This window comes from Streptomyces sp. NPDC054866, from assembly GCF_053610745.1.
Window position 1 is genome coordinate 1 of the sequence record NZ_JBSGZA010000019.1, and the last position, 44156, is coordinate 44156.

Genomic DNA, 44156 nt, shown 5'->3' on the forward strand with positions numbered 1-44156 from the left:
CCTGCCTCATCTCCCTGATCAACGCCAGCAACCGGCTCGGCGTCATCACCGGCCAGACCGGCGGCAACTACACGCCCGGCCAGTTCGGCTGACCCCCACCCCACCCCACCCGCTGGTGACGTCGGCGGACACCAGCACCACCGATGCCCTGGGCACCACACACCGGAGCCCAGGGCATCGCTGTGTTCCGCACGCCCCACCACGTACCTGACAGACATGAGGAAAGGAATGACATGGCCAGGAAGCTGGATGCCGACGTCATCGTCGTCGGAGGCGGCCCCACCGGCCTGATGGTGGCCGGGGAGCTGCGTCTGGGCGGGGCGAGCGTCATCGTGGCCGAGGAGCTGGAGAAGCCCAGCGGTCAGTCGCGCGCACTCGGGTTCACCACCCGTGCCCTGGAATCGTTCGACCAGCGGGGTCTGGTCGGCCGCTTCCCCGGCCTCGAGACAAGCCCGATGGGGCACTTCGGCGGTATTCCGTTCGACTACACCGTGCTCGAGGACGCGAACTTCGGCGCCCGGGGCATCCCGCAGTCCCAGACCGAGGCGGTCCTGGAGGAATGGGCCGGTGAGCTCGGCGCCGTCCTGCGCCGCGGCCGCAAGTTCGTCGCCCTGGAGCAGGACGATGACGGCGTCACGGTGACCGTGGCCACCCCCGACGGCGGGCAGGAGGAACTGCGCAGCCGGTACCTGGTGGGCGCCGACGGCGCGCGCAGCGCGGTGCGCAAGGCCGCGGGCATCGACTTCCCCGGCACCTCGGGGAGCCAGGTCATGCACCTCGCCGACGTGGTCGGCTGCGGCGTGCGTCCACGCCCGCACGGCGAGCGGCTGCCCGGCGGCCTGGTGCAGGTCTTCCCGCTGCCCGGCGGCGTGGAGCGCATCATCCTGACCGAGTACGACACTTCGCTGCTCGGTGCCGGTGAGAATCCTCAGTTTGCCGAGATCGCGGCGGCGTGGGAGCGGGTGACGGGCGAGGACATCTCGGGCGGCACCGCCCAGTGGGTGAGCTCCTTCACCGACGCCACCCGTCAGGCGGCCGAGTACCGCAAGGGCCGGGTCCTGCTGGCCGGGGACGCCGCGCACATCCACCTGCCGGTCGGCGGTCAGGGCATGAGCGCCGGTGTCCAGGACGCGGTCAACCTGGGCTGGAAACTCGCCGCCACCGTCCAGGGCTGGGCCCCTGAGGGCCTCCTCGACACCTACCACGCGGAGCGCCACCCGGTGGGCGCGCGGCTGCTGTCGAACACCCGCGCCCAGGGGCTGGCCATCTTCGGCGGTGACGAGTCCCAGGCGCTGCGTGAGCTGTACGCCGAGCTGATCGCCCTCGACGAGGTCAAGAAGCAACTCGCGGGCGCGGTCAGCCACATCGACATCCGCTACGACATCGACCCCGACGGCCACCCGCTCGTCGGCCGGCGGCTGCCCCCGCGCACGCTGGACACCGCCGGCGGCCAGGTCCGCACCCCGGAGCTGCTGCACGCGGCGCAGGGCGTCCTGCTCGACCTCGCCGACGACGCCGGGCTGCGGGCGGCGGTGGACGGCTGGAAGGACCGGGTCACCACCGTCACCGTGACGCCGCCGTCCCCGGAGACCTTCGGCGGTGCCACGGCCCTGCTGGTCCGCCCGGACGGATACATCGCCTGGGCGGGTTCCGGCCCGGCAGGCCTCTCCGAGGCCCTGAACCGCTGGTTCGGCGCCGCCGACCCGGCGTGAGCTGAACACAGTTCCACCTTGCCGGTAGGTCCGGCGCCGGAAGGGACCGGGCAGCCCGTGTACGCGGGCTGCCCGGTCCTTCGCGTTGGCCGGACCCGCCGCGCCGCGGACGGCGCGGTACACACCGTCGACCACGTGCTCCTCGTCGAGGTGCGCATCGGGATCGAGATCGGGATCGAAAGGGATCACTGCAATGACGTCAGATGCCACACTCGCGCGGTTCCGTGAATACATGGTGGGCCCCTCGCGGTTCATGAGCCTGCTGTCCTGCTTCGAACTGGGCATCGTCGACCGGCTCCGGGAGAGCCCCGGTCTGACCGCGGACGAGCTGGGCAAGGCCGTCGGCGCCAAGCCGGACGCCGTGGAACAGCTCCTTCTCCTGCTGGTCAAGGAGAGCTTCATCGCGTACGACGAGGACTCCGGCGCCTACACCCTCGACGCACTCGCGGACCTCAGCGAGAGCGACACGCGGCTCGTGCTCGCCGATATGGACATGATCAAGATGGTCACGCTCCGGCAGCTCTTCTACCTCACCGAGAGCGTGCGCAGCGGCACCACCGTGGGCCTGCGCGAGATCTACGGCTCCGAGGGCGACCTCTACAACGCGCTGGCCGAGCACGACGAACTGCGGGCGTCCTGGGCGCGGTTGATGAACACCGCCACCGCACACATCGACCCCTGGTTCTTCGGCAACGTCGACATACCCTCCGGCGCCCAGGTCCTGGACCTCGCGGGCAACACGGGCCTCGGAGCGATCCATACCTACCGGCACAAGGCCTCCCCCGGACTGAAGGTCACCACCTTCGACCTGCCGGCGAAGGAGAAGGAGTGCCTGGAGAACTTCCGGGTCCATGGCGTCGAGGAGCACTGCTCGTTCATCGGCGGTGACGTGTTCAAGGAAGTGCCCAAGGGTTTCGACACCGTACTGATCAAGCACTTCCTGCCCATGTTCGACAAGAGCGACGTGTTCAGGATCCTCGAAGGCGTCCACCGGTCGCTGGAGGCCGGCGGGACGATCAATGTCCTGGTCCCGGTGTTCCCCGAGAACCTCAAGGACCCCGACAACTACACCGTCGACTTCTACCCCAGCTTCTTCATCGGCTGCGCCATGGGCCAGGGCGGGCCGCAGAAGCTGTCGACGTGGCAGCGCTGGATCGAGGAGTGCGGGTTCAAGGTCACCAAGGCGCTGGCCGAGGACCCCGCCGAGATGCCGAAGAACGCCCTCCCTGTGGAGGCGATTCTCTGCGCGACGAAGGTCGCGTGACGACTAGAGAGGTTTACATGTCCGAGACCACGAAGACCGAGAGCACTGCCGCCCTGAACGAGCTCGGGGACGCGCTCGCCAAGGCCAGTGCTCAGTCGCTCAGCGGCCCGCGCGAACGGCTGGGCGAGAGCCTCCTGCAGTCGGCTCTCGCCCGGTGGGAGAACCCCGAGATGCGGCCCAAGCTCCTGGCGAACCTGGCGCACGCGACCAACACCAAGGAAGGCGCGGAGGCGCTCCGCACGTTCCTGTACTCGTTCCTCTTCGCGCAGGTGGGCATCGCGCTCGAGGACCGGCCGATGGACATCAACCAGGTGGCCGAGACGCTCGGCGTGCCGGTGATCAACATCAACGCGGCGGCGGCGCAGGTCTGGGGCGTGGTCATGTACCGCTACGTCCTGGAGCTCGAGCCGATCGCGTCGGCGTCGCCCGAGGAGCTGATCGAGCTCCTCTCCCCGACGATCCAGAACTATCTGATCGGCTGACACCCCCTCAGCCGGCCGGTCCTGGTGGCGGCGCCCGCGCGTGTGTCGCCGCCGGGTCCGGCCGCAGGTCAGGTCAGGTCAGGTGGGGATTCCCTCGCGCTTGATCGTCGGGACGGGGATGCCGAGCGACCGCAGCTGCTCGAAGGGGTTCATGAACTCACGGTTCTGCACGATCTTTCCGTCGTCGAGCGCGAAGGAGTGCAGGAAGTGGTTCTCGTAGTAGCCCTCGGGATAGCCGGGGAAGCGGATCTTTCCGTGTCCGTCGCACTCGACCCAGAAGAAGTTGGGGTCCTGCGTCTCGAAGACCTGGATGTTGTACCACTCCCAGTCCGGGAACATCTCAAGGGACCACACCCCGTGCTCGGCGAGCCGGTCACGGCCGCTGATGACGATGGGCTTGCCCGTGTCGTTGGTCCACAGACCGCCGCTGCCGTGCTCGACGAACAGCTCGTGCCGGTGCAGACGGGCCTGCCCCTTCGTGTCCGCCAGATACCTCTCGACGGTGGCACGGTTCCTGCGCCGCAGGTCGGCGGCGTCGGTGAAGCCGTGCGGTGCGTCCTGAGCCATGGATCCCCCAAGCGACGTGTTTTCTGACGGACACGCGGAATCATCGTTCCCGCCCCTCGGGGCCAGGTCGAGCGGTGTTCGAGCGCCCGCGGCCGGGAGGCGGGCCGCGCTCACGTGCCGCTCAAGCGGAACGCGATGGGCCGGGGGGAGGCTTGGACGCGCACGCCGGGCCGCGTGCACGACCTGTGCACCCCTGGACTTCGCACGGCACAAGAGGGGATCTCACCGATGGCAGGCGCTCGCCCCGGGACCACAGAAGTCCCGAAGACGTCCAGCACCCCGCACGGCACCGGTCAGGCCACCGACGCGGAGCAGGTGACGAGCGAGCTGCTCGAACTCGCCCTGGGCTACGTGTACTCGGCGGCCCTGCACACCGCCGCGCGCTTCGGCATAGCCGACCACCTGGCGGACGGTCCGCGCACCGCAGCCGAACTCGCCGAGGCGACGGACGTCAACGGCCCGCACCTGTACCGGCTCCTGCGGTTCCTCGCCACCAAGCGCGTCTTTCGCGAGGACGAGGAGGGCCGCTTCCATCTCACCCCGCTCGCCGAGCCGCTGCGCACGCACACGGAGCGGTCGCTGCGCGACTACATCATGGTGCGCGGCGAGGCGCCCTTCTGGCAGTCGGCCGGCCACCTGCACGACGCCGTACGCACCGGCACCACCGCCTTCGAGGGGCTCTACGGCACCCCCTTCTACGACTACGTCGCCACCGACCCGGATTTCGGCAGGGCCTTCAACTCCAGCATGGCGGCGTTCTCCGAGGCGCTGAGCAACGGCATCGCCGAGGCCTGCGACTTCTCCGCGGCGCGCAGCGTCGTCGATGTGGGCGGCGGGCGCGGAGGTCTGCTGCGCGCGGTCCTGCGGCGCAACCCGCACCTGACAGGCACCCTGTTCGACCTGGAGTCCGTGGTGGCCGGGCACGTCCTCGACACCCCGGAGCTGGCCGGACGCTGGAAGGCCGAGCCCGGCGACTTCTTCACCTCCGTGCCGGCCGGCGCCGACGTCTATCTCCTCAAGCATGTGCTGGCCAGCTGGCCGGACGAGCGGTGCGTGAGCATCCTGCGGTCCTGCCGCCGTGCCATGCCCGCGCACGGACGGCTGCTGGCCGTCAACGCCATGATCCCGGCCGGCAACGAACCCCACCCGGGCAAGACCATCGACATGCTGATGATGACGGTCCTGAACGGCAGGGGCCGCACGCGAGCGGAGTACGAGGCGCTGCTCACGGCGGCCGGATTCACGGTCACCCGCTTCCTCGATCCCTCGCCGCACGCGTCCGTGGCCGAGGCGGTCGTAGCCGGCTGAGCAGCACGGGAGAACGACGAAAAGGCCCCCGCCGTCCGGCCGAAAGGCTGGACGGCGGGGGCCTTTTTCGCGTGGTCGCCGCTGTCAGGGCTGGAGCCGGCTGATCTCCCAGCCGATGTCGGTGCGGTCGTAGCGCAGCCTCTCGTGCAGCCGGTCGGTGCCGTTGGCCCAGAACTCCACGCAGGCGGGGGCCAGTCGGTAGGCCGCGTACGTCGCAGGGCGTGGCAGCGGTCGCTGCGGCTCGCCGAGTTCCAGGGCCGTGGCCCGCAGTTCGGCGAGGTGGTCGAGGCCGGCCACCGGCCGGCTCTGCCGGGAGGCGGTGGTCATAGCGTGCGTGAAGACGGGCCGCGCGGACCACAGGGCGTCCGCGTCGGCGTCGGGCAGCTTGTGCACGGGGCCGGCGAACGTGATCTGCCGACTGGTCTCCCGCCAGTACAGGACGCCGGACGCCCATGGGTTCTGGGCCAGTTCGCGGCCCTTTTGGCTGTCGGCGTGGGTCGTGAAGACGATGCCTGCGCCCGTGACCGAGGAGACCACCACGGTGCGCGAGGAGGTGCGGCCGTGGGCGTCTGCGGTGGCCAGGGCCAGGGCGCGCGGCTCCCGCACCCCCTGCGCGGCGCTCTCGTCCAGCCACGTGGCCAGCAGCTCCATCGGCCGGGCGGGCGGCGCGAGGAACTCGGGGAAGCCGGCCTCGACGGTGCCGGTGAGCGACTCGGATCGTGTGGACGTCAGGTCAGACATGAAGCACTCCTTCGATCGCTACGACACCGTGGCCGAAGACGTCGACGGAGTCGACCCGGTCGCCCTCGCCGTGCACGAGCGCGCCCATGGGCGAGGGCCGGCCGATCTCGACGCCCTGAGTGATCTCGATGCGCTGCCCGTAGGCGCCGAGGCCGTGCCGGGCGAGATGAATGGCGATGGGCCCTGCGGCGGATCCGGTGGCGGCGTCCTCCACGACCCCGTACGCGGGCGAGAACATGCGGTTGCGCCAGGAACTCCCCTCGCCCGCATAGCAGTTGACCGCCATGTCGAGGAACCGGGACAGGGCGCGGTGGTCGGGGTCCAGCTTCGCCAGTGCCTCGGTGCTTTCGAGGCCGACGAGGACGTGCCGCGGGCCGTTGCGGTAGATGTCCACCGGGAGCGCCGACTCGCTGATGCCCAGCGCCTCGAGAAGTTCGTCGACGCGGTCGAAGGGCTCCCACACGGGCACCGGCTGGCGCATGCTCGCGGCGACGGCCTTCCCGTCCGCGCCGCGCTCCAGCTCGAACGGGATCACGCCCATGGCCGTCTCGATCCGCAGCCGGTCGGCGTCGGTGCGCTGCCCCAGTGCGATGGCCGTGCCGAGCAACGGGTGGCCCGCGAAGGGGAGTTCGTTGACGGGGGTGAAGATCCGCACGTGCGCGTCGTCGCCGTGCTGCCGGGGGGTGAGCACGAACGTCGTCTCCGAGAGGTTCATCTCCCGTGCGATGCGCTGCATCTGCTCGGCGGTCAGGTCGTCGCTCCCGAAGAACACAGCCACCGGGTTGCCGGTCAGGGGCCGCCGCGCGAACGCGTCGACGACTACGTACGTGTGCATCACTTCTCCCACTCGTCGTAAGGGTGCGGGCTCGTCGTAAGGGTGCGGGCGGCCTCTGCGGCCGCCGGCGACTGCTGGGCCGGATCAGGCCGCGCGAGGGACCCCCGCCTGGGTGAGCAGACCGGTCAGGGCCGCGGCGATGATGCGCGGCCCCCCTCTGGTGAGCACGGATTCGGCGTGGAACTGCAGGGAGGCGAAGTCCGGTCCGCGCAGCGCGTGCACTTCCCCGGTGGCCGCGTCCCGGCTCACCCGGACCGGGCCCACGCCGTCAGCGACGAACTCGTCGTGGTCGCTGACCAGCGAGAAGGTGTTGTAGAAGCCGACCTGCTCGGCGGCGCCGAAGAGGTCGATCCGCTTCTGCACGCCTTGGTTGGGCACCTCCCTGCGGCGCAGCGGCAGGCCGAGCCGCAGGCCGAGGACCTGGTGGCTGAGGCACACGGCGAAGAAGGGCCGACGCTCGCGCAGCAAGGTGGCGACCGCCGAGTGCAGGTGCCTCATCTTGGGATGCGCGGTCTCCTGCGGATCCCCGGGACCCGGCCCCATCACGACCAGGTCGTGGCCGTCGAAGGCGTACTCCTCGTCATGGCGTCGCACGGTCACGCGCAGCCCCAGGGAACGCAGCTGCTGGTCGATCATCGAGGTGAAGGTGTCCTCGGCGTCCACGACGAGCACGCTGCGCCCGGCCAGTCGCCGCGGCGGCGGCGCAGGTGTCTCGGTGCCGGAGAGCCAGAAGTCGGCGATGGGTTCGTTGCGCAGCCGCAGCGCCCTGCGCACGCTGGGGTGGTCGGCGAAGCGCTCCTTGCCGCCGCCGTTCAGCGCGGCGACGAGCCCGGCCGCCTTGGCGCGGGTCTCCTCGGCCTCGGATACGGGGTCGGAGTGCCGCACGATGGTGGCGCCCACTCCGATGCCGACGCGCCCTTGTGGGCTGATGTCCGCGGTGCGGATGAGGATCGCGGAGTCCATGACGCGCTGTCCGCCGGCGTCCCGCCCGATCAGCGCGGCGGCGCCGCTGTAGTAGCCGCGGCCGCCCGGCTCGTACTGGTGGATGGTCCGGCAGGCGCTCTCCAGGGGGCTGCCGGTGACCGTGGGCGCGAACATCGTCTCGCGCAGGATGTCGCGCACGTCGCGGTCGGTGCGGCCCTCGATGAAGTACTCGGTGTGCGCGACCCTGGCCATTTCCTTGAGGTAGGGGCCCACGGCCCGGCCGCCCGCCGTACAGATCCGGGCCATCATCTTGAGTTCCTCGTCGAGGACCATGTACAGCTCGTCGGTCTCCTTACGGTCGCCGAGGAACTCCAGCACCCCCGACAGCGTGGGGCCCGAGGGCGGGTAGCGGTAGGTGCCGCTGATGGGGTTCATCACGGCCGTGCCGCCCCGGAGGCTCACATGCCGTTCGGGGGAGGCGCCGACCAGGGTCCGGGTGCCGGTGTGGATCAGGAACGTCCAGTGGACACCGGATTCGCGTTCGAGGAGCCGGCGGAACAGCGCGGGGGCGCTGCGCGGCCCGTAGTCCGTGATGTCGGCGACGAACGTGCGCTTGATGACGAAGTTCGCGCCCTCCCCCGTCCCGATCATCTCCTTGACCACGCGGCGCACCACGTCCTCGTACGCCTGGTCGTCGACGTCGAACTCGCCGCCCGCCAGCGGGGTCGGCACATCGGGGAGGCGGGCCAGCGCCTCGCCCAGCGGGAGGTGCTGCTGGCCGGTCACGGTCATCGCCACCAGGGGCGTCCCGTCGTCGGCGCAGGCGAAGCCGCGCTCGGCCAGCTGCCGGTAGGGCAGGACGACCAGCACCTCGTGGTGTGCGCCGGGGCCCCGGGCCGGGGGCAGCGGGATGTCGGCGAGCGTGGCGGGCAGGGTCACCGAGCCCGTCAGGACCTCCACGACGCCGGGCCCGGTGCCGGGCCTGTGCAGCAGGGCGAAGGCCTCCGGCTGCCCGTTCAGCGCCTGGTCGAGCAGGTCGCCGGCTGTCTCGTGCCCGGGAGGTGCGGGCTGACCGTACGTCACGCGAACACTCCCTTGACCGTGGTGACGAGGGCGCAGCGCTCGGCGGCGTAGCGGAGTGCCGAACGGTGATGGCTCTGGGAGAAGTCGGCGGTGGCGTCCGCGACGAAGAACGGCTGTATGTCGTTCGTGAAGGCCTCGACGGCGGTGGCGAGCACACCCACGTGGGCGTAGACGCCGCACAGGATGAGCTGGTCGCGGCCCTCGGCGCGCATCCGCTGGAGCAGGTCGGTCCGGAAGAACGCGCTGTAGCGCCACTTGGTGAGCAGCCAGTCGTCCTTCGCCGGCGCGAGGGCGTCGACCACTTGGCGGTCCTCGGGTTCGGGTCGCATGCCGGGGCCCCAGAAGTCCTTGAGCAGACCGCGTTGCTCGTCGGTCATGCCGCCCGGCTGTGCGGTGTAGGCGACCGGGACGTCAAGGGCGGCGCAGCGGTCGCGCAACAGGGCCGCGTTGCTGACCAGTTGGCGGCGCAGCGTGTCGGGGAACGGCTTGAGGAAGTAGCGCTGCATGTCGTGTACGAGGAGGACCGCCCGGTGGGGTTCGGCGGTCCACCGCACGACGGGTGGGGGTACGTCGCCCTCGGCGGGCAGCGGGTACGGGCTGATGGAGGGTATGCCGGTCATGGCTCCACTTCCTGGGTGGCTCAGGCGGTCCAGGACGAGACCACGGTCTTGGCCTGCCACCCGTTGAGGCGGGGGTCGCAGTGCGAGGTGTAGCGCTCGCCCACGGAGTCGAGGTCGGCCTGGGTGGTGGCGCATTCGGTGATGTCGTCGGGTGTGGTCTCCAGGTGCAGTCCCCCGGGGACGCCGCCGGCGCCGCGCACGGCCTCGATGAAGCGGGAGACCTCGAGCGAGACGGTCCGCACGAGCCGCGTCTTGTGGCCGCCCGGCGCCGTGACGGTGTTGCCGTGCATGGGGTCGCTGAGCCAGATGACGGGATGGCCCGCGCCGCGTACGGCTTCGACGAGGCGCGGCAGCCGGTCGGCGACGGCGTCGGCGCCCATCCGCGCGATGAGGGTGAGCCGCCCGGGTTCGTGCCAGGGGTCGAGCCGCTCGCACAGGGCGAGCAGTTCGTCGGGCTCCGTGGCGGGACCGACCTTGCACGCCACCGGGTTGCTCACCTCGGCGAGCAGGGCGACGTGGGCGCCCTCGACCTGGCGGGTGCGCTCGCCGATCCACGGCCAGTGGGCGGAGCCGAGGAACAGCCGCCCCGCCTCGTCGGTGCGGAGCATGGGGATCTCGTAGTCGAGGAGAAGCGCCTCGTGGCTGGTCCACACCGGGTGGTCCCCCAGGGCGCGTTCGCGCCAGCCGAGATGTTCGACGATGTCGCCCGCGGCCATGTAACCGGTGAGGATGCGCAGGGGGTCGGGGCGGCGCTGTTCGGGGTCCGGCTCGGGGCCGTTGACCATGTGGCCGCGGAAGACGGGGAGTTCGACGCCGTCGATGACCTCGGTGGGCTTGGAGCGGGGCTTGGCGAACTGGCCGCCGATGCGTCCCGCGCGTACGACGGGCTTCTGGGTGATCAGGCCGAGCGTCTCGGCGAGCAGGCCGAGCAGCGCGGCCTTGCGTGCGACGTGCTCGCGTGTGCATTCCGCCGGGTCCTCGGCGCAGTCCCCGGACTGCAGCACCATGGCCCGGCCGAGCGCCACTTCGCCCAGGAGCGTCCGCAGCGTGGAGATGTCGTGGGCGCGTACGAGCGGGGGGCGTGCGGCAAGTGCCTCGCCCACCGCGCGTATCTGGAGAAGGTCGCTCCAATCGGGCTGCTGCAATGCCCCGCGCGTACGAATCCCCCGCATGACGTCTTCCATGACGCTCCGATCCAGCGGTGACGGCCCTTGGCGTTGCCGCCTCGTCGGTGAATACATGAGATGTGACAGGCAATTACCTTGCCCCGCATGACGCCGCCACCATTCTTGCGCCGCCCTGAAAGCGTCCGCAATAGTTATCGAGGACCGCCCGATGGGCACTCCAGGGGAATTCGACCGGGGCTCTTGCCGGACAATTTATTGACCGATTACGTCGGGGCTCGGAACCAGCCGGATCGTGTGGATCCGGCCGTCGACGATGTCGAGTGCCATGGCGCTGTCGAGGATTTTTCCGTTCCGGTCGCGGAAGATCGCACCCGGCCGGCCCCGGACGCGATGCTGCTCCACGGTGATGCCGATCCGCACGAGCGGTGGGATGGTCGCCGCAAGCAGTCGGGCGACGTTCTCGGCCCCGGCGACGCGCCGGGGCCAGGCCAAAGCCGGACCGCTGCCGTCACCGGCCGCGGGCAGGGTGGCGGCGAGCCGGCGGCACGCCGCCTCCGAACACCCCACGGCCGATGCGATGTCCGGGAGGCTGCACGCGAAGACCTCCCGCAGTACGCAGACCGCGCGCTCCAGGGGGGACAGCCGCTCGAGCGCCAACAGGGCGGCGGCGGAGGACGATTCGGCCGATCGCAGGGCCTCGGCCGAGATACGGGCGACCTCCGCCGGCAGGTAGGCCCCTGCCGCTGCCGAGGGCACCCCGCAGGCCTCCCAGCGGAAGCGGGCTTCGCGAACCGCGTCGAGTGCCTGGCTCTCACTGCCCAGGATGCGGTGGGCGATCGCGAACAGCACAGGCCGCTGCTCCTCGAAGTCGTCGGCCCTCGTCACGCGGTCCTCCTCCGTGGGCACCCTCAGCGGTGCACGGGCACAAGCTGCTGCTCCTGCTCCTCCCGCTCGGTGGCGTACACCGCGAGGAAGACCGCGAGTCCACGCTCCCCGCCGGCGCCCAACCCGAGCCCGGTGAACGGGACATGCTGTCCGGTCCCCGCCGAGAGCGCGCCGTACGCCCTGAGCGCGGCGGCCGTCAACTCGCCACAGGCGCCGGGGATGCGGACCGGGGCCGTGCCCGTCATGGCGCGGGCCTCGTCCCGGGCCCGGGAGGCGATCTCGGCCTTGTGCGCGTGCAGCTGCGGGGTCGGCATGGCGGCACTCCTCCACTGTCCGTGCTGTCCTCGACGGACTCGCTGGTGACGGGGGCTACGGCTGCGAAATGGGGCCGTGCCTTGGAGCGTCTGGAACGGTATCCGCGCCTCACAGGGGCGGACAACAGCGCGCCTTGAATAGACCTAGGATTTGCCTTTGACGGCGATCGACTGGGCTCTTTACGCCGCTAGATTCTCGCTCTCGCCGATCCGGACGCTCATTGACACCCACGATCGCTCGTGGAACGCTCAAATTCCCTCATAGAAATGCATGAGGAGCGCCAAGTGGAGGTGCACGACATCGGGGTAACGGAACGCGCCACCGGAATCTGGTGACCAGAATCACCCGGTCGCATTCGCAACGACTTTCCGTTTTTCTCGCTCACCTCATGAAGGAGCCCCAGTGGAGTCTCAGGCATGCCCCAGGAGCCATACCCAGGAAATGCGCACCGTCATCGGGTCGACCCTCTGTGCCCGTTGCACCAAGCAGCTTGAACGCAGCCTGCGGGCACTTCCCGGCCTCCACCAGGAATGTCTGCATCACATGTCGTCCTCGGCCAGGCGGACGAGCAACCCGACGAAGGTGTCCGGGAGCCGGCAGCGCGATCACCTGAACGTGTCCGCGCTCGACACACGGCACAACATCCTCGCCGTGCTGGGCTCCTGGTCGCAGATCATCGTGGAAGAGCTCGGCATCGATGCGCCGGACCGTTCGGTCTCGCACCTGGTCCGCTTCCTGACGGACCACCTTCAGTGGCTGACGGCTCAGCCTCCGGCCAAGGACTTCGCGGAAGAGATCGAGACGCTCCGTGCCGACCTGCTGCGCGTCATCGACCCGGGCCACGGCAGCCACCGTGCGTTCGTCGCCGAGTGCGTCGTGGACTACTGCACGGGAAAGATCAGCGCCTCACCGCAGAACTACGCGAACTCGGCGAAAAGCAGCATCACATGCTCCTCCGGACACTCATGGGAGATGCGTGAATGGCTCACACTGCGGCAGCTGATGAACCGGAAACGCGAGGACGCCGCGTGAGCGCGCCGCCACGTCACCGGCTCATTCCGACGAATGTCGCGGCCCTCGCGGCGGGCGTGTCCGAAGCCACCATCCGCAAGTGGGTGAGCCGGGGGAAGCTGACTCGCTACGGCACCCCCGGCCGCTCGGAGTTCGACATCGAGGAGCTCACGGCGATCGCCCTGCGGGGCCGGCGCTGACCTCCCCGCTACGCGTGCCTGGGCGGCAGCGACCGGGACAGCGCCCGCTTCGCCAGCGGACCCGCGGCCCCGGTGTACGCCTCGGGCGCGAACAGGTCGGTGAGCCCGGCCTCCGCGAGGACGGCCGAAGCCCGGTCGTCCTTCCTCAGTACGTCGGCCAGGGGCTCACCGGTGCGCGCCGACCGCACGGACGCTTCGTTCAGCAACTCCCGTGCCCGCGCCTTGCCCAGCAGTGGGGCCAGTACGGCGGCGATCCTCTCGGAGACGATCTGCCCCCCGGTGATCTCGGTATTGGCACGCATGCGTTCGGTGTCCACCGACAGCTGCGAGGTGAGCTCCACCGCCTGGTGCGCCGCGCCTCCGGCCAGCCGCAGGAGGGCGCGCAGCGACTCCCACTCCGCGTGCCAGGCACCGGCGGACCGCTCGTCCTCGCTCAGCATGCAGCCAAGGACGGTCGCCGCGAGCTGCGGAGTCTGCAGAGCGGCGGATCTGATGGCCGTGGCGAGGACCGGGTTGCGCTTGTGCGGCATCGCCGAGGACGCGCCACGGCCCGCGGGCGCCGGCTCGTGCACCTCCGCGACCTCGGTCCGGGTCAGTGACAGCACATCGACCGCGATCTTGCCCAGGGCGCCACAGGTGAACGCGGCAGCCGTGGCCACATCCACCACCGGGGTACGCAGGACGTGCCACGGCAGCAGCGGGGCAAACAGCCCCAGTTCCGCCGCGAACGCCTCCGTGAGGTCCTGGACGTAGGCGGCGGGTTCGGCGCCCTGCGCGTGTTCGAGGTAGCCGGCCAAAGTCCCGGCGGCGCCGCCGAGTTGGACGGGCAGCCCCTGCGCGCTGATCCGGTCGAGCTTCTCCACGGCGTCCAGGACGAGGTGGCGCCAGCCCGCGGCCTTGCAGCCGAAGGTCGTGGGCACCGCGTGCAGGGCCAGGGTGCGGCCCGCCATCAGGGTGTCCCGGTGTGCTCCGACGAGCGCGGCCAGTGCTTCCTCGACGCGTTCGAGATCGGCGCGGATCAGCCGCAGGGCCCGCTGGGCCACCAGTACGGTCGCCGTGTCGAGGATGTCCTGGCTGGTCGACCCGCGGTGCACGTACACGGCAGCGTCCGGGTCGTGCGTCGCGACCAGGGCGGTGAACTCTCGTACCAGTGCCACGACCGGGTTGGCGGACTGGCGCGCCTGTGCGGCCAGGGCCGGCAGATCGAGACGGTCGGCCTGCGCCAGCTCCGTGATCACCCGCGCGGCCGCTTCGGGCACCGTGCCGAGCCGGGCCTGCGCCCGGCTCAGCGCCGCCTCCGCGTCCAGCATGGCCTGGAGCCACGCCCTGTCGGACACCGCGGCCACGATGGGCGCGTCCGCCCAGACCGGCGAGAGCAGACCGGAGTCCAGCTGCGCCGGAGCCGCGGCAGGCGTACCCGCGGCGAGGTAGGTGTCACTTGGCATGAATGAGTCCCCGTCCTGTGTGAACGTCCTGTCCGTGCGCGGTATCGCGGGCGAGTGCCGCGCGGGCGATGGCGTCGGCGTCCGTGAGCGTCACCGAGTTGACCCCGGGCCGGATGCCCGCGGCCGTCACCCAGTGCACCGACTCCGTGGGCACCCCGAAGGCGAAGCGGCGCGGATGCGGATGTCCCGCCGCGTCGATCAGGCGGAACGGCCGCTCGGTGACGGCCATGCCGTCGGCTTCGTACATCTCTCCGGACCGCTTGCGGATGCGGTAGGTGGTGCACTGTCCGGTGTCCCGCAGATGGCGCAGGAGTGTGTCGTCCGTGCGGCTCAGGGTGATCACGGGCAGGCGCGCTTCCACGAGCGCGTCCACCCGGACCGCCGAACCGGGCACGAGCGGTGAACTGACGGTGTATCCGGTGCGGTCGGCCTCAACCCGCATGCCCGGCCCGACGATCCGCAGGACGTCGCACTCGATCAGCGCGATCATCTCCTCGACGCGCCGGGCGGGCGGACCGATCGACAGGTGCGCGTTGAGCGGGGTGTACCAGCCGTCCAGGTGGGCGCGGTACGAATCACCGTGCAGACCACCGTGGTCGACGGCGAGGCGGATCTCGTTGCGCAGGTCCCGCAGCACGTCGAGTGCCGCCTTGAGCGGACCGCTGACGTTCCCGGACCTGGCCTCGGTGACGTCCTGGCGCAGGTGGTCGAGGAGCCAGCCGGTGAAGTCCCCCGGTCCCGCGAACTCCCGGTTCAGGTAAGGACGGGCGAGCAGCTCCCAGTCCCAGCGGTCCTTGTCACCGATGCCGTAGGCCTCGAGGACGGCGTCGGTGAGCCGCTCCGCCCCGCGGGCTTCGAGGTAGTCGGCCTGGAACCGCTGTGCCTGGTGGGTGTCTCCACGCGACCTGAGCAGCGTCGCGTAGTAGACGGCCTCGACCTCCCTGGAGATCAGCGGCCACAGATCGTCCTTGAAGTCCAGACCGGAGCGGCCCCCGGTCCTGCGCAGCCGCGCGACGTGCTCGGCGGTGAGCAGGAGCGGCTCGTGACGGCCGTGCGCGCCCTTCTCGTTCTCGCCCCTGGCCTGATACGGGACGCCGCGCCGCGACCCAGCGTAGAGCCGGGGCTCCTGACCTGACGAGTGGTAGACGAGCCGTCCGCCGATCCGGGTGAAGGAGCCGCCGCGGCCGACGGTGAGCTGGGCCATGTAGTCGAAGAAGTTCAGCCCGAGTCCGCGCAGCAGCACCTTCATGCCCGGCGCGAGGACGTCCAGGTCGACGTCCGCCGGGTTGGCCGGCGGGAGGTGGATGAGATTCCACTGGGCGGCGCGGGCGGCGAACTCCCGCTCGGCGGCGTCGGGTCCTGCCGGCAGATGCCCCTGACAGAGGATGACGGCGTCGAGCCCGGTCAGCCGGGCTCCGTCACCGAGCACCACGGTCTGGCGCGTCCCGTCCCCGGTGTCCGGATCGTCGTCCAGGGCGACGGCGCGGGAACGGTGCACGGTGATCGTGAGGTTCGTGGGTGCGCCGTCGACGATGCGCTGAAAGGCCCACCGCAGGTACCAGCCGTAGAACGAGCGCGTCGGGTAGGTGTCGGGACCCAGCTCACGGGCTTCTCGCAGTACGTGCGCCGGGTGGTCGCCGCCCAGCTCGCCCGCCACGAGCGTCAAGGCCCACTCGTGCAGGCTCGGTCCCGGCTCGAGCGGGCCCCTCATGTCCACGGTGGCGTCGGTGAACACGGATATCTGTCCGGCCACGGTGTTCATGAGCAGGTGACGGGACTGGTCGGTCCGCCACACCTTGCCGGGCCCCGGCGGGTAGGGGTCGACCACGTGGACGTGGACGGCGCCGTCCTGGGGCTCCGAACGGGCGTTGGCGCACAGTCGCTCGAGCACGGACAGTCCGCGCGGTCCGACACCTATGACGCACACCGTGTGATGTCTCGCTGTCATGACTAACCGTTTCTGCCGATATCGGGCACGGGGGCGAAGGCCCTGCTCCGCACGGAGACGCACCAAGACGTCAGGCGCGCCGCGGCCTACCGCCCTTTCACCACTCGACCAGTGCGAATCCCGCCGCCATGCCGCCGCCGAAGCCGGCCAGGAGGATGAGGTCGCCCGGGCGGAAGGCCCCCGCGCGGGCGGCCCCGTCCAAGGTGATCGGGATGGACGCGGCGCCTGTGTTGCCGTAGCGCGTCAGAGTCCGGTGCAAGGTGGCCTTGGGCAGGGCGAGCTCCGCGAAGACCGTGTCGAGCAGGACGCCGTTGGCCTGGTGCGGGACGAAGTGGCTGATGTCGTCGGGGACGACACCGGCGTCGTGCAGGAACTGCTTGGTCAGGGTGGGCAGCCGGTCCTCGACGAAGCGGCGCACCCCCCGCCCGTCCATCGCGAAGTACTGCAGCCCCGCGTCGAGGGCGGCCTGGTCGCAGGGCAGCCGGCTGCCGCCGGCGGGCACCTGGATCAGATCTGTCAGTTCGCCGAACGTGTGCAGCGTGAGGTGCCGGATGCGCGCGCCCCGGCCGCCCGGGCCAAGGACCATCGCGCCGGCCCCGTCGCCGAACAGCACGACCGTCCTGCGGTCGGCGGGGTTCAGGATGCGCGAGTACAGGTCGGCGCCGATGACCAGCGCGTGGCCGCCGTGCCTCGCGAGCACGCCCTCGGCCGCGGAGAGCGCGAACACCTCACCGGAGCAGACGGCGTTGACATCGAACGCCGCCGCTCCCGTCGCGCCGAGGTTGTGCTGCACGTAGGCCGCGGTGGGCGGCTGCGGCCGGTCGGGGGTGGAGGTGGCGACCACGATGACCGACACCTGGTCGGCGCTGATGCCTGCCGATGCCAGCGCGGCGCGTCCGGCTGCCGTGGCCAGGTCCGATGTGGCCTGGCCGGGGGCGGCCCAGCGCCGTTCGCGGATGTCGGTCTTGCGGACGATCCAGGCGTCGTCGACTCCTGCCGCCGCACTGACTTCGTCGTTGGAGACGATCCGGTCCGGCACATAGGCCCCTGTACCGAGAATCCCGATGTCGGTCATGCGCCTGTCCTCTTTTCAGGGGGACTTGGGTGGGCTGGAACCTCTGGAATCTCGCTCAGTGCCGTTCGTAGATGCGCTTGTGGCCGCGCAGCGCCGCCAGCCGGAAGGTCCCGCTGGTCTGCTCCTGCGTGGGGTGGTCACCGCCGTCGGCGGGGAACGAGTGCTGGTGCAGCCAGCGGTAGGCGGCGTAGTCGAGCGGCCGGCGCCGGTCGATCGCCTCACGGTGCGCCTCGGTCCGCAGGTGCTGTTGGTAACCGGGGACGACGCTCCCGGCGAAGAACTCGGCGACGCTGCCGGATCCGTAGCTGAGGAAGCCGATGGACTTGCCGGTCAGGTCGTCCGCCTGGTCGAGCAGCGCGGCGAGGCCGAGGTAGACCGATGCGGTGTAGCTGTTGCCGATGACCGCGTTGTAGGCCGTGGTCTGCCCGATGGCGCGCTTGATCTCGGCGTCGTCCGTGTCGTATCCGCAGGTGTTGAGGAGGTGGCGGTGCGCCTTGTAGGCCATCTTCGTGAAGGGCTGGTGGTAGCAGAACGCGCTGAACTCGTCGAGCGCGTGACCGCCCCGCTCCGTGTAGTCCTTCCACGTGCCCTCCACCGCCTGGAGGTACGCGGTGATGGACTCCTGCCCGTCGACCAGGGCGGCTTCGCGGTAGTTGGGCCGCCAGAAGTCCATGACGTCGGCGGTGAACAGGCCCGAAGGGCCCTCGATGCGCACCAGAGCGGGGTCCGGGCCCACCAGCATGGCCACCGCCGCCGCGCCCTGGGTCGCCTCGCCCGGGCTGTCGAGCTCGTACTTGGAGATGTCGCTCGCGATCACGAGCACCCGCTGCGTGGGGTCACGGTGCACGAGGCCGATGGCGAACTGCAGGGCCGCCGTCGCTCCGTAGCAGGCCTGTTTGAGTTCGACGACCCTGGTGGCCGTCGGCAGCCCGAGCAGTGAATGGACGTACACACCGGCCGACTTGGCCTGGTCGATGGACGACTCCGTCGCGAACACGACGGTGCGTATCTCGTCGGTGCCGTGCCGGGCGATGATGGGCGCGGCGGCGGCCGCGCCCAGGGTCACGATGTCCTCGTCCTCGGCGGCCACGCTCATCGACCGCTGGCCGATGCCCACATGGTATTTGCCGACTTCGGTGCCGTTGTGTTCGGCGAGCGCCGTGTGCGGCAGGACGAACTCGGATGTCGCGAACGACAGATCGTGGATTCCTATGGCGGCGTCACTGGCCATGTCCTGCACCGACCTTCATCTTGTTGTCGCGTTCCAACTGGACGTGTGCGCGCATGAGTTCACCCGGGTTCGTCTGCGCCGCCAGGAGCGAGAGTTCGCCGCACAGCACGGTCGCCGCCGCGATGACCGCGAGGCGGCGCGCGTTCTCCCCGGGGACGCGGTCGGCCTTGCAGCCGAGCCGGGTCAGGTTGGTCTCCACGAATCCGAGACCCTTGCCGTTCCCCACGGTGCCCACGATCAGGTTCGGCAGCGTGCAGGAGAAATAGAGGTCGCCGTCGCGGTCCTCGGCCATGGTGACGCCCTGGGAGCCTTCGACGATGTTGGCCGCGTCCTGGCCCGTCGCCAGATAGAAGCCGAGCAGCATGTTCGCGAAGTGGGCGTTCGCCGAGCGGATACCACCGGCGAGCAGGGTGCCGAGCAGGTTCTTGCGTATGTTCAGCTCGACCACCTTCGCGGCCGACGTGTGCAGTACTCCCTCGACCACGTCACGCGGCACGAGGAGCTCCGTCACCACGTTCTTGCCGCGTCCGAGGATGCCGTTGACCGCGGTCGCCTTCTTGTCGGTGCAGTAGTTTCCCGAGATCGATCCGTAGGAGATCCCCGGGACGGTCTGCAGCAGGTGCTTCAGGAGCGCGTCGGACGCGAGCGTCGCCATGTTGTGCCCGGACGCGTCGCCGGTGGAGAACTCGAACCGGATGAACAGCAGGTTGGCCGTGATCTCGTGCCGGATGCCGATCAGTTCGGCGAACCTGCTGCACGTGCGCACGACGTCGCGCAGCTCCTGGATCCGCGCCTCGATGGTCCGCGCGGCGGTGTACGCCGTCTGCGCGTCCACCGCTTCGACGAGCACCGAACGGGTCATCCGTTCGTCGACGAGGGTGGCGACGATGCCGTTCTCGGCCAGCATGGAGACCTTCGCCCCGCGACCGACGGAGGGCCACAGCGGCGTCTCGTAGGTGGCGAGGGGGACGTGGGTCTCGGTGGTGGCGACGTTCCCCGAAATACGCAGGGGCCCCACCCACTTCATCGGGACCCCTGCTGTCGCGTGTGCGTCGGTCATCGTGTACTTCCCATCAGTTCGTCGGGGGCCCCGACAGAGCGGGAACGCCGGGCGAGCGACCTCGTGTCGATGCCTCGGTCGATGCAGAAGGTGCGGAGGTCTCCGTGGACCGTCAGATCGCAGCGCGTCAGATCGGCGGGGCTGCGCGCGCCGAGCATCGTCTGCAGCGCCGCCAGTTGGTCGAGCCAGGTCGTGATCTGCGCGATCAGCGCCGTCACGCCCTCGTCCAGGAGCGTGCGGAGGAATCCCCCGGAAACGCCGACTCCAGAGGCTCCGAGCGCCAGTGCGCGCACGACATCCAGGGGGTTGCGGACACCGCCGGACGCGAGTACGGGGATGCCGGCGTCCCGCGTGTCCAGGAGGCTGGCGGGTGTGGAGAGTCCCCAACCGTGGAGGTGCGCGTAGTCGGCGAACTCCCGCCGGCCGTTCTCGATGCGGGCGAAGTCCGTACCGCCCCTGCCGCCGAGGTCCGCCACCCGTACGCCCAGGTCCCGCAGCGTCAGGACGGTCTCACGGCTCAGCCCGAAGCCGACCTCTTTGACGATCACGGGGACGTCGACGGCCGCCGCGATCTTCTCGATCTGCGGGACCCAGGACGAGAACGACCGGTCGCCCTCCGGCATCACCGTTTCCTGCACCGTGTTGATGTGGATCTGCAGGGCGTCGGCCCGCAGCAGGTCGACGGCCCGCTGTGCCTTCTCGACCGAGGCCGTCGCGTTGACGTTCGCCAGGACGAACCCGTCCGGGTTCTGTGTGCGCAGCACGCTGAACGTGCCGGCGCACGAGGGGTCCTTGAAGTACGCGCTCATGGATCCCGACGCGAGGGGCACGCCGGTCTCGCGGGCGGCGATGGCCAGGTCCCGGTTGATGATCCCGGTCTTCGTGCTGCCGCCGGTCATCGCGTTGATGTAGAGGGGCACCTGCCAGGAGATGCCGGCGAAGTCCGTGGACAGCGAGACGTCCGGCCGGTCGATGCCCGCCAGGGCGTGGTGGACGAACGACACCTCGTCGAACTGGTTGCTTCCGCTGTGCGCACGCTGCTGCTCGGCGGCGAGGCGGACGTGGTCATCCTTGCGTTGGCCGATCATTCCTCGTTCCTTTCCATCGCGGGACGGATCGGCAGGGGCCGCACCCCGGCCGCGGTCCACCGTTCGCGCAGGCGAGCGGTGTCCGACGACGCCTCGGTGTCCAGCAGGGCGATGCCGCAGTCACCGCCGCCGGCTCCCGAGGGTTTGGCGGCGCCGCCCACGGCCTCGGCGACGTCGCACAGCGCCGTCAGCTCGGTGGTGAAGATGCCGAGGCCGACCTCGTCGTCCAGGCGCGCCAACTCCTGCCGGGCGCACCGGATCCGATGCAGCAGGTCGTGACCGTCTCCCCGCCGGAGCGCGGCGGTCGCGGCGTCCACGCAGTCGGTGGTGGTCTCCAGGAACCGCTGGTGGGACGTGCTGCCCCGCCAGTCCCTCCGCCGGTCAAGGCCGGACACGAGGGACGTGGTGGAAGCCGGTTTCCCGGTCCAGCCGACCTCCAGTGAGAGGCCCTGGGGCGGTGGCAGCCGGCGTACGGCGAAACCGGGCCAGGGCGCGCGCAGCGTCTCCTGAACTCCCCGGCGTCGGGCGAGGTCGAGGACGGCGGCCCGGTCGGGCGAGCGGTACTCGATCCAGCCGCCCCACGTGCTCGCGGCGAGATCACCGCAGGAGGCTCTGGCGTCGATGCCCACCGTCGCGAGCACGGCCAGGCGGAACCGGTCCTCAGGTGTCAGCGCGAGGCCGCAGAAGGAGGCCACGGCGTCGACGGTCGCCACGGTCACCGCGCCGCTCGAACCGAGCCCGAACTTCGTACCGTCCTCGTGCAGAGCGCTGCTGACCGAGATGCTCAACGCGGGTACGGGCAGGCCGCGTTCGGCCAGCAGGCGTCCCACTGTCTCGGTAGCGGACACCACATGGGACTTGGCACCGTGCGGGCTCCATCCGTCGCCCGTGCCGTGTCTGCCGAGCCGGCCGTCCCGCCACTGCCAGTGCGTCCGGTGCGGACCGAGGTCGGAGGAGATGACGACGCCTGCTTCACCGTCTCCGGAGACGGGTCCGGGTCCGGAGACGGTGACAGTGACGTACCGGTCGACGGCGACCAGGATCGCCGGGGTGCCGGGCTCGACCACCGCGTACTCGCCCGCGACGAACAGCTTGCCCGGCGCGTGCCGGACGACGCTCGGCGGGCGGGTCATCGGCCGTCCTCGTGCAGCAGGCGGGCCGCTGGCCCCGGCCCGGCGACGAGAACCGTGCCGTCGGGGACCGCGCCGCGCACGGCCTCGGCCACCCGCTCTGCGTCCTGCCGACGGCAGAGCACCTTGACGTTGGGCCCGGCGTCCATGGTCGCGTAGGCCGGGGTCCCGTCCCCTCTGAGCTGCCGCACCCTGTCGAGCACGGTGAGCGTGGCCGGGGCGAGGTAGCGCACCGCCGGACGCGCCGCGAGCATGGTGGCGTGCATTCCAAGCGCGTTGCGTTCCGCGATCTCTCCCACCGCGTCGAGATCGGCCCGGTGCAGCGCGGCCCGCATCTCGGTCAGGTCGTCCTTGCTGGAGACGGCCCACGCCTCGTACAGCGGTGACGTGTCCACGGTCCGCCGCATGGCCTCGCGGCTGGACACGGACTTGGGTCCCGCGTTGACGACGGCGATGACCAGCGCGGGGTCGATGTCCCCGACGGGCACCGGCTCGGCGTATGAATCCAGGTCCGCTTCCGCGGCCGTGGCGGTGGTGCTGCCCGCGTGCCACAGGGCGAAGCCGCCGAAGAGCGACCGCGAGGCGGACCCGGATCCGCGCCGGGCAAGACGTGACAGCGCGGTGGCGTCGAGGCCGAGTCCGTACGCGGCCGATGCGGCGACGGCCAGCGCGGCGAACCCGCTCGCGGACGACGCGAGGCCCGCCCCGGTGGGGACGGTGTTCTCCGTGTCCACGACGGCGCGTTGGAGCGATCCAGCCCGCTCCCGTACCAGTTCGAGGAATGCGATGACGCGCCGTTGCGCCTCTCCCCGCAGGGGTGCTCCGTCGAGCGTCACCGTGTCGTGCTCCGCCTCGGGAGCGAGCTGGACGCGGGTGGTCGTCGGGAAGATGTCCAGGGTCATCGAGAGACTGTCGGTCCGTGGAATCACGAGCCGCTCGTCGCGTTTGCCCCAGTACTTGATCAGCGCGATGTTCGGGTGCGCGACGGCGGTGGCACTCGCGGCGGTGCCCCGCTCCGGGGAGCGGACCGAAGTGACCCTGTGTTCAGAGCGCATGGTGGCCAGACCCTCTCAGCGGTACGACCCATGTCTGCACGGCACCGGCCTCGTGCAGCCGCCGGGTGACCTCCCTCGCCTGTTCCATCTGGGTCAGCGCGATCACGCAGCCCCCCAGGCCGCCTCCGGTGATCTTGGCTCCGAGGCTGCCCGCGCGGAGCGCGGCCTCGACCAGCGCGTCGATCCGGGTGGTGCTGAGGCCGGCCGCGCGCAGCAGTTCGTGGTTGTCCGTGAGGCACCTGCCGAGCTTCTTGGGCCTGCCCTCGGCGAGGGCTCCTCTGGCCTCGTCGACCAGGTCCGAGGCCCCGCGCACGAACTTCTCCCGCGCTCCGGCATGCCGCTGGAATCCCTCACGCAGCAGCTCGACCGCGTCCTTGGTCCTGCCGACGTCGCCGCTGTCGGCGATGATGAACAATCCGTCGCAGCCGATGGGCAGTTCCTGAACCTCCCCGGCCTGGAACAGCAGGGGGGCGGACGCGCCGACGGCCCGGGCGTCGACGCCGCTCGCCCTCCCGTGCGCGACGCTCTCGGCGGTCTGCACCAGGTCGAACGTCGTGCTCTCCGTCACCTCGCGGCCGAAGAGATCGGCGAGCGCGAGGACGATGGCACGGGCGCATGCCGCACTCGACCCGAGACCCCGGCCCGGCGGAATCGCACAGTCGACGATCACGTCGAGATTCGGTTTTTCGGGCGCTCCTACGAAGGCCTTGAACTCGGCGGCCAGTCGGCCCAGGCTGCCGGAGGCTTCCGTCATCAGCGGTCGCGATGCGGAACCGGTCATCGTGAAGAGGACGTCGTACTGGTCGTCAGCGGGGGCCGGGGACCAGCCGGCGCTTGCCATGACCCTCAGTTGCGGAACCGGCAGCGCGAGCGCAGGAGCGCCGTACACCACCGCGTGTTCCCCGAGCAGGATGGCCTTGGCGTGGGCGCTGCCGGTGCCGATGGACCGCACCCGGTAGTTCTCTGATACCCCCTCCGCCGAAGTCGGTAGAGTCAACGCGCTCAGCTCCCTTGTCGCTTCTGCATGGGGATCGCAGATCCGGAGTTCTGGAGGTCGTGGGGCCGCCGGCGCGGCTCAGACGGCTTTGCCGGTCGGCACGTACTCCGTGGTGCGTGGCACGCTCCGCGCCGCCTTCTCCGGCTCACCCTGCTCGGGCGGCTTCCTGCTGCGGCTCCAGCGGCGCATCACCGGCCGCTCCACCAGGCTGTAGAGCAGCCAGGCGGCCAGCAGGTTCACCGCGAACAGCGCGATCAGCAGCCCGAGGGCCGTGGCGGTGCCGTAGGTACGGCCCTCCAGCACTTCTGGCCTGCCGTAGAAGATCACCAGGACTTGGACGAGATAGAAGGCGAAGGAGACGTTGCCGAGCCACACCATGGTCCGGCCGGCAAGCCAGCCGCCCCCGCCCCGCAGATCGGACGAGGCCGCGGCACAGATGATCATGCCGATCGGAACGATGGTGGTGAGGCTGAAGCTGTACGGGGCCGGGGCGGCGATGGCCGCGTAGTACCCCCCGGCGAAGACGGCCGCCGAGGGCAGCAGGCCGATGCGCGGCCACAGGCCCGCGACGACGATCCGGGCCAGGATCATGCCCAGGACGAACTCGAAGAGCCGCGGCGGCGGGAACGCGTAGCTGAACCACTGCTGGTTCACCGTCAGTTCGAGCCCCGGCAGTCTGGCGTCGCCGGGGATGAACCGCGTCACCAGCGTCACGCCCGCCACACCGGCGACCATGCCGCCGGCGTACAGCCACAGCCTGCGCTCCGCGATCCGTCGCACCAGAACGATGAACAGCGGGAAGAGCGCGTAGAAGAGCAGCTCCGAACAGAGCGACCAGGAAGGGAAGTTGACGCTCTGCACGGTGTCGACCCGGTTGCTGAAGGTGTGCACCAGGAACAGGTTCGGCAGCCAGGCGTGCAGCGGGGTGGCGGAGGCGAAGAGCCACATGGCCAGCGCCCAGGTCACTATGTGGTTGGGATAGACCTTCAGCGCACGGCGCCGCCAGAAACTCGTGATCCGCTCGCCGGGTTTCGATGACCACGCCAGGACGAAGCCGCTGAGCACGAAGAAGAAGGACACGCCGATGTTTCCGGCGGAGTCGAAGAAGTCGGCCAGCGGTTTCGCGACGTCCTGGTCGGCGAAGAAGGTGAAGGGCGCGGTCGGCTGCAGCGGGTTGAAGAGCATGGTGCTGTGTGCGAGGAACACGAGCAGGGCCGCGAGGAATCTGATGCCGGTCAGTGAGGGAAGCGTGGCCGGGCGCCGTGGTGCACCGTTGGTGTCGGCCACGGGTGTGTGTTGTGCCATGTGCGCACTGCCTTTCGGTCAGAGATGCGGCCTGCTGGGAGTGCGCGCTGAACTCGCGAGGGGTGCACGCGACATGGCCGAGGCCGACGAGGCCGATCGATGGCTCGATGACGCGGCGGAGTCGAACTCCGGCTCGCGCGAGGGAAGTTGCCGGGCGGCGTCACCGTGTGGCGGTGCTCGCGCAGTGGGCCCGGCGGCCTGATCAGAAGTGCCCGTGCCCCGGATCGTCGCGAGAATTTCGCGGGAATTCAGCGGCGCCGGGGCGGACTTGGTCCGTCGGCACGCACGCGGAGCACTTTTCGGGCAGGGGGGATGTAGGGGAATAGTGACACGGGTGCCTTCTCACGCATAGAGCCCCTTGAGGTGACGCAGGTCACTCAATGCGGCGGCTTCGCAGAGGTCGGCATCGGGCGGGAAAAGCGGTGCGTGGCCGGGGGAAGACCACGCACCGCCGGCTGTGGCGCCGGGAAGGACCGGCAGCACTTCCTGCTCCCTCAGACCGCCTTCGCCGCCCTGCGCAGGGCGTCGGCGCGGTCGGTGGACTCCCAGGTGAATTCCGGCAGCTCGCGGCCGAAGTGGCCGTACGCGGCGGTCTGGGAGTAGATGGGACGCAGCAGGTCCAGGTCGCGGATGATCGCGGCCGGGCGCAGGTCGAAGACCTTGCCGATGGCGGCCTCGATCCTCTCGACCGCGACGGTAGCCGTGCCGAAGGTCTCCACGAACAGGCCCACCGGCTCGGCCTTGCCGATCGCGTACGCGACCTGCACCTCACACCGGTCGGCCAGACCCGCGGCGACCACGTTCTTGGCCACCCAGCGCATCGCGTACGCCGCCGAACGGTCCACCTTGGACGGGTCCTTGCCGGAGAAGGCACCCCCGCCGTGGCGAGCCATGCCCCCGTACGTGTCGATGATGATCTTGCGGCCGGTCAGGCCCGCGTCCCCCATCGGGCCACCGACCTCGAAGCGTCCCGTCGGGTTCACCAACAGACGGTAGCCCTCCGTCTCCAGCTGGATACCGTCCTGAGCCAGCTCCGCCAGCACATGCTCGACGACATGCACCCGGACATCGGGCGTGAGCAGCGCGTCCAGGTCGATGTCGCTCGCATGCTGCGAGGACACCACCACCGTGTCCAGACGGACCGGCCGGCTGCCCGAGTACTCGATGGTGACCTGCGTCTTGCCGTCGGGACGCAGATACGGCACGGTGCCGTCCTTGCGTACCTGCGTCAGACGACGGGCAAGACGGTGCGACAGCTCGATCGGCAGCGGCATCAGGGTCGGCGTCTCGTTCGTCGCGTACCCGAACATCAGGCCTTGGTCGCCCGCGCCCTGCCGGTCCAGCTCGTCCCCGACACCCTCGACACGGGACTCGTACGCCGTGTCGACACCCTGCGCGATGTCCGGGGACTGCGCGCCGATCGACACCGACACCCCGCAGGAGGCGCCGTCGAAGCCCTTGACCGACGAGTCGTAACCGATCTCGAGGATCTTCTCCCGCACCAGCGCGGCGATGTCGGCGTACGCGGAGGTCGTGACCTCACCCGCGATGTGGACCTGGCCGGTGGTGATCAGAGTCTCCACCGCGACGCGCGAAGCCGGGTCCTGACGCAACAGCGCGTCGAGGATCACGTCACTGATCTGATCGGCGATCTTGTCGGGATGCCCCTCGGTCACCGACTCCGAGGTGAACAGACGACGGGACATGGTTCACGCAACCTTCGTCGCGCTCAGGATGGCCTGAACGGGGATGACGTCCCGAGGGATGTCAGCGGCGTCCTTGGTGATCGCCTTCGTCACCTTGAACCCGCTCTCCTCCAGCCACTTCTGATAGGTCGACAGCTTCTGCGGTCCGCCCTGGCCCATCGCCGCGCCGATGAAGAAGGCGGGGAAGAAGTCGACGTTGTAGTTGTCGGTGTCCTTGATGTTCTCGGGGTACACCGGCACCAGGATGTTGACCTGCCCGCCCACCTCGAGCGCCTTGTTGACGCCTCCGAGGATCTTGAGCACGTCGTCCTTGTCGAACATGTCCAGGAAGTGCTTGATCAGTACGGTGTCGAAACCCTTGGGGATCTCGTCGAAGACGTTGCCGCCGATGAAGCTGAGGTGCTCGCCCAGGCCGTGGCTCCGGAAGTTCTCCAGCGCCTCGTTCTCCTTCTCCGGCAGGTCGAAGGTGGTGACCTTCAGTCCGGGGGAGGCCTTGTGCCGGTAGGTGTGGATCGCTCCGAGGCCCGTGTTGCCGGCCAGGTCGAGGACCTGGGCGCCGGCGGGTATGTCGACGTTGCCGAAGAACCAGGGGTCGATGTTGGCGGTGACGGTGTCCATCAGCTTGGACCAGGCGTCACGCAGATCCCGGTGGTCCGCCACCGCGTCGTACAAGGTGCCTTCGGCCCCGTAGAGCTCCTTGAGGCCGACGATCGTGCCGCTGCGCACGCTCTCGGTGAGGTAGAACAGCTGCCGCAGCGCCGTGACCTTGATGAGGTTCATGTACGCGAGCGCTCGCCGCAGGTCGCTCTCGGCGACGTCCGCGAGTGCGTCGAGGGTGTAGGCGCCCGAGTCCTCGTCGTACGCGATGAAGCTCTCCTTGACCAGCAGGAGAAGGAGCTGTTCCACGGCGTCCGGCTTGGCGCCGACGGCCTTGCCCAGCTCGTCCGCGGTCAGACCGGGGCTCTCCCGGAGCCGGTCGACGATGCCGAGCTCGAAGCAGGACAGCAGGCTCATGAACCGCGAGGGGCCCACCATGTATTCACGGAACCGCGCGAGTGTGGCATCTGACGTCATTGCAGTGATCCCTTTCGATGTGGTTGCCCGGCCGAGCCGTTCGAGAACGTGCTCAGGGCCATGGCCAGATGTGCATGAGCTCGTCAGGTCCTGTCTTCGAGCTGCTTCTGGAACCGGCTGGACAGCTCGGTCCGCTGCACCTTCAAGGTGGCGGTCCTGGGCAGTTCGGCCTGCGGAATCTGGACGGGGTCGGCCAGCTGGGGGAAGTCGGCGACGGCCGCGCGCCAGCGGGCACGGTCCAGTGGTTCGTCGTCGACGGTGCAGATCACGGGGATGGGTTCGGAGCCCGGGCCCTGCACCACGACCAGCTCGCTGAGCTCGTCGAGCTTGCTCAGTACGACGTCCTCGACCTCCAGGGAGCTGCGCACCCCGGGGATCATGTCGATCTCCCGGTCGAGCATGTGCAGACATCCGAGCTTGGTGCGGTAGCCGACGTCCCCGGTCCGCCACCAGTCGCCGTTGCGGTTGCTGTCGTAGCGGTCCTGCTCGGCGAAGTAGGTCTTCGCCAGGCCGTCCCACGCGACCTCGATGAAGCCGGGGGACTTCTCGCTCGGGGGCTGACCGCCCCGGCTCACCACCCGGATCCTCGCGGCGCCCTTCGGCATGGCCCAGCCGACGCAGCGTCCGTTCGCCTTGTGGGCGAAGTTACGGAAGTAGGCGCGGCCGACGGCCGGGCCGACCTCGCTCTGGCCGTAGATCTGGAAGAACAGGGCCCTTCGCCGGTTGGACGCCTTGAGCAGCTTGCTCATCGTCCCGGGGTGGATCGCGTCGAACGTACTGCTGAAGACCTTCACCGACCCGAACGGGGCGCGCGGGTCGTCGGCCAGCCCCTCCCACTCCATCAGTGAGTTGGGAAGCGCCTCGACGAGTGCCGGACGGTGCTTGATGAGCTGCTCGGCGACCTCGGCCGGATCCGACTCCCGCAGGAGCAGGACCGGCGACTCCCGCAGGAGCGCCAGAGATGTCGCCGCGACCATCCGCGAGTGCACGAAGGGGACGTGGATCGCGACGGTGTCCTTCTTGCGCATCAGGGAGAGGAGTCGCCACTGCGGGACGAGGCGCAGGCCCTGGGTGCGCGGAGTGTGCACCACGAGCTTGGGAATGCCGGTGGTGCCGGAGGTGTGGGTGATCACGGCGGCTTCGTCGATCGGCCGGATCACCGGCTTGACCCGCGGGGCGCCGGCGAGTTCGGCGAGCGAGACCGCGCCCGGCCGCTCTCCGTTCGCGGTGATGACTCGCTGGGTGAGGTCCGCGAGCGGTATCTCTGCCAGCAGGTCGATCTTGGTTCCGTCGGTGAGCAGGTTCGGCTGGTCCACCCGCTTGAGCAGGGCCGCGACGGTCTCGGGGTTCAGGGCGGGCGACAGCATCACGAGGACCGCGCCGATGCGGGCCGCGGCCGCGGCGAGCATCCAGATGTCGGCGTTGGCGGTCTTGTAGAGCGCGACGTGCTCGTCGGGCCGGACTCCGGCCGCCCACAGGCGGGCCGCCAGGTCGTCCACGTGCTCGGCGTACTGAGTGACCGTCAGGCGCCGTCCCGCCTTCGGCAGGACGTCGAGGTCGTGATCCAGCGTGATCGGCGTCGACGCGTTCACGGCCGCTGCCATCTCGGGCAGGAGACCGATGTGAAGCCCGCGTTTCTGTATCGATTTGTAGGCGATGGAGCCCTTCATGGGGACTTCTCCTTTTAGCGGTGAGCGTCAGAAGGAGTGGGGGCCGAAGCGGCCCCATGCCACAAAGCCCGCCACCAGGAGCAGGACGACGTTCACCACGATCGCCTGGGCCTCCTGCCTGCGGGAGTGGGTGATGGCCGCGCCGATCATCAGCAGCACCATGCCCGCGGCGGCCGACGGCACCAGAACCGGCGCGACGTCGAGCACGGCGGGCAGGATCAGGCCCACTCCGGCCAGCACTTCGAGGGCGCCGATGGCCTTGACGCCGCGGGCGTCGAAGTCCTCGACCCAGCCGAAGCCGGCCGCGGCCAGCTTCTCCGTGGGCTGGAGCAGCTTCATGGCGCCTCCGGCCAGGCTGGCTGCGCCCAGCACGACCGCGACGATCCACAGTGCGATGTTCACGAGAGTTCTCTCCTTGTATGGACGTGCACGGCGTGAGGGTCCTCAGGCGGTGGCGCGGCCGGCTTTGAGTGCGGCCGCGGTGTCCACGACGCGCCGAGCCTGGTGACGGGCTGCCGCCAAGGTCTCGTCGCTCGGTGCGCCCCGGCTCGCCACATGGGAAGTGCCGTAGGGATTACCGGACTTGAACTGGATGGGATCGGTGTAGCCGGGCGGCACGATGATGCCGCCCCAGTGGTAGAACGTGTTCGACAGCGCGAGGATGGTGGACTCCTGGCCGCCGTGCGGGGTGTTGCTCGCGGTGAAGGCGGAGCACACCTTGTCGGCGAGCTTCCCCTGGGCCCACAGGGGGCCCGTCGTCTCCAGGAACGCCCTCAGCTGGCTTGCCGGGTTGCCGAAACGGGTCGGGGTGCCGAGCAGCACGGCGTCGGCCCAGCCCAGGTCGTCGAGAACGGCCTCGGCGGTGTCGGCGCTGTCCTGTATGTGCTGGGCCCAGGCCGGGTTGGCGTTGATCGCCTCCGGCGGGGCCAGTTCGCGGACCTTGCGCAGGCGCACGGTCGCGCCGGCCTTCTCCGCCCCTTCGGCGGCGGCCTTGGCCAGGGCATGAACACTGCCCGTCGCGCTGTAGTAGACGATGGCCACGTTCACGGGTTCCACGGCGGGCATCCCTTCCTTGATGGAGTTCCATGTGCGCTACGGCCGGGCTCCGGGTCGACCAGGGGGACGCCGCCGGCCTGCGGGGCGCCCTCCGGTCGATGTCCGGCCCGCGCGCTGCTACCGGGCGACGACCAGCGTGGCGGGCGGTGCGGAGTGGAACGAGACGTCCTCGAAGCCGGCCTTGACGAGCCAGTCGCGGTAGTCGCTCTGCCGCCAGGTGCCGCCCTGCTGGCTCTTGAGCAGCATTTCCGACGCGAAGATCAGCGGGAAGGCCGGACCGCTGCGGTCGTCGTCGACGACGTAGTCGCAGATCACGACGGCGCCGCCGGGCTTGAGGGCTTCGCGGAGCCTGGTGAAGACCTCCACGTTCCCCTCGGGCCCTTCCTGGTGGGCGATGTGGGAGTACAGGGCGATGTCGTACTTCGCCGTGCCGAAGTCGGTGGTGTGGAAGTCACCGTCGATGCAGGTGAACCGGTCGGCCACCCCGCGCTCGGCAAGCAGCCTGCGGGCGATCGCGTTGATCGGCTCCCAGTCGAGCTGGGTCGAGCGGGCCGCCGGGTTGGCCTCCAGCCAGATGGCCGAGTAGATGCCCGAACCGCCGCCCACGTCGAGGATGGAGACCTCGCCCGCGTCGGCGAGCCGGAGCACCTCGGCGGCGATCGTCGCGGCGGGCACCGACTGCGCGGCGATCGCCGGGACGACCTCCTCCCAGTGCGGGTTGTCGGCCACTTCGGTCGTCGGGTCCGTCACCGGGCCACCGGCGCGGACCACGTCGGGCAGGGCGAGCAGGGCGCCCATGTGCTTCAGCTTGAGCTGGGCGAAACTGCTCAGGGAGGCGGGCTTGCCCTCGACGAGGTACGCGGAGGCCTCCGGCGTGTTGCGGTACCGGCCCGCGTGCAGTGCGACCAGACCCAGGCTGACGAGTCCGTCGAGGAGGGTCTGCGCGCCCCGCTCGGCGATGCCGGCGCGGGTGGCAAGATCCTCGGCCGTCTCCGCGCCGTTCTCGAGGTGGGTGAAGAGCGAGTGCGCGGCCGCGGCGCCGAGGACGCCGGTGGCCCAGTAGCCGTTGATCAGGCGCAGTACGCCGTCCGGTGCCGGCTGGTTGTCCGTCATGCGACCCCTCCTGGGATCAGGGTGGACGCCGAGTGGGTGCGCAGCGAGGCGCGCAGGGCGTCCACGACCCGCTCGACCTGGTTCTCGCTGAGTTCCGCGTGCATGGGTATGGCGAGGTTGCGCTGGAAGAGATCGGCCGACACCGGGCACTTGTGCTCCGACGCGAACACGGGCTGGACGTGCGTCGCCCATGTGCCGTGACCGCAGCCGATGCCCTGAGCGCGCAGGTCAGCGGCGACCGCGGCGCGGTCCACACTCGCGTCCAGCGTGACGACGTAGGACTGCCAGGCGTGAGTACGGTCCTCCGGAACATGAGGCACCGTCAGGAGGCTTTCGTCAGCCAGGAGTTGGCCATACTGCGCGGCGACGGTGTTGCGGCGTGCCAGCAGCTCGCCGATCCGGCCGATCTGCACCTGAAGGATGGCCGCGGCGATGTCGGACAGCTTGAAGTTGTACCCGACTTCGGTGAACTCCGGGATCGGCAGGCCGACGACCTGCGACTGGTCGAAGATGCTCCCGATGCCGAAGGACGACCGCAGTCGCGCGTCCGCCCCGATGGCCGGGTCGGCGGCCAGCAGGGCACCGCCCTCGCCGCTCGTGGCGCCCTTGCGTCCGTGGAAGGACAGACAGGCCACCTCGGCCAGCGCACCGGCCTCACGTCCCTGGTACGTGGCGCCCACCGCGCAGGCGGCGTCCTCGACCAGGAACAGGCCGTGGCGATCCGCGATCGCCTGCAACTGCGCGTAGTCCGCGGGCAGGCCGACGGTGTCCACGGCGATCACGCCCACGGTCCGCGGGCCGACCAGGTCCGCCACCGCCTGCGGGTCCACGGTGCCGGTGTCGGGGCGCACGTCGGCGAAGACCGGGACCGCGTCCAGGTACCGCACCGCGTGGGCGGGCGCCGGGAACGTGTAGTCGGCGACGATCACTTCGTCTCCGGCTTTGACGCCGAGCGCCATCAGGGCCAGGTGTAGCGCGGCCCCGCAGTTGCTCACCGCGACCGCGTCGCCCACGCCGTAGCGCTGCGCGAGCTGCGCCTCAAGGGCCTTGCCCTTCGGCCCCTGGCCGGCCGGCCACCCCGAGGCGAACACCTCGGCCACCGCCGCCAGTTCGCGCTCACCGAGGCTCGCGTGCACCAGGGGAATTGCGTCTGTCGCGTTCACCTGGCCTGCCCTCCGGTTCCGGCCGTCCGAGCGGCGTGGAGAGTGGGGGGCTCGTAGCGCAGCGGCGTGATCTGACTGACGTCATAGCGCCGACGCATCTCCTCGACGGCCTCGGGATCCACCGTCGGGGCCGAGAAGATCTCCACGATCTCCTCGAAGTAGTGCTCGTGGTCGGGCGAGGGGTAGCTCTGGAACAGCATGCGCGCCGGTTTGTCCGTGCCGTTCCTGAACGCGTGCGGCGTCCCCGGGGGAACGAACATGCAGCTGCCCTCGCCCGCGCGGACGACGTGGTCTCCGCCGGAGGACTCCCAGTCCTGCCAGCTCTCCTCGGTACGTTTGGTCGGCTCGAACGCCAGGAGATCCAGCTCGCCCTCCAGAACGTAGAAGAACTCCTGGGAATGGTTGTGCACATGAGCACCGACATCGAATCCGGGCGGTACGACCACCTCGAATATCGATATGGAGGAGCCGTGCGCCTCAGTGGCCTTGAAGGTCACTTCCTGCGCAGGCGTGATCAGCTTTCGGCCCTGACCCGGCGGGACGATGAGGCCAGTCATTCGGTCACTTCCTTTTCCGTTCGAGATTTCGCTCGGAGGTGGGCGACGGTCGCTTCGCCGGCCTCAATCGATGATTCGCGACGCGTCGCCGCTGTTCCATGTGCCCAATGCCATCTCGGCGGTGATTCCGGGACCGAAGCCCGCTATCAGGCCCCTGGCTTCGAGCATCGGGGTGTCCTCTTCGAACAGCCTGAGTGCGGCGTCGAGTACGACAGCGCTCGCGATGTTCCCGTATTCGGTCAGGGTCGCCCTGCTGTGCCGGAACACCTTGCGGTCGACGTCGAGGAACTTGGCGAGGTCGTTCAGGATGCGGGGGCCCCCGGCGTGAACGATGTAGAAGTCGAGGTTGCCCGCGTCCCACTGGTGGCTCGCGGCGAACTCCCGCAGCACGGGGGCCAGCGGTTCCATGGTGCCCGGCACCCGGCGGTCCAGCTGGAAGTGGAAGCCGGTGTCCCGCACGGCGTAGGAGATCCAGTCCTCGGTGTTCGGGATGAGGTAGGCGGAGTTGCGCTCCAGCTCGATCCCGGTTCCGCCGCTGCCCCGGACCACGGCGGCCGCGACCGCGTCACCGAACAGCCCGTCGGACAGCAGCGAACCGATGTCGTCCTCGTCGGGCTGGTAGCACAGCGAGCACAACTCGCACGAGACGATCAGGACGTTGGTGCCGGGGTGCGCCGCGCAGAAGTCGTGGGCCCTGTTGATCGCTGCCCCACCCGCGGCGCACCCCAACTGCGCGATGGGTATCTGCCGGGTGTCGCTCCTGAATCCCATGCGGTTGATCAGCCACGCGGTCAGTGACGGCATGAGGAATCCGGTGCACGACACGTAGATGATGGCGTCGATGTCCTTCGCCGTCACTTCGGCGTTTTCCAGGGCTTGTTCGACGACTTCGGGGCACCGCTTCTTGGATTCGATCTCGTAGATGCGGTTGCGCTCGGTCAGTCCCGGGTGCTGGAGCGTCTTCTCGATGGGCTGCACGATATGCCGCTTCAACACCCCCGTGTTCCGAATCAGGCGAAGCGCCAGCGGGAGCTGCGGCTTCCCGGCGTGGACCCTTTCGGCGAATGCGAGGGTCTCTTCCGCTGTGATGACGTATTCCGGCACTCTCACCGAGGGCTTGCAAAGCCTTGGCATATCGGAGTCCACTTTCTCTAGAGTCCGGCTTCGGACCCGTTCCGTTGTGCGGATCAGGGCACGGATGCCGGTGGAGGTGTCGCGCGGATGGACTGCCAGGTCTGGGGTGGGCACGTTGCAGCCGGCGCCGACCTGTCCAGTACGGCGGAAGTGGTGTGAGTCGACGATCGTCGGACACAGCCCCGGAGCGGGGGGACTCCCCTGCCGAAACGGTGGGCTGTGGAGCGCGCCTGGGCGCTCATGCTTCACCGCCGCCCGGGGGAAGCATCGAAAAACAGAACAACCCCGCTGCCGTTTTCGGGCAGGGGGGAAGTGCGGAAATCGTGACACGGCAGTTGCCGCCGAGCCAAGAACCCTTCGAAGTGACTTGGGTCACGTTACGCAGCGTCGCGCGGGGCGAGGCCTCTGACGTGGGCCATCTGCCGCACAGGCGGGCCTGGTTCGACGAGGAGTCGGTGAACTCGCGTACTGGTGCGGGGAGTTGGAGCGTAGCGAGCCGCTCTGTCCTAGGCCTGCCGGGCCGCGGCGGCGAGCGCACGTGCCAAGTCGTGCACCCTGCCGTCACCGCCATCACGGCCGTCACGGCCGTCACCACCCGCGCCGAGCACCACCAGCGGCGCTCTGCCCCCGTGCGCCGCGACGTGCCGGGCGAGTTGGCAGGCGAGGGCTCCGGCCCCGGAGAATCCGCCCAGGACCAGGCGCCCGCCCGCGGCGAGCAGCGGCCGCAGAGCCGCCGCGGCCCCGGGCACCCTGGCCGGGTCCACCCGCAGCACGGTGACCGCCTCGGGCCCCTGGTACCACCGGGCCAGCGCGGCATGGCTCCGGTCAGGTGCCCCGGGCGGTGCGATCAGGCACACGGCCCCGGCGCCCGGGCGGGCCGCCTCGCGCAACCACACCAGGCGTTGGGTGTCCTGGCCCGCGGGGTGCTCGTGCAGGCGCGGTACGTCGGCCCCGGCAAGGCACCCCAGCGCCTCGGCGACGGTGGTCGAGTGTTCGACGCCGTCGGGCAGTTCGCGCAGCAGCCGGGCGCTGTGGGCGAGCATCCCCCTCGCGTGGTCGTCGCGCAGCCGCCCGCGGTCGTGGACCGCGGTCAGGAGGAGTCCGCCCCGGCTGTCGAACCGGGCGACGACACTCATCGCGAACGCGGTGCCCCCGCCCGCCGGGTCGACGTCCGCCACCTCGACGCCCTGCGCGGCGAGTTCCGGGCTCAGCCCCTTCAGCGGGCTCAGCCGGTGCTCGAAGGAGATCAGCGTTTCGGCAGGCGCCGCGTCAGCGTCGTACCCGAGCCACTCCCTGACCTGCCCGGCAGTGACCCACTCGTGCTCGGCCATGCCCAGGTACCGGTCGCGTACCGCCCGCAGCAGAGCGGGCACCGTGCCCGCCGGGTCCACTTCGAGGGCCATCGGCAGCGGATTGTCGAAGGGCCCGGGGACGTACGCGATGCCTTCCATCGGGATGCCACGGCCGGACACGCTGACGTTGAAGCTCACCGGGGCCGGGCCACGGGCCGCGATGTCCGAACGGAAGAGGATCATCGCCCAGACCGCCTGCAGCGCGCTGCTCTCCGTGGCCCCCCACTGTGCCGCCCACTCCGCGAGGCGCGTCGTCTCGGTACGGGTGAGCCGGACCTGGCAGCGGCCCGTGCCGTCCCGGCCGGTGAGGGTGCCGGGATTGGCGCGGGGCAGGCCCGGAGTCAGGTCGCCGCCCGTGCGGGTCCAGAAGTCCCGGGCCGGTGCCGGGTCTTGTGCGTCCAGCCAGCGCCGGTAGTCCCGCAGGTCGGGGCGGCGCTCGCCGCCGCGTGAGGGTGCCTCGGCGAGGTAGCCGCGGTAGAACTCCCGCGCCAGCAGGCCCACGCTTCCGCTGTCGAGCAGGCCACGGTGGTAGGTGAGTACGACGTCCGTGGGCGGGACATGGCCCGGGGGTGCCTGCTGCGGTGCCCCGTCCAGGAGGGCGAATCGAAGCAGCCCTGGCCGGCTCAGGTCGAAGCCGCGCGCCCGCTCCTGATCCATGAGGGCCTGTCGGGTGAGGGTGCCGTAGGCGTGGCGTACGACGTCGGGGTGAGCGCGGGCGTGCAGGGCGACCCGGGGTTGGGGGTCCCAGACGAACGCCGCGCGCAGCACCGCCTCGTGGTCGAAGACGCGTCGCCACGCGGCGGTGAACCGGGCGGTGTCCAGCGGGCCGTGCCACCGCCAGGAGAGCTGCCCGACCTGCTGGTGAGGGCGGTGCGCGGCGCCGGTGAGGAGCTCCCGCTGGAGAGGGGTGAGTGCCAGCGGCTCCGGCAGGTCCGTGACCGACCACCGCCGAGTGGGCCCGCCGGCCGGCCCGGGTGCGCGGGCGGCGGCGGTGAGCATGTCGGCGAGGACGCCTACGGGGTAGGGCGCCGCGAGTTCGAGGGAATGGTGACCGGGGCCGTGCCTCTCGATCCGGGGGTGCACCTCGCGCAGCTCGGGCCGGTCGACGGCGACGCGGGCGAGGGCGGCGTCGAGGAGCAACGGGTCGAGCGGGCCGTGCAGTTCGAGCGTGGTCTGGTCCCCCTGCTCGGCGCCGTGCAGGGCGAGCACCGCGGTCACCGAACCGGTCACGTCGCGTGTGACGGTCATCGTCTCTTCGGGGCCCATGCCCTCGCGCGGGACGAAGGCGCGGACCCCACCCCCCTCTCCTGCGGGTGCGGCGGTCTCACGACGGCCTGCCGGGGAGCAGGCCGGTGGGGATGTCCCATGCAAGAGGCAGCCACCGGAGCCTTGCTCGAAGGATCGCGGTCGGCCGATCGAGAGGCGGCCCCACAACTCCGGGCGTCAGAGCACGCGTACGGCCGACTCGGCGTGTTTGCGGGCCGAGTACAGCGTCTGCAGGCTTTCGTCGCCCAGCTCCTGACGCACCCGGCGGCGGGCGTCGTCGAGGGTGGCTCCCGCGCCGAGCACGTGCTCGATGTCCTGCTCCCGCAGCACGACGTGGTGCTGGGACGTCACGGTGACGCCCTCCTCGTCGGAGACGACCGACCACTCGCCGCAGTGCGCCGCGAGCAGCTTCCTGGGCGTCGTCTCCTTGTGCACGATGCGTCCGGCGTGCGGGAAACACAGCCGCACGGACGCGATGTCATGGACGGCGCCGTCGGCGGCGTTGACCTCCATGGCGACCTTCTGGACGCCGACTTGGGGCTCGTCCAGGCTGACCCGGCGCACGTGGGAGAGCTGTCCGGGCCAGCTCTCCACGTCGTAGAGGAAGCTGTGCACCAGCTCGGCGGGCCCCTTGACGCGCATCGACTCCTCGAACGACAGGAGCAGTTCGTCGAGCCGCGTCCAGCGCTCCGCCAGGAACCTCAGGTGTTGCAGGTCGGAGCGGTTGGTCTCGGCGACGTTCCACTCCAGCCACTCCATGTTGTCGCGGCGGCCGTCCAGGGGGGTGAACTCGTGGTCCACGGTCAGCCGGCAGCGGTCGGGGCCGAGGGGCTGCACGGAGAACGTGCCGCCCATCGACGCCGCGGGCTCCATGATCCGGTCCTGGTGGAAGGAGAGCGAGCGCCGCGCGGAGTCCTGCACGCGGGCCGACGTCCAGGACTTGACCTGCCCGCCGGCGAGGGCCCAGACCCGCAGTCGTTCGCGGGGGCCGCAGAAGTCGAGCCGTTCCACGTACACGTTCGACGGAAAGTACAACGGCCGGTGCTCGGCATCGACGAGCAACGTGTAGACGACTCCTGCGGGTGCCGCCACATCGACGGTGTGTGAAAGACGGCGTACACGCTCACCCGGCACCGGGACCACCTTCTCTCATCGGACAGGCCGCCCGACTGTGATGGGTGCGGGGCACGCGGTCGTGCCTGGCAGACGGCGGCAGTCAGCAGAGCCTGCCCGGCGTCACTCGACCCCCGGACGTGTACGGCTCAAGTCCGCCTCGGGCCTCAGGCGGCGTAGAGGTCGAAGGTCGAGCCGCGCCGCGGTCCCGCGGCGACGTCCAGCTTGGGGTCGACGGCGAGTATGGCCTGGTGCAGCCGCTGTACCTGCGGCGAGGGCTCGACGCCGAGCCCTTCGATCAGCCGGATGCGCAGCTTGCGGTAGACCTCGAGTGCCGACGCTTGGCGCCCCGACCGGTACAGCGCGACCATGGCCTGCGAATGCAGCCCTTCGTGATGGGGGTGACGGGCCGTCAGTTCCGTTAATTCCGCGATGAGTTCGGAGTGCCGCCCGAGCCGCAGATCAGCGTCGATCCGCCACTCGACGGTGCCGAGGCGGCTCTCCTCCAAGCGCATGACCTCGATCTCCAGGATCGGCCCGACCCGTACGTCGACCAGCGCGGGCCCGCGCCAGAGCGCGAGCGCCTGCCGGAAGCGATCGGCCGCGGTGACGTCGTCCCCGGCGTCGCAGGCGGTCCGACCCTCCGCGACCATGCGCTCGTACTGGTGCACGTCCACGCTCTCGGCCGGTATCTGCATCAGATAGCCGCCGTGCCGCGTGGCGAGCACCTCCTTGGCGGTGTGGGGGGAATCGGGCCCCATCGCGGTACCGAGGTGCCGGCGCAGGTGAAGAATGTAGGTCTGCAGGGTGGTGAGCGCGCTCTGCGGCGGCTCGACCCCCCAGATCTCCTCCATGAGCGTGGAGACGGGCATCGCCCGTCCGGGATAGAGGGAGAGCAGGGAGAGAATCTGCCGCGGCTTGCCCGCTGTCGGAACGATCGATTCCCCGTTCACCTCAGCCCTCAACGCACCCAGAACGTGAATTTTCACGAGTCTCCTCACCGGGCCTCGATATGCGGACGACGCAGAAACTACGCATCGGGGCCCGGGACTGCGGGCGAGCGCGCCGACGTATCAGAGAAGGGACGTATCAGAGAAGGAAGGCGTGATCGGCTCAACGCACGGGAACGAGCCGCTCCTTGGTGGCATCGGCATCGGACTCCGCCGCGGGCCCGTCATCGGCCGCGAGAATGGACTGCTGCAGCCGACGCAGCCCCGCGGACGGCTCCAGACCGATGTCACGTACGAGCGTGGCGCGCAGCCGCTGATAGACGTCCAGGGCCTCGCTGCGCCGCCCGGAGCGGTACAGCGCGAGCATGAACTGGGCGTGCAGGCTCTCGTGCGTGCGGTAGCGGTTCACCAGAATGGTCAGTTCGGCCAGCACCTCACGATGCCGCCCCAGCCGCAGGTCGGCCTCGATGCGCTGTTCAAGCGCACACAGCCGGCTCTCGTCGAGGCGCTGGATCTCCATCTCCAGCTGCGGCCCGGCCTGCACGTCCGCGAAGGCGGTGCCGAACCACAGCATCAGCGCCTCCCGCAGCTGCCGTGCGGCACCGGCGAAGTCGCCCGCGTCCATGGCCCGGTATCCCATGCCCGCAAGACGCTCGAACGTGCGCACGTCGCTGCGCCCGTCACCGCTGGACAGCAGGTAGCCACCGGGCATCGTCACCAGTACGTCCTTGGCGGCGGGGCGCTCATCCTCCCCGCCATCGCCCTTCTCCAGAGCCGCGGCGATGAGTTCACGCAGCTGAAGGACGTAAGTCTGCAGTGTCGTACGGCCGCTGCGCGGCGGCGTGTCGCCCCAGAGCTCCTCCATCAGGGAGGAGACGGGCACCATCCGGTCGGCGTGCAGGGCCAGCAGGGCCAGAACCTGCCGTGGTTTGGGGGCCGTTGGCGTGATGGACGTTCCGTTCTCCCGCACCGACAACGAGCCAAGCACTTCGATGTCCACAGCGTCTCTCCCCTGTACCTGGACGATGCCGCTAGCGGGGCGGCCCCCCTACCGCACATAGATTCAATTGGCTCCGGGGCGTCCTGTCAATACAAAACCGGATAGCTGGTTTCTATTCACGAACCAGCCACTCGTCGGCAGCCGTGCGCCCATGAGCGCGGCCCCAGGGGATGAACCCCTGCCCAGGGCGCCTCCGGGGAGGGGAGAGCACCCCTTTCAAGCCGACCCCGAGCCTCCATCTGGCCCAAAAAACAGCGAAGTTGGATTGTTTCCGGGAAGTGTCGGGCGTCCGGTGGGTCTACTGCGGGGGGTTGCCGTGCTTGCGCGACGGCAGATCCGCGTGCTTGTTGCGCAGCATCTCCAGCGTGGAGGCGAGGACCCGGCGGGTCTCGGCGGGGTCGATCACGTCGTCGACCAGGCCACGTTCGGCGGCGTAGTAGGGGTGCATGAGCTCGGCCTTGTACTCCTTGACCATCTTCTGCCGCATGGCCTCGGGGTCCTCGGCCGCGGCGATCTGCCGGCGGAAGATGACGTTGGCAGCGCCCTCGGCGCCCATCACCGCGATCTCGTTCGTCGGCCAGGCATAGGTCAGGTCGGCGCCGATGGACTGGCTGTCCATGACGATGTACGCGCCTCCGTACGCCTTGCGCAGGATCAGCGAGATACGGGGCACGGTGGCGTTGCAGTACGCGTACAGGAGCTTCGCGCCGTGCCGGATGATCCCGCCATGCTCCTGGTCCACGCCCGGCAGGAAGCCCGGCACGTCCAGGAGCGTGATGATCGGGATGTTGAACGCGTCGCACATCTGGACGAAGCGCGCCGCCTTCTCGGAGGCCTCGATGTCCAGGACCCCGGCGAGGGACTGCGGCTGGTTCGCCACGATGCCGACGACCCGCCCGTCGAGTCGGGCCAGTGCGCAGACGATGTTGCGGGCCCAGCGCTCGTGGACCTCCAGGTATTCGCCGTCGTCGACGAGCTCCTCGATGACCTTGGCCATGTCGTACGGACGGTTACCGTCCGCCGGAACCAGATCGAGCAGCACGTCCGAGCGGCGGTCCGCCGGGTCTCCCGACCGCGCGACGGGCGGATTCTCGCGGTTGTTCTGCGGAAGCATCGACAGCAGATAGCGGACTTCGGCGAGGCAGGTCTCCTCGTCGTCGTACGCGAAGTGGCAGACACCGCTCGTCTCCGCGTGGACGTCGGCGCCGCCGAGCCCGTTCTGGGTGATCTCCTCGCCGGTCACCGCACGCACCACGTCCGGGCCGGTGATGAACATCTGCGAGGTCTCGCGGACCATGAACACGAAGTCCGTCAGGGCGGGCGAGTATGCGGCGCCGCCCGCGCACGGGCCGAGCATCACGCTGATCTGCGGGATGACGCCGGAAGCCTTGGTGTTGCGCTGGAAGATCCCGCCGTACCCGGCGAGCGCGGAGACGCCCTCCTGGATACGGGCTCCCGCGCCGTCGTTCAGGGAGACCAGCGGCGCACCGGCCGCGATGGCCATGTCCATGATCTTGTGGATCTTCGTGGCGTGCGCCTCGCCCAGCGCGCCGCCGAAGATGCGGAAGTCATGGGCGTACACGAAGACCGTACGGCCCTCCACCGTGCCCCAGCCGGTGATGACACCGTCGGTGTACGGCTTCTTCGCCTCCAGGCCGAAACCGGTCGCCCGGTGCCGGCGCAACTGCTCGACCTCCTGGAACGACCCCGCGTCCAAAAGCAGCTCGATCCGCTCACGCGCGGTCAGCTTCCCCTTCGCGTGCTGGGCCTCGGTCGCCTTCTCACTGGGCCCCGCCTCGGCGCGCGCACGGAGTGCCTCCAACTCGGCCACGCGGCCCCGCGCACCGGCCTCCCCCGCTTCGAGCGCAGAGGGCTCCACCACCATCGTCATGACAGTCACCTTCCTGTGGGCGGCGCGGGCCGGGCCGGAAGGACCGTATGCGCCGACAACCAACCGCATGTACGGTTTTCTTCGTGGGCGTGAGGCAGGAGAGGAGGCCGGTCATCCCGTTCGCCAGCCGCGGGAGGTGTCATCTCCAGCTGTGCGGGGCCTGGTAGGCGCTGGTGCGTTCCCTTCGGCGCCAGAGGGCAACGGATCGTCCCCCGCTCTCCTCTTCCTCGTCTTCCTCGGTCTCCCTTTGCCCGGCGGCCAGGGAAAGGAGGGTCACGGCGACTGCGGCCAGTTCTTCTTCAGTGGCCTGACCACGCTCGATTCTGAGCAGAGCGTCCTTGCTTTCGGCACCGTCCACGAGATCTCCCTCCCTTTACTCTCCGGATCACCGTCGGCCTCGGCACTCAACTCGGACTCGGCTTTTCCTGGAGCTCCAGGGCGGTAGACGCAGAAATCGACCAGAACGCGGTGTGCAACGTCGGAACTCCGATGTTGCACACCGGACCCAGCGGTGAGAATCAGTAGGTTTTCGGAACTGTGCGCAGGTCAGGGCGTGATGGCAAGAAAGGGAAAGGGCGACAGTGAGCACACAGTCAGAGCAGGAAGAGAATCAGATCGACGCGGGGCTGAGTGCGGTCCTGAGTGAACGGCGTCAACTGATCAACCTCGCCTACCGACTGCTCGGATCCGTGGCCGATGCCGAGGACGTCGTGCAGGAGACGTACGTGCGCTGGTACGCCATGTCGCGACAGCAGCAGGAGGAGATCGCGTCCCCCGGCGCCTGGCTGACCAAGGTCGCAGGCCGTATCTGCCTCGACCTGCTCGGCTCCGCGCGAGCCAAGCGGGAACGGTACGTGGGCGAATGGGTACCGGAGCCCCTGCCCGACCGCATGGAGTGGATCAGCGGCCGGTCGGGCAGCGCCGCCGACCCGGCCGACCGGGTCACCCTCGACGAGTCGGTCAGCATGGCCTTCCTCGTCGTGCTCGACTCGATGACCCCGGCCGAGCGCGTCGTGTTCGTCCTTCACGACGTCTTCCACTACTCGTTCGTGGAAGTGGCGGAGATCGTCGGCCGTACGCCGGCGGCGTGCCGCAAGCTGGCCTCCTCGGCCCGCCACCGCGTGCACGCGCAGCGTGCGCCCGCGACCGCGACCCCTCAACGTGCCGGCATGGTCAGGGACTTCAGGCAGGCGTGGGAGGCCCAGGACATCGAGGCCCTCATCGGTCTCCTCGACCCCGACGCCACGACGGTCACCGACGGCGGCGGCGTCGTCGGCGCCCATCTCCAGCCCATCGAGGGCGGCGAGCAGGTCGCCCGCTTCTTCGTCAACGCCGCCGAGAACGCCCCCGACCTGACGATCGTGGAGTCCAAGGTCAACGGCCAGCCCGGGTTGGTGCTTCAACGCGGGGGCGTCACCGTGTCCGTGCTGGCGTTCGACATGGCAGGGGATCGGATCAAGCACATCTGGGCGGTGCTCAACCCCGACAAGCTCCGGCCGTGGACAGGCTGACGAGCGACACAGCGATGCCCTGGGCTCCGGTGTGTGGTGCCCAGGGCATCGGTGGTGCTGGTGTCCGCCGACGTCACCAGCGGGTGGGGTGGGGTGTGGGTCAGCCGAACTGGCCGGGCGTGTAGTTGCCGCCGGTCTGGCCGGTGATGACGCCGAGCCGGTTGCTGGCGTTGATCAGGGAGATGAGGCAGG

At 69.9% G+C, this 44156-nt stretch carries 40 protein-coding genes; 7 read left to right on the forward strand and 33 right to left on the reverse strand.

Annotated elements, in window-relative coordinates; genetic code table 11:
- Nucleotides 1-233 precede the first annotated feature (233 nt).
- The 3 genes from ACWGI2_RS41580 (at nt 234) to ACWGI2_RS41590 (ending at nt 3458) form a co-directional block, all read left to right on the forward strand.
- A complete protein-coding gene (locus ACWGI2_RS41580; protein ID WP_453701235.1) occupies nt 234-1712 on the forward strand; it encodes an FAD-dependent monooxygenase in 1479 nt (492 codons plus the stop codon).
- Nucleotides 1713-1905: 193 nt separating this feature from the next.
- The gene (locus ACWGI2_RS41585) at nt 1906-2976 is read left to right on the forward strand and encodes a methyltransferase (RefSeq protein WP_453701236.1); all 1071 of its coding nucleotides are present in this window, start codon (nt 1906-1908) and stop codon (nt 2974-2976) included.
- A 17-nt stretch (nt 2977-2993) separates the two neighbouring features.
- A complete protein-coding gene (locus ACWGI2_RS41590) occupies nt 2994-3458 on the forward strand; it encodes a TetR/AcrR family transcriptional regulator (protein WP_453701237.1) in 465 nt (154 codons plus the stop codon).
- Nucleotides 3459-3536: 78 nt separating this feature from the next.
- Here the strand turns inward: ACWGI2_RS41590 and ACWGI2_RS41595 are convergent, their stop codons facing one another.
- The gene (locus ACWGI2_RS41595; protein ID WP_453401067.1) at nt 3537-4025 is read right to left on the reverse strand and encodes a PhzA/PhzB family protein; all 489 of its coding nucleotides are present in this window, start codon (nt 4023-4025) and stop codon (nt 3537-3539) included.
- 228 nt (nt 4026-4253) lie between these two features.
- Here ACWGI2_RS41595 and ACWGI2_RS41600 point away from each other — a divergent pair, with 228 nt between their 5' ends.
- Nucleotides 4254-5333 (forward strand): methyltransferase, encoded by a 1080-nt coding sequence (locus ACWGI2_RS41600; protein WP_453701239.1) that lies wholly within the window; start codon nt 4254-4256, stop codon nt 5331-5333.
- 84 nt (nt 5334-5417) lie between these two features.
- On the opposite strand, the gene phzG is transcribed toward ACWGI2_RS41600, so the two are convergent.
- From phzG to ACWGI2_RS41635, 7 genes are all read right to left on the reverse strand, one after another.
- Nucleotides 5418-6074, reverse strand: a complete 657-nt coding sequence (phzG, locus tag ACWGI2_RS41605) for a phenazine biosynthesis FMN-dependent oxidase PhzG (RefSeq protein ID WP_453701241.1) — start codon at nt 6072-6074, stop codon at nt 5418-5420.
- Nucleotides 6067-6909 (reverse strand): PhzF family phenazine biosynthesis protein, encoded by an 843-nt coding sequence (locus ACWGI2_RS41610; RefSeq protein ID WP_453401064.1) that lies wholly within the window; start codon nt 6907-6909, stop codon nt 6067-6069. The genes phzG and ACWGI2_RS41610 overlap by 8 nt, the downstream gene beginning before the upstream one ends.
- An 84-nt stretch (nt 6910-6993) precedes the next feature.
- Nucleotides 6994-8916: an anthranilate synthase family protein gene (locus ACWGI2_RS41615; protein ID WP_453701243.1), complete on the reverse strand. Its 1923-nt coding sequence runs from the start codon at nt 8914-8916 to the stop codon at nt 6994-6996.
- Nucleotides 8913-9536, reverse strand: a complete 624-nt coding sequence (locus ACWGI2_RS41620; protein WP_453701244.1) for an isochorismatase family protein — start codon at nt 9534-9536, stop codon at nt 8913-8915. Before ACWGI2_RS41620 ends, ACWGI2_RS41615 begins: the two co-directional genes overlap by 4 nt.
- Nucleotides 9537-9556: 20 nt before the next feature.
- Nucleotides 9557-10720 carry a 3-deoxy-7-phosphoheptulonate synthase gene (locus ACWGI2_RS41625; RefSeq protein WP_453701246.1) on the reverse strand — a complete coding sequence of 388 codons (1164 nt, stop codon included), beginning with the start codon at nt 10718-10720 and terminating at the stop codon, nt 9557-9559.
- A gap of 195 nt (nt 10721-10915) precedes the next feature.
- Entirely contained in the window at nt 10916-11548 is a 633-nt protein-coding gene (locus tag ACWGI2_RS41630) for a sigma factor-like helix-turn-helix DNA-binding protein (RefSeq protein ID WP_453701248.1), read from the reverse strand.
- A gap of 23 nt (nt 11549-11571) precedes the next feature.
- Complete coding sequence (locus ACWGI2_RS41635; protein ID WP_453701250.1) at nt 11572-11862, reverse strand: hypothetical protein; 291 nt, start codon at nt 11860-11862, stop codon at nt 11572-11574.
- A 544-nt stretch (nt 11863-12406) separates the two neighbouring features.
- On the opposite strand from ACWGI2_RS41635, the gene ACWGI2_RS41640 reads away from it, so the two are divergent.
- A complete protein-coding gene (locus ACWGI2_RS41640) occupies nt 12407-12895 on the forward strand; it encodes a hypothetical protein (protein ID WP_453701251.1) in 489 nt (162 codons plus the stop codon).
- The gene (locus tag ACWGI2_RS41645) at nt 12892-13074 is read left to right on the forward strand and encodes a hypothetical protein (RefSeq protein ID WP_453401057.1); all 183 of its coding nucleotides are present in this window, start codon (nt 12892-12894) and stop codon (nt 13072-13074) included. Before ACWGI2_RS41640 ends, ACWGI2_RS41645 begins: the two co-directional genes overlap by 4 nt.
- Before the next feature lie 8 nt (nt 13075-13082).
- Here ACWGI2_RS41645 and pcaB read toward each other — a convergent pair whose 3' ends face one another.
- From pcaB to ACWGI2_RS41770, 25 genes are all read right to left on the reverse strand, one after another.
- The gene (gene pcaB, locus ACWGI2_RS41650; protein WP_453701252.1) at nt 13083-14519 is read right to left on the reverse strand and encodes a 3-carboxy-cis,cis-muconate cycloisomerase; all 1437 of its coding nucleotides are present in this window, start codon (nt 14517-14519) and stop codon (nt 13083-13085) included.
- Nucleotides 14509-16467, reverse strand: coding sequence for an FAD/NAD(P)-binding protein (locus ACWGI2_RS41655; RefSeq protein ID WP_453701253.1), 1959 nt, complete (start codon nt 16465-16467; stop codon nt 14509-14511). The genes pcaB and ACWGI2_RS41655 overlap by 11 nt, the downstream gene beginning before the upstream one ends.
- A gap of 97 nt (nt 16468-16564) precedes the next feature.
- A complete protein-coding gene (locus ACWGI2_RS41660; RefSeq protein ID WP_453701254.1) occupies nt 16565-17542 on the reverse strand; it encodes a 3-oxoacyl-ACP synthase III family protein in 978 nt (325 codons plus the stop codon).
- 55 nt (nt 17543-17597) lie between these two features.
- Complete coding sequence (locus ACWGI2_RS41665) at nt 17598-18773, reverse strand: hydroxymethylglutaryl-CoA synthase (protein ID WP_453401053.1); 1176 nt, start codon at nt 18771-18773, stop codon at nt 17598-17600.
- Complete coding sequence (locus ACWGI2_RS41670) at nt 18763-19833, reverse strand: hydroxymethylglutaryl-CoA reductase (protein WP_453701255.1); 1071 nt, start codon at nt 19831-19833, stop codon at nt 18763-18765. The genes ACWGI2_RS41665 and ACWGI2_RS41670 overlap by 11 nt, the downstream gene beginning before the upstream one ends.
- Complete coding sequence (gene fni, locus ACWGI2_RS41675) at nt 19830-20921, reverse strand: type 2 isopentenyl-diphosphate Delta-isomerase (RefSeq protein WP_453701257.1); 1092 nt, start codon at nt 20919-20921, stop codon at nt 19830-19832. The genes ACWGI2_RS41670 and fni overlap by 4 nt, the downstream gene beginning before the upstream one ends.
- Nucleotides 20918-22054 (reverse strand): phosphomevalonate kinase, encoded by a 1137-nt coding sequence (locus ACWGI2_RS41680; protein ID WP_453701259.1) that lies wholly within the window; start codon nt 22052-22054, stop codon nt 20918-20920. The genes fni and ACWGI2_RS41680 overlap by 4 nt, the downstream gene beginning before the upstream one ends.
- On the reverse strand, nt 22051-23106 hold the full coding sequence (gene mvaD, locus ACWGI2_RS41685; protein ID WP_453701260.1) for a diphosphomevalonate decarboxylase: 1056 nt from the start codon (nt 23104-23106) through the stop codon (nt 22051-22053). Before mvaD ends, ACWGI2_RS41680 begins: the two co-directional genes overlap by 4 nt.
- Nucleotides 23096-24103, reverse strand: coding sequence for a mevalonate kinase (mvk, locus tag ACWGI2_RS41690; RefSeq protein ID WP_453701262.1), 1008 nt, complete (start codon nt 24101-24103; stop codon nt 23096-23098). The genes mvaD and mvk overlap by 11 nt, the downstream gene beginning before the upstream one ends.
- Nucleotides 24104-24181: 78 nt before the next feature.
- Nucleotides 24182-25408, reverse strand: coding sequence for an acyltransferase family protein (locus ACWGI2_RS41695; RefSeq protein ID WP_453701264.1), 1227 nt, complete (start codon nt 25406-25408; stop codon nt 24182-24184).
- 494 nt (nt 25409-25902) lie between these two features.
- Complete coding sequence (gene metK, locus ACWGI2_RS41700; RefSeq protein ID WP_453701266.1) at nt 25903-27114, reverse strand: methionine adenosyltransferase; 1212 nt, start codon at nt 27112-27114, stop codon at nt 25903-25905.
- Between the two features lie 3 nt (nt 27115-27117).
- Nucleotides 27118-28188 carry a methyltransferase gene (locus ACWGI2_RS41705; RefSeq protein WP_453701268.1) on the reverse strand — a complete coding sequence of 357 codons (1071 nt, stop codon included), beginning with the start codon at nt 28186-28188 and terminating at the stop codon, nt 27118-27120.
- A gap of 83 nt (nt 28189-28271) precedes the next feature.
- Complete coding sequence (locus ACWGI2_RS41710) at nt 28272-29858, reverse strand: class I adenylate-forming enzyme family protein (protein ID WP_453701270.1); 1587 nt, start codon at nt 29856-29858, stop codon at nt 28272-28274.
- A gap of 27 nt (nt 29859-29885) precedes the next feature.
- Entirely contained in the window at nt 29886-30260 is a 375-nt protein-coding gene (locus ACWGI2_RS41715) for a DoxX family protein (protein ID WP_453401042.1), read from the reverse strand.
- Nucleotides 30261-30302: 42 nt separating this feature from the next.
- The gene (wrbA, locus tag ACWGI2_RS41720; RefSeq protein ID WP_453401041.1) at nt 30303-30923 is read right to left on the reverse strand and encodes an NAD(P)H:quinone oxidoreductase; all 621 of its coding nucleotides are present in this window, start codon (nt 30921-30923) and stop codon (nt 30303-30305) included.
- A gap of 108 nt (nt 30924-31031) precedes the next feature.
- Nucleotides 31032-32027 carry a methyltransferase gene (locus ACWGI2_RS41725; RefSeq protein ID WP_453701272.1) on the reverse strand — a complete coding sequence of 332 codons (996 nt, stop codon included), beginning with the start codon at nt 32025-32027 and terminating at the stop codon, nt 31032-31034.
- Nucleotides 32024-33190: a DegT/DnrJ/EryC1/StrS family aminotransferase gene (locus tag ACWGI2_RS41730; protein WP_453701273.1), complete on the reverse strand. Its 1167-nt coding sequence runs from the start codon at nt 33188-33190 to the stop codon at nt 32024-32026. The genes ACWGI2_RS41725 and ACWGI2_RS41730 overlap by 4 nt, the downstream gene beginning before the upstream one ends.
- Nucleotides 33187-33747, reverse strand: coding sequence for a cupin domain-containing protein (locus tag ACWGI2_RS41735; RefSeq protein WP_453401038.1), 561 nt, complete (start codon nt 33745-33747; stop codon nt 33187-33189). Before ACWGI2_RS41735 ends, ACWGI2_RS41730 begins: the two co-directional genes overlap by 4 nt.
- A 63-nt stretch (nt 33748-33810) precedes the next feature.
- The gene (locus ACWGI2_RS41740) at nt 33811-34881 is read right to left on the reverse strand and encodes a type III polyketide synthase (RefSeq protein WP_453401037.1); all 1071 of its coding nucleotides are present in this window, start codon (nt 34879-34881) and stop codon (nt 33811-33813) included.
- 506 nt (nt 34882-35387) lie between these two features.
- The gene (locus ACWGI2_RS41745; protein ID WP_453701275.1) at nt 35388-37481 is read right to left on the reverse strand and encodes a condensation domain-containing protein; all 2094 of its coding nucleotides are present in this window, start codon (nt 37479-37481) and stop codon (nt 35388-35390) included.
- A gap of 195 nt (nt 37482-37676) precedes the next feature.
- A complete protein-coding gene (locus ACWGI2_RS41750; RefSeq protein WP_453401035.1) occupies nt 37677-38633 on the reverse strand; it encodes an aromatase/cyclase in 957 nt (318 codons plus the stop codon).
- 146 nt (nt 38634-38779) lie between these two features.
- Complete coding sequence (locus ACWGI2_RS41755; RefSeq protein ID WP_160502071.1) at nt 38780-39601, reverse strand: BTAD domain-containing putative transcriptional regulator; 822 nt, start codon at nt 39599-39601, stop codon at nt 38780-38782.
- A 124-nt stretch (nt 39602-39725) separates the two neighbouring features.
- Entirely contained in the window at nt 39726-40562 is an 837-nt protein-coding gene (locus tag ACWGI2_RS41760; protein ID WP_453701277.1) for an AfsR/SARP family transcriptional regulator, read from the reverse strand.
- 298 nt (nt 40563-40860) lie between these two features.
- Nucleotides 40861-42453 (reverse strand): acyl-CoA carboxylase subunit beta, encoded by a 1593-nt coding sequence (locus ACWGI2_RS41765; protein ID WP_453701279.1) that lies wholly within the window; start codon nt 42451-42453, stop codon nt 40861-40863.
- 139 nt (nt 42454-42592) lie between these two features.
- Nucleotides 42593-42811, reverse strand: a complete 219-nt coding sequence (locus ACWGI2_RS41770) for an acyl-CoA carboxylase subunit epsilon (RefSeq protein WP_453401033.1) — start codon at nt 42809-42811, stop codon at nt 42593-42595.
- A gap of 223 nt (nt 42812-43034) precedes the next feature.
- On the opposite strand from ACWGI2_RS41770, the gene sigJ reads away from it, so the two are divergent.
- Nucleotides 43035-43964, forward strand: coding sequence for an RNA polymerase sigma factor SigJ (gene sigJ / locus ACWGI2_RS41775; RefSeq protein WP_453401032.1), 930 nt, complete (start codon nt 43035-43037; stop codon nt 43962-43964).
- The last annotated feature ends 192 nt before the right edge of the window (nt 43965-44156 follow it).

Coding starts and splice junctions, on each gene's coding strand:
- ACWGI2_RS41635 (WP_453701250.1), bottom strand. CDS start 11,862: ATGCCGACCCCGCAGCTGCACGCGCACAAGGCCGAGATCGCCTCCCGG.
- ACWGI2_RS41680 (WP_453701259.1), bottom strand. CDS start 22,054: ATGACCCGCCCGCCGAGCGTCGTCCGGCACGCGCCGGGCAAGCTGTTC.
- fni (WP_453701257.1), bottom strand. CDS start 20,921: ATGATCGGCCAACGCAAGGATGACCACGTCCGCCTCGCCGCCGAGCAG.
- ACWGI2_RS41725 (WP_453701272.1), bottom strand. CDS start 32,027: ATGACGGACAACCAGCCGGCACCGGACGGCGTACTGCGCCTGATCAAC.
- ACWGI2_RS41765 (WP_453701279.1), bottom strand. CDS start 42,453: ATGACGATGGTGGTGGAGCCCTCTGCGCTCGAAGCGGGGGAGGCCGGT.
- mvaD (WP_453701260.1), bottom strand. CDS start 23,106: ATGCGCTCTGAACACAGGGTCACTTCGGTCCGCTCCCCGGAGCGGGGC.
- pcaB (WP_453701252.1), bottom strand. CDS start 14,519: ATGCCAAGTGACACCTACCTCGCCGCGGGTACGCCTGCCGCGGCTCCG.
- ACWGI2_RS41620 (WP_453701244.1), bottom strand. CDS start 9,536: ATGACCGGCATACCCTCCATCAGCCCGTACCCGCTGCCCGCCGAGGGC.
- ACWGI2_RS41735 (WP_453401038.1), bottom strand. CDS start 33,747: ATGACTGGCCTCATCGTCCCGCCGGGTCAGGGCCGAAAGCTGATCACG.
- ACWGI2_RS41590 (WP_453701237.1), top strand. CDS start 2,994: ATGTCCGAGACCACGAAGACCGAGAGCACTGCCGCCCTGAACGAGCTC.
- ACWGI2_RS41585 (WP_453701236.1), top strand. CDS start 1,906: ATGACGTCAGATGCCACACTCGCGCGGTTCCGTGAATACATGGTGGGC.
- ACWGI2_RS41695 (WP_453701264.1), bottom strand. CDS start 25,408: ATGGCACAACACACACCCGTGGCCGACACCAACGGTGCACCACGGCGC.
- phzG (WP_453701241.1), bottom strand. CDS start 6,074: ATGTCTGACCTGACGTCCACACGATCCGAGTCGCTCACCGGCACCGTC.
- ACWGI2_RS41670 (WP_453701255.1), bottom strand. CDS start 19,833: ATGACCGACGCACACGCGACAGCAGGGGTCCCGATGAAGTGGGTGGGG.
- ACWGI2_RS41745 (WP_453701275.1), bottom strand. CDS start 37,481: ATGACCGTCACACGCGACGTGACCGGTTCGGTGACCGCGGTGCTCGCC.
- ACWGI2_RS41705 (WP_453701268.1), bottom strand. CDS start 28,188: ATGACGTCAGATGCCACACTCGCGCGGTTCCGTGAATACATGGTGGGC.
- wrbA (WP_453401041.1), bottom strand. CDS start 30,923: ATGCCCGCCGTGGAACCCGTGAACGTGGCCATCGTCTACTACAGCGCG.
- ACWGI2_RS41740 (WP_453401037.1), bottom strand. CDS start 34,881: ATGCCAAGGCTTTGCAAGCCCTCGGTGAGAGTGCCGGAATACGTCATC.
- ACWGI2_RS41640 (WP_453701251.1), top strand. CDS start 12,407: ATGTCGTCCTCGGCCAGGCGGACGAGCAACCCGACGAAGGTGTCCGGG.
- ACWGI2_RS41580 (WP_453701235.1), top strand. CDS start 234: ATGGCCAGGAAGCTGGATGCCGACGTCATCGTCGTCGGAGGCGGCCCC.
- ACWGI2_RS41600 (WP_453701239.1), top strand. CDS start 4,254: ATGGCAGGCGCTCGCCCCGGGACCACAGAAGTCCCGAAGACGTCCAGC.
- ACWGI2_RS41595 (WP_453401067.1), bottom strand. CDS start 4,025: ATGGCTCAGGACGCACCGCACGGCTTCACCGACGCCGCCGACCTGCGG.
- ACWGI2_RS41710 (WP_453701270.1), bottom strand. CDS start 29,858: ATGAAGGGCTCCATCGCCTACAAATCGATACAGAAACGCGGGCTTCAC.
- metK (WP_453701266.1), bottom strand. CDS start 27,114: ATGTCCCGTCGTCTGTTCACCTCGGAGTCGGTGACCGAGGGGCATCCC.
- ACWGI2_RS41665 (WP_453401053.1), bottom strand. CDS start 18,773: ATGGCCAGTGACGCCGCCATAGGAATCCACGATCTGTCGTTCGCGACA.
- ACWGI2_RS41660 (WP_453701254.1), bottom strand. CDS start 17,542: ATGACCGACATCGGGATTCTCGGTACAGGGGCCTATGTGCCGGACCGG.
- ACWGI2_RS41625 (WP_453701246.1), bottom strand. CDS start 10,720: ATGGAAGACGTCATGCGGGGGATTCGTACGCGCGGGGCATTGCAGCAG.
- ACWGI2_RS41610 (WP_453401064.1), bottom strand. CDS start 6,909: ATGCACACGTACGTAGTCGTCGACGCGTTCGCGCGGCGGCCCCTGACC.
- ACWGI2_RS41655 (WP_453701253.1), bottom strand. CDS start 16,467: ATGACAGCGAGACATCACACGGTGTGCGTCATAGGTGTCGGACCGCGC.